This is a genomic window from Vreelandella titanicae BH1, from assembly GCF_000336575.1.
GTDB classification, from domain to species: domain Bacteria; phylum Pseudomonadota; class Gammaproteobacteria; order Pseudomonadales; family Halomonadaceae; genus Vreelandella; species Vreelandella titanicae.
The window spans coordinates 1-57,671 of sequence record NZ_AOPO01000009.1 but is presented as its reverse complement, the minus strand read 5'-3'; the positions used below and the strand labels follow the sequence as shown (position 1 = coordinate 57,671).

The 57,671-nt window shown below is 53.9% G+C and carries 51 protein-coding genes (1 of these 51 running past the window's edge); 32 read left to right on the top strand and 19 right to left on the bottom strand.

The features are described from left to right. The 11 genes from HALTITAN_RS15900 to HALTITAN_RS15850 all read left to right on the top strand — a co-directional run. Positions 1 to 1,022, top strand: the 3' portion of a protein-coding gene (locus HALTITAN_RS15900) for an HD domain-containing phosphohydrolase (protein ID WP_009287713.1). 718 nt of this gene lie to the left of the window's left edge; the window shows 1,022 of its 1,740 coding nt (coding positions 719-1,740); the start codon falls outside the window, past its left edge; its stop codon occupies positions 1,020 to 1,022. A 134-nt stretch (positions 1,023 to 1,156) separates the two neighbouring features. Next, on the top strand, positions 1,157 to 2,173 hold the full coding sequence (locus HALTITAN_RS15895) for a LacI family DNA-binding transcriptional regulator (RefSeq protein WP_027959020.1): 1,017 nt from the start codon (positions 1,157 to 1,159) through the stop codon (positions 2,171 to 2,173). 86 nt (positions 2,174 to 2,259) lie between these two features. Next, a complete protein-coding gene (locus HALTITAN_RS15890) occupies positions 2,260 to 3,243 on the top strand; it encodes a sugar kinase (RefSeq protein ID WP_027959019.1) in 984 nt (327 codons plus the stop codon). A gap of 78 nt (positions 3,244 to 3,321) precedes the next feature. After that, positions 3,322 to 4,296, top strand: a complete 975-nt coding sequence (locus HALTITAN_RS15885; protein WP_022524033.1) for a 2-hydroxyacid dehydrogenase — start codon at positions 3,322 to 3,324, stop codon at positions 4,294 to 4,296. Then, positions 4,293 to 4,970: an HAD family hydrolase gene (locus HALTITAN_RS15880; RefSeq protein WP_027959018.1), complete on the top strand. Its 678-nt coding sequence runs from the start codon at positions 4,293 to 4,295 to the stop codon at positions 4,968 to 4,970. The genes HALTITAN_RS15885 and HALTITAN_RS15880 overlap by 4 nt, the downstream gene beginning before the upstream one ends. Positions 4,971 to 5,255: 285 nt before the next feature. Beyond that, on the top strand, positions 5,256 to 6,254 hold the full coding sequence (locus tag HALTITAN_RS15875; protein ID WP_009287712.1) for a TRAP transporter substrate-binding protein: 999 nt from the start codon (positions 5,256 to 5,258) through the stop codon (positions 6,252 to 6,254). Further along, the gene (locus HALTITAN_RS15870; RefSeq protein ID WP_027959017.1) at positions 6,254 to 6,796 is read left to right on the top strand and encodes a TRAP transporter small permease; all 543 of its coding nucleotides are present in this window, start codon (positions 6,254 to 6,256) and stop codon (positions 6,794 to 6,796) included. Before HALTITAN_RS15875 ends, HALTITAN_RS15870 begins: the two co-directional genes overlap by 1 nt. Next, on the top strand, positions 6,793 to 8,067 hold the full coding sequence (locus HALTITAN_RS15865; RefSeq protein ID WP_027959016.1) for a TRAP transporter large permease: 1,275 nt from the start codon (positions 6,793 to 6,795) through the stop codon (positions 8,065 to 8,067). The genes HALTITAN_RS15870 and HALTITAN_RS15865 overlap by 4 nt, the downstream gene beginning before the upstream one ends. A 33-nt stretch (positions 8,068 to 8,100) precedes the next feature. Further along, positions 8,101 to 8,931, top strand: a complete 831-nt coding sequence (gene kduI / locus HALTITAN_RS15860) for a 5-dehydro-4-deoxy-D-glucuronate isomerase (protein ID WP_009287711.1) — start codon at positions 8,101 to 8,103, stop codon at positions 8,929 to 8,931. A gap of 24 nt (positions 8,932 to 8,955) precedes the next feature. Further along, complete coding sequence (kduD, locus tag HALTITAN_RS15855) at positions 8,956 to 9,708, top strand: 2-dehydro-3-deoxy-D-gluconate 5-dehydrogenase KduD (RefSeq protein WP_009287710.1); 753 nt, start codon at positions 8,956 to 8,958, stop codon at positions 9,706 to 9,708. 61 nt (positions 9,709 to 9,769) lie between these two features. After that, positions 9,770 to 10,564 (top strand): IclR family transcriptional regulator, encoded by a 795-nt coding sequence (locus tag HALTITAN_RS15850; protein WP_009287709.1) that lies wholly within the window; start codon positions 9,770 to 9,772, stop codon positions 10,562 to 10,564. Between the two features lie 38 nt (positions 10,565 to 10,602). Here HALTITAN_RS15850 and HALTITAN_RS15845 read toward each other — a convergent pair whose 3' ends face one another. Beyond that, positions 10,603 to 11,811: an amino acid deaminase gene (locus tag HALTITAN_RS15845; protein ID WP_027959015.1), complete on the bottom strand. Its 1,209-nt coding sequence runs from the start codon at positions 11,809 to 11,811 to the stop codon at positions 10,603 to 10,605. A 113-nt stretch (positions 11,812 to 11,924) separates the two neighbouring features. Here HALTITAN_RS15845 and HALTITAN_RS15840 point away from each other — a divergent pair, with 113 nt between their 5' ends. From HALTITAN_RS15840 to HALTITAN_RS15825, 4 genes are all read left to right on the top strand, one after another. After that, complete coding sequence (locus tag HALTITAN_RS15840) at positions 11,925 to 12,788, top strand: MurR/RpiR family transcriptional regulator (RefSeq protein ID WP_009287708.1); 864 nt, start codon at positions 11,925 to 11,927, stop codon at positions 12,786 to 12,788. A gap of 1 nt (position 12,789) precedes the next feature. After that, positions 12,790 to 14,277, top strand: a complete 1,488-nt coding sequence (locus tag HALTITAN_RS15835; RefSeq protein WP_009287707.1) for an N-acyl-D-amino-acid deacylase family protein — start codon at positions 12,790 to 12,792, stop codon at positions 14,275 to 14,277. Beyond that, a complete protein-coding gene (locus HALTITAN_RS15830; RefSeq protein ID WP_022524043.1) occupies positions 14,274 to 14,666 on the top strand; it encodes a RidA family protein in 393 nt (130 codons plus the stop codon). The genes HALTITAN_RS15835 and HALTITAN_RS15830 overlap by 4 nt, the downstream gene beginning before the upstream one ends. A 157-nt stretch (positions 14,667 to 14,823) precedes the next feature. Continuing rightward, positions 14,824 to 16,323, top strand: coding sequence for a sodium:solute symporter family protein (locus HALTITAN_RS15825; RefSeq protein WP_009287706.1), 1,500 nt, complete (start codon positions 14,824 to 14,826; stop codon positions 16,321 to 16,323). A gap of 72 nt (positions 16,324 to 16,395) precedes the next feature. Here the strand turns inward: HALTITAN_RS15825 and HALTITAN_RS15820 are convergent, their stop codons facing one another. From HALTITAN_RS15820 to HALTITAN_RS15770, 11 genes are all read right to left on the bottom strand, one after another. Further along, on the bottom strand, positions 16,396 to 17,871 hold the full coding sequence (locus tag HALTITAN_RS15820) for a mannitol dehydrogenase family protein (protein ID WP_027959014.1): 1,476 nt from the start codon (positions 17,869 to 17,871) through the stop codon (positions 16,396 to 16,398). Between the two features lie 3 nt (positions 17,872 to 17,874). After that, entirely contained in the window at positions 17,875 to 19,155 is a 1,281-nt protein-coding gene (locus HALTITAN_RS15815) for a TRAP transporter large permease (protein WP_022524046.1), read from the bottom strand. A gap of 2 nt (positions 19,156 to 19,157) precedes the next feature. Then, entirely contained in the window at positions 19,158 to 19,736 is a 579-nt protein-coding gene (locus HALTITAN_RS15810) for a TRAP transporter small permease (RefSeq protein ID WP_027959013.1), read from the bottom strand. A 95-nt stretch (positions 19,737 to 19,831) separates the two neighbouring features. Then, positions 19,832 to 20,800 (bottom strand): TRAP transporter substrate-binding protein, encoded by a 969-nt coding sequence (locus HALTITAN_RS15805; protein WP_022524048.1) that lies wholly within the window; start codon positions 20,798 to 20,800, stop codon positions 19,832 to 19,834. A gap of 86 nt (positions 20,801 to 20,886) precedes the next feature. Beyond that, the gene (locus tag HALTITAN_RS15800) at positions 20,887 to 21,909 is read right to left on the bottom strand and encodes a Zn-dependent oxidoreductase (protein WP_009287704.1); all 1,023 of its coding nucleotides are present in this window, start codon (positions 21,907 to 21,909) and stop codon (positions 20,887 to 20,889) included. A 14-nt stretch (positions 21,910 to 21,923) separates the two neighbouring features. Further along, complete coding sequence (manD, locus tag HALTITAN_RS15795; protein WP_009287703.1) at positions 21,924 to 23,135, bottom strand: D-mannonate dehydratase ManD; 1,212 nt, start codon at positions 23,133 to 23,135, stop codon at positions 21,924 to 21,926. A 30-nt stretch (positions 23,136 to 23,165) separates the two neighbouring features. After that, positions 23,166 to 24,587: a glucuronate isomerase gene (gene uxaC, locus HALTITAN_RS15790; RefSeq protein ID WP_035539127.1), complete on the bottom strand. Its 1,422-nt coding sequence runs from the start codon at positions 24,585 to 24,587 to the stop codon at positions 23,166 to 23,168. Positions 24,588 to 24,623: 36 nt separating this feature from the next. Next, positions 24,624 to 25,913, bottom strand: a complete 1,290-nt coding sequence (locus HALTITAN_RS15785) for a TRAP transporter large permease (RefSeq protein ID WP_022524051.1) — start codon at positions 25,911 to 25,913, stop codon at positions 24,624 to 24,626. Then, positions 25,910 to 26,404, bottom strand: coding sequence for a TRAP transporter small permease (locus HALTITAN_RS15780; RefSeq protein WP_022524052.1), 495 nt, complete (start codon positions 26,402 to 26,404; stop codon positions 25,910 to 25,912). The genes HALTITAN_RS15785 and HALTITAN_RS15780 overlap by 4 nt, the downstream gene beginning before the upstream one ends. A gap of 97 nt (positions 26,405 to 26,501) precedes the next feature. Further along, positions 26,502 to 27,461 (bottom strand): C4-dicarboxylate TRAP transporter substrate-binding protein, encoded by a 960-nt coding sequence (locus HALTITAN_RS15775; RefSeq protein ID WP_009287701.1) that lies wholly within the window; start codon positions 27,459 to 27,461, stop codon positions 26,502 to 26,504. Positions 27,462 to 27,567: 106 nt separating this feature from the next. After that, positions 27,568 to 28,299, bottom strand: a complete 732-nt coding sequence (locus HALTITAN_RS15770; protein ID WP_027959012.1) for a GntR family transcriptional regulator — start codon at positions 28,297 to 28,299, stop codon at positions 27,568 to 27,570. A 354-nt stretch (positions 28,300 to 28,653) separates the two neighbouring features. On the opposite strand from HALTITAN_RS15770, the gene HALTITAN_RS15765 reads away from it, so the two are divergent. From HALTITAN_RS15765 to HALTITAN_RS15730, 8 genes are all read left to right on the top strand, one after another. Beyond that, positions 28,654 to 30,207 (top strand): sensor domain-containing diguanylate cyclase, encoded by a 1,554-nt coding sequence (locus tag HALTITAN_RS15765; protein WP_039859743.1) that lies wholly within the window; start codon positions 28,654 to 28,656, stop codon positions 30,205 to 30,207. A 40-nt stretch (positions 30,208 to 30,247) separates the two neighbouring features. Next, positions 30,248 to 30,913, top strand: a complete 666-nt coding sequence (locus HALTITAN_RS15760; protein ID WP_039859741.1) for an ABC transporter ATP-binding protein — start codon at positions 30,248 to 30,250, stop codon at positions 30,911 to 30,913. Continuing rightward, positions 30,910 to 33,411: an ABC transporter permease gene (locus HALTITAN_RS15755; RefSeq protein WP_009287699.1), complete on the top strand. Its 2,502-nt coding sequence runs from the start codon at positions 30,910 to 30,912 to the stop codon at positions 33,409 to 33,411. Before HALTITAN_RS15760 ends, HALTITAN_RS15755 begins: the two co-directional genes overlap by 4 nt. Next, positions 33,408 to 34,580: a lipocalin-like domain-containing protein gene (locus HALTITAN_RS15750; RefSeq protein WP_009287698.1), complete on the top strand. Its 1,173-nt coding sequence runs from the start codon at positions 33,408 to 33,410 to the stop codon at positions 34,578 to 34,580. Before HALTITAN_RS15755 ends, HALTITAN_RS15750 begins: the two co-directional genes overlap by 4 nt. A gap of 115 nt (positions 34,581 to 34,695) precedes the next feature. Beyond that, a complete protein-coding gene (locus tag HALTITAN_RS15745) occupies positions 34,696 to 35,616 on the top strand; it encodes a beta-keto acid cleavage family enzyme (protein ID WP_009287697.1) in 921 nt (306 codons plus the stop codon). Next, the gene (locus HALTITAN_RS15740; RefSeq protein ID WP_009287696.1) at positions 35,613 to 36,566 is read left to right on the top strand and encodes an L-carnitine dehydrogenase; all 954 of its coding nucleotides are present in this window, start codon (positions 35,613 to 35,615) and stop codon (positions 36,564 to 36,566) included. Before HALTITAN_RS15745 ends, HALTITAN_RS15740 begins: the two co-directional genes overlap by 4 nt. After that, positions 36,566 to 37,021: a thioesterase family protein gene (locus tag HALTITAN_RS15735; protein WP_039859739.1), complete on the top strand. Its 456-nt coding sequence runs from the start codon at positions 36,566 to 36,568 to the stop codon at positions 37,019 to 37,021. The genes HALTITAN_RS15740 and HALTITAN_RS15735 overlap by 1 nt, the downstream gene beginning before the upstream one ends. Before the next feature lie 14 nt (positions 37,022 to 37,035). Next, complete coding sequence (locus HALTITAN_RS15730; protein ID WP_039859736.1) at positions 37,036 to 37,854, top strand: alpha/beta fold hydrolase; 819 nt, start codon at positions 37,036 to 37,038, stop codon at positions 37,852 to 37,854. 69 nt (positions 37,855 to 37,923) lie between these two features. On the opposite strand, the gene HALTITAN_RS15725 is transcribed toward HALTITAN_RS15730, so the two are convergent. From HALTITAN_RS15725 to HALTITAN_RS15715, 3 genes are all read right to left on the bottom strand, one after another. After that, positions 37,924 to 38,892 carry an ABC transporter substrate-binding protein gene (locus tag HALTITAN_RS15725; protein ID WP_009287694.1) on the bottom strand — a complete coding sequence of 323 codons (969 nt, stop codon included), beginning with the start codon at positions 38,890 to 38,892 and terminating at the stop codon, positions 37,924 to 37,926. Between the two features lie 97 nt (positions 38,893 to 38,989). Next, entirely contained in the window at positions 38,990 to 39,979 is a 990-nt protein-coding gene (locus HALTITAN_RS15720; RefSeq protein WP_051052095.1) for a GlxA family transcriptional regulator, read from the bottom strand. A 34-nt stretch (positions 39,980 to 40,013) separates the two neighbouring features. Next, on the bottom strand, positions 40,014 to 41,249 hold the full coding sequence (locus HALTITAN_RS15715; RefSeq protein ID WP_231500661.1) for a GAK system CofD-like protein: 1,236 nt from the start codon (positions 41,247 to 41,249) through the stop codon (positions 40,014 to 40,016). Between the two features lie 258 nt (positions 41,250 to 41,507). Between HALTITAN_RS15715 and HALTITAN_RS15710 the strand changes: the two genes are divergently transcribed. The 7 genes from HALTITAN_RS15710 to HALTITAN_RS15680 all read left to right on the top strand — a co-directional run bounded on the left by HALTITAN_RS15710 (position 41,508) and on the right by HALTITAN_RS15680 (position 47,806). Further along, positions 41,508 to 42,968, top strand: a complete 1,461-nt coding sequence (locus tag HALTITAN_RS15710) for an aminoglycoside phosphotransferase family protein (protein ID WP_152419280.1) — start codon at positions 41,508 to 41,510, stop codon at positions 42,966 to 42,968. Then, positions 42,961 to 43,887, top strand: coding sequence for a GAK system ATP-grasp enzyme (locus HALTITAN_RS15705; RefSeq protein ID WP_009287690.1), 927 nt, complete (start codon positions 42,961 to 42,963; stop codon positions 43,885 to 43,887). Before HALTITAN_RS15710 ends, HALTITAN_RS15705 begins: the two co-directional genes overlap by 8 nt. Beyond that, positions 43,884 to 44,993 carry an HprK-related kinase B gene (locus HALTITAN_RS15700; RefSeq protein ID WP_009287689.1) on the top strand — a complete coding sequence of 370 codons (1,110 nt, stop codon included), beginning with the start codon at positions 43,884 to 43,886 and terminating at the stop codon, positions 44,991 to 44,993. Before HALTITAN_RS15705 ends, HALTITAN_RS15700 begins: the two co-directional genes overlap by 4 nt. Then, positions 44,993 to 45,721: a histidine phosphatase family protein gene (locus HALTITAN_RS15695; RefSeq protein ID WP_009287688.1), complete on the top strand. Its 729-nt coding sequence runs from the start codon at positions 44,993 to 44,995 to the stop codon at positions 45,719 to 45,721. Before HALTITAN_RS15700 ends, HALTITAN_RS15695 begins: the two co-directional genes overlap by 1 nt. A gap of 27 nt (positions 45,722 to 45,748) precedes the next feature. Continuing rightward, positions 45,749 to 47,083, top strand: coding sequence for a metallophosphoesterase (locus tag HALTITAN_RS15690; RefSeq protein ID WP_101148376.1), 1,335 nt, complete (start codon positions 45,749 to 45,751; stop codon positions 47,081 to 47,083). Further along, complete coding sequence (locus tag HALTITAN_RS15685) at positions 47,080 to 47,361, top strand: amphi-Trp domain-containing protein (RefSeq protein WP_022524071.1); 282 nt, start codon at positions 47,080 to 47,082, stop codon at positions 47,359 to 47,361. Before HALTITAN_RS15690 ends, HALTITAN_RS15685 begins: the two co-directional genes overlap by 4 nt. A 127-nt stretch (positions 47,362 to 47,488) precedes the next feature. Then, complete coding sequence (locus tag HALTITAN_RS15680; protein WP_027959000.1) at positions 47,489 to 47,806, top strand: hypothetical protein; 318 nt, start codon at positions 47,489 to 47,491, stop codon at positions 47,804 to 47,806. A 46-nt stretch (positions 47,807 to 47,852) separates the two neighbouring features. Here HALTITAN_RS15680 and HALTITAN_RS15675 read toward each other — a convergent pair whose 3' ends face one another. Continuing rightward, positions 47,853 to 48,107: a putative hemolysin gene (locus HALTITAN_RS15675; RefSeq protein WP_022524073.1), complete on the bottom strand. Its 255-nt coding sequence runs from the start codon at positions 48,105 to 48,107 to the stop codon at positions 47,853 to 47,855. A gap of 237 nt (positions 48,108 to 48,344) precedes the next feature. Here HALTITAN_RS15675 and HALTITAN_RS15670 point away from each other — a divergent pair, with 237 nt between their 5' ends. Both HALTITAN_RS15670 and HALTITAN_RS15665 read left to right on the top strand, forming a co-directional pair. Beyond that, on the top strand, positions 48,345 to 48,833 hold the full coding sequence (locus HALTITAN_RS15670) for a pyridoxamine 5'-phosphate oxidase family protein (RefSeq protein ID WP_022524074.1): 489 nt from the start codon (positions 48,345 to 48,347) through the stop codon (positions 48,831 to 48,833). Then, complete coding sequence (locus tag HALTITAN_RS15665) at positions 48,814 to 49,389, top strand: CAP domain-containing protein (RefSeq protein ID WP_027958999.1); 576 nt, start codon at positions 48,814 to 48,816, stop codon at positions 49,387 to 49,389. The genes HALTITAN_RS15670 and HALTITAN_RS15665 overlap by 20 nt, the downstream gene beginning before the upstream one ends. Positions 49,390 to 49,404: 15 nt before the next feature. On the opposite strand, the gene HALTITAN_RS15660 is transcribed toward HALTITAN_RS15665, so the two are convergent. The 3 genes from HALTITAN_RS15660 to HALTITAN_RS15650 all read right to left on the bottom strand — a co-directional run bounded on the left by HALTITAN_RS15660 (position 49,405) and on the right by HALTITAN_RS15650 (position 57,640). After that, a complete protein-coding gene (locus HALTITAN_RS15660) occupies positions 49,405 to 49,893 on the bottom strand; it encodes a CreA family protein (protein ID WP_027958998.1) in 489 nt (162 codons plus the stop codon). A 177-nt stretch (positions 49,894 to 50,070) separates the two neighbouring features. Continuing rightward, positions 50,071 to 50,841, bottom strand: coding sequence for a SapC family protein (locus tag HALTITAN_RS15655; protein ID WP_009287686.1), 771 nt, complete (start codon positions 50,839 to 50,841; stop codon positions 50,071 to 50,073). 73 nt (positions 50,842 to 50,914) lie between these two features. Further along, positions 50,915 to 57,640 carry a putative Ig domain-containing protein gene (locus HALTITAN_RS15650; protein ID WP_236614966.1) on the bottom strand — a complete coding sequence of 2,242 codons (6,726 nt, stop codon included), beginning with the start codon at positions 57,638 to 57,640 and terminating at the stop codon, positions 50,915 to 50,917. Positions 57,641 to 57,671: the final 31 nt, after the last annotated feature.

Below are 57,671 nucleotides of genomic sequence, written 5' to 3'. Positions count from 1 at the left end.
CAGGTATACAGGATAGCTCCTCTCGAGCTAAGTCACGGCTTTTCATCGCAGATGCCAAAGAGAAGAAAATGCAGCACAAAGAAGAGCATGATCAAACCAAGAGTAGCCAACGATCTCCTCTGTTACGCGGTGTTCTTGAAGTCGCTCACCAGCTACAAGTCATGTTAATGTTTACTAAAAACAAGGATTTATTTCCAGAAGAGAGCCTCTATGAGTGTGTCGACAGCCTTCTTTATATGGTCACTCAAGACCGAAGGGGGCTTCAGTATGCACTGGCTTTTTTGCATGATGAACCCGAGTGGGTGCGCCATGCCATACAAGTGAGTAGCCAGCTAGCAATGATCCTGATCAGTCGTGACCCATACGCGTCACAGACACGGGAAACAGTGGCGGGCGCCCTACTACACACCATGGGTAAACCACTGCTGATTAGCGAACAGCTCCCCTCACTTAAAATTCGCATGTCTCCATCGCAAGCCGAGCTACTCAAAGAACATGTTGTTGCACTGAATAACAAGCTAACAGCACTGGGCTGGGTCGCCAGCCCAGCCTGCCATGACATTATCCTCAATGCCAACGAACGGCTCGATGGCAGCGGCTATCCAGCTGGAAAGCAGGCTGCAGAGTTATCCGAGCGTGTTCGACTAATCAGTGTTATTAAAATAATCAATAAATTAACCCATGAGCGAAATGGTCAGCATCCACGGCAACCTCTTGATGCCTACCGCTGGGTTAATAACTGCCCAACTATTTATGAAAAGTCATTACTTGTAGAGTATATCCAACACTTTGGCTTATACCCTATCGGTAGCTTAGCAAAGTTCTCAAACGGTTTCTTAGCATGGATAATGGATGTAGATGCAAAGGGAATGCCGTGTAAAGTTAACGTTATTAAAAACCTCTCCTTTAGAGACACATCTATTGACACGGTTCTTGAAAATAATGACTTTACTCAAATTGGACGTCTTGAGGGCACGGTGAACCCCACAGACTACAATATTCATATGGCCAATCACCCTTAGCGGCTCGCACGCCGTTGCTTTTGGCCTAGCAAACACCCAAAATTGAGCTACTTTCATTCCGTTAATCACAATGTAACGGAAGACACTTTAACGCAAAACGCTATTTATTTAAGCACTCTATTTTAAAGTACACTATGCCACCTACACCGCGCCGTTCCACCATTCTTGAAGTAGCCCGCCTCGCTGGTGCCTCTAAAACCAGCGTATCGCGCTATTTTGGCGAAGAGCGTGATCGGCTCTCGCCCTCACTTCAAGCGCGCATCGCCCATGCGGCAGGTACCCTTGGCTACCAGCCAAATCAAATGGCACGCGGGTTAAAAGGTGGTCGCTCTAAATTGTTAGGTATGTTGGTGGCAGATATCCGCAACCCATTTTCAGTGGCTATCACACATGGTGTAGAGCAAGCGTGCCGCCAATACGGCTACTCATTGGTAGTATGTAATACTGATAACGACCCAGAACAGGAGCGCCAGCATTTAGACCTGTTGGGTGCCTATCAGGTGGAAGGTCTCGTGGTAAATGCATCCGGCAGCCCTGAACGCCAACTACATACTTTCATCAGCCAGGGGACACCCATTGTGCTGCTAGACCGCGAAGTCGATCATGTGGAAGCGGAGGTGGTTGGACTCGATAATCACCTGGCGATCGATATGGCGCTAGAACACTTGGCCGATCAGGGCTACCAGGCCGTACTGTATGTCAGCGAAGTTCCCCAGCAATCGAGCACGCGACAAAAACGCTTGGCCCGCTTTAACCACACTGCCGAGCAGTTGGGGCTTATCCATTCATCCTCCCTGCTTGCTAACTCAGATGGCACTGCAACGCTTCAAGCACTAAGCGACTTTTTAGCCGCCCACCAACAGCACGCTTGCGCTGTCTTGTGCGGCAATGGCACTGCCACCCTAACCGTGACCCGCCTGTTTCAGCAGTTGGACTTACCGCTTGGCAAGGTAGGCTTGATGGGGATTGATGAACTCGATTGGTGCGCTTTGATCTCTCCCGGCATTACCACGCTTGCCCAACCCACCGATGCAATGGGTAAAACGGCTGTTCAATGCTTGATGCATCGCATTGCGCCCCACGTATCATCAATGCCAGCGGCGCTGAATTTTTCACCTACTCTGATCGAACGAGGTTCTACTCAACGCTAATTTTTTTAGTCGGTGCTAAAAAATTGCCACAAAAATGGTATCGTTCCCATTGGATGATAATGAACAACTCGAAGAGATTACTGACTATGCCCCACTCCTTCTCTAACCCACCAGAAATTCTCACCTTCGGCGAAGCCATGGCTATGTTTGTCGCTGATTCACCAGGCGACTTATCCAACATTGAGCGTTTCCACCGCCGCTTGGCAGGCGCCGATAATAATGTCGCTATCGGCCTCTCCAGGCTGGGTTTCCACGTGGGCTGGTTAAGTCGAGTGGGAACCGATAGCTTTGGAGGGTTTATTCAGGCGGCATTAACAGCGGAAGGTATCGATGATCGCTATATTCACGCCGATGCACAGCACCCCACCGGGCTGCTCTTTAAAGAACGTGCCCAGAACGGCGCCGACCCGCGAGTTGAATATTTTAGACGTGGCAGTGCCGCCAGCCATCTCACTATTGAGGACGCCCGGGATGTCGACTTTCAGGCACTTAACCACCTTCACGCGACGGGCATTACCCCAGCGTTATCTGAAAGCGCCTGCCAACTTAGCCATCATTTGATGGAAGGGGCCCGCGCCCACGGCGCTAGTATTTCCTTTGACCCCAATTTGCGGCCGTCACTTTGGCCTAGCGAAAACGTTATGCGGTCGACCCTTAATGAACTCGCCAGCCGCGCCGACTGGGTGTTGCCTGGGCTTTCAGAGGGCCAGCTTCTCACCGGGCAGAAGACGCCTTACGACATAGCAGGCTATTATCTGGATCAAGGTGCCTCGGCTGTGATCATCAAGCTGGGCCCCGAAGGTAGCTATTACCGTGGCAACCTGGATGGGCAAGAAGAGAGCTTTACAGTGGCCGGTTGCCACGTTGCTGAGGTGGTGGATACCGTAGGTGCAGGCGATGGCTTCGCCGTCGGTGTCATTAGCGCTCTGCTTGACGGAAGAACGGCGCGTCAAGCCGCCCAACGCGGCAACCTCATTGGCGCCCAAGCCATCCAGGTAGTGGGTGATATGGAAGGTCTGCCTAATCGCGAGCAACTACTAGCGCTTGAAGTCGACCAACCCATTGGCTAATCGCCACACACTATTTTTTAAATAGCAGGTTTTAAATAACAGGTTTTAGATAACAGGCTTTTCACCATGGAGATAACAATGAAAAAACGTCTAGTGATTCAAGGACGACTCAGCGACGCTCAACAGACTGAACTTAGCGATTTGTTTGAAGTGGATGTGTTGCCGAAAACCAGCTCGCTTGATGCCCCTGAAAATCGCGCTCTATTAGCGGAGACACACGGCATTATCGGTTCCGGCTTAGCCATTACCCCCCAGTTGCTGGACGCAGCGCCCAACTTGAAAGTCATAGCGACCATCTCTGTTGGCTACGACAACATCCCTGTTGATGAACTTACTAAGCGCGGCATTATGCTGTGCAATACGCCTGATGTGCTTACCGAAACCACTGCCGACACCGGCTTTGCGTTGATCATGGCCGCGGCGCGCCGGGTGGTTGAACTAGCCGAGTGGGTCAAAGCGGACAAATGGCAAGCCAGCATTGGCCCGGCACTGTTTGGCAGCGATGTGCATGGTAAAACCCTAGGCATGGTGGGGTTTGGGCGCATCGGTCAAGCCGTTGCCAGGCGCGGAGCCCTGGGCTTTGGTATGCAGGTGCTCTACTCCAACGCTTCACCCAAGCCCGATTTAGAGAGTGAGCTTGGTGCGCAGCGCCGCGAACTCAACGAGCTATTGGCTGAAGCCGATTTCGTCTGTGTCACTGTGCCGCTTACCGCCGAGACCGAGCATTTGATCGGTGCCCAAGAGTTTGCGCTGATGAAGCCTTCAGGCATTTTTATCAATATCGCCCGCGGCAAAGTCGTCGATGAAAGCGCCTTAATACACGCCTTGGAAACCAGCGTTATTCAAGCAGCAGGGCTGGATGTATTTGAGCAGGAGCCACTACGCGCTGCGTCACCGCTGACGAAGATGCCCAATGTGGTCGCCCTGCCGCATATCGGCTCTGCAACCCATGAAACCCGCGACGCCATGGCCCAGCGAGCGGTGGATAATATTCGTCTAGCACTCCAGGGTGAGCGGCCAATTAGCTTAGTCAACGAGGAAACCTATCAATGAAGCCTGCCGCGCCCCCCTCCACGTCAATATGCTTACTGTTCGATTGCGATGGCACCTTGGTGGATAGCGAAATACTGCTTGCCGAGGTGATGGGGGATATTCTTCCCGAATTCGGCTTACCCTTTTCAGCGCGTCAGTATATGGATGAATTTCGCGGGGTGCGTTTCCAGACGATCGTCCAAACCCTGGAAAAGCGTTTTCAAACATTAGCAGAAGATGCATTTTCCCAGCTTGAGGCAGGTATGCGGGCGCGTATGGAAGCCCGTATGCGTGCCGAGCTGGTGGCGATTCCTGGTATGGTCGCCGCACTGGAACAGTTAAGTAGCCACCCCAAGGCCGTGGTCTCTAATGGCCCCGAGCGCAAAATTCGCTGTGCGCTGGAAAGCACCGAACTAGGCCATCACTTTGCTGACAAGCTCTTTAGCGCCTATACCCTCAATGTCTGGAAACCCGACCCCGAGCTGTACCGTAAAGCTGCCGCCGCTATGGGCCATGCTCCTCAGCAGTGCGTGGTGATCGATGACGCGGCGGTGGGTGTGGAAGCGGGGCTAGCGGCGGGCATGCACGTGATTCACCTCAACCACTTCCCTAATGAAGAACTCACCCCCGAAGGGGCGATTGGTATCCACCACGCCAGCGAGCTTCCCACCGCCATTGCGCGCCTACACTTCTGATCGCGGTTGCTTGGTTAACTGATTAACCGCCGCTAATCAACTCTCCAACGCCCGCCCTCGACAGGCATGTTTCCCGTGCCTGCCGACGACACCGCCTGCGTGCTTATAACCCCCTCACTCTGTACTGAAAATATGCATCGCGACCAATGTCGCATAGCCCAAGCATTGACCTATGCAGGAATGACGTTAAGCTTGGCCTCACATCAAATATAAAAACAGATTTTATATTTGAGAAACAGCTATCGCATCGCAACAAGAACATCACAATAAAACGGAGAACCTTCCATGCGCCTAACCCACTTAATGATGGCCAGCCTCGCTATTGGCTTCACCACGTCGCTCCAAGCTGCCGATTTCACCTTCAAGTATGCTCATTCGCAAACCGATGAGGCGCCGCGTTCTGAGTCCATGCGCTACTTCAAAGAAGCGCTTGAAGAGCGCAGTGATGGGCGTATCGCCGTCGAACTCTATTTCAATGGCACCCTGGGGAAGGAGGAGGACGTACTTCAGCAAGTTCAAATGGGGCTTATTCAGGGCTATCGCGGTGGTTTGTTTGCCCAAGCTAACCCCGCCTACCTGATCTATACCATGCCGTTCCTGTTCACCACGCCGGAGCAGGCTATTGACGTAATGGAGGGCGAGCTTGGCCAGGCCATTAATGAAGGCGCACGTGAAAGCCAGCTGCATATACCGGTGACCGGCGTTGCAGGCGGTATGCGCCAGTTAACCAATAACGTTCGCGCCGTTAATCAAGTTGATGACCTCCGTGGCTTGAAGATTCGCACCCCGCCACTGGCTCCCACGCTGCGGGCGTTTGAAGCGCTGGGAGCCTCCCCCCAGCAAGTGCCTTACACCGAAACCTATATGGCGCTACGCACAGGCGTGGTCGATGGGCAAGAAAACCCGCCCTCCAATATCGCCGATATGAAATTCCATGAAGCTCAGGAGTACATGTCATTACTGAACTGGCAAATCCATCCTGACCCCTTCTTTATCAGCGCCCAGTGGTACGACCAGCTACCTGAAGAGTTGCAGATGATCGTCGACGACGTCGCTCAGGAGACGATGACGCGCTCCAACGAAATTTGGCTAGCCTCCGAAGCCAACTACCTCGAAACCCTTGGCGAGCACATGAGCATTAATGACATCGCCGACGAACACCGCCAAGGTTTTGTAGATGCCGTCGTTCCTGTCTGGGAGCACTTTGTTGAGCGTGGTGACTTTAGCCAGGAGCAGTTAGAGCAAGTGCTCGCCCTGACTGATCAAGCCGAGGTACTGGAGTAATGAATCCACCTCCACTGGCGCAGCCGATGGCGGAAGATACCGCCTTGATGCGGGTAATGCGCCGCTTCGCTAGCCTGCTGGAAAATCTGATCGCCGCATTAATTGCGGCGGTTTTCCTGCTCTGCTTGGCACTGGTGATACTGCGCTACGTATTCAGCATTGGCTTTGCCGGTGCTGAAGAAGTGATGCGCTTTCTATTTGTGTATTCCACCGCACTGGGGGCATCGGTCGCCATTTTGCGCGGCGAGCATATCCGTATCAGCGTGCTTGTGGATGCACTGCCTTCGGCAATAGCCGTCTGGCTGAACCGCTTACGCCACTGTCTTGTGATGTTATTCAATGGCTATTTGGCATGGCTCAGTATCAGCTGGATTGGGCAAGTGGGTCGTTTCCGCTCCGCCGTGCTGGATGTGCCTAATTGGGTAGTGCAAATCAGTGTCCCCATTGGCGCGCTACTGGTCATTCTATTTTCTTTGGCGGTGCTAATGGGTGGCGAGCGGCCCTCCGCTCAACGAGAAGACGCGCAGGAGGGCCAGGCATGATTTTACTGCTTGTTAGCCTGATGGTGCTGTTGCTGATTGGGGTACCCATCGCCTACTCGTTAGGGCTTTCGGGGTTGGTTTACTTTTTGATCATGCAACCAGGCTTGATTGGCGTGCTGCCCCAGCGGGTACTGTCCGGTATGGATCTGTACACCATGATTGCCCTGCCGCTGTTCATTTTGATGGGGCTGGTGATGAACGCCTCAGGCATTACCGCTCGCTTGATCGACTTCTGTTTGATGTTGGTAGGCCGTTTTCCAGGTGGGCTGGGGCACGTCAATATCTCGACATCGATGATCTTTGGCGGCATATCGGGCTCTTCTGTGTCTGATACGGCGTCGGTGGGTTCCGCCATGATTCCGGAGATGGCACGCAAGGGATACAGCGTAGAAACCGCCAGCGGTATTACCGTGGCATCTTCCACCATGGGCATGATCATTCCTCCCAGTGTGCCCATGGTGATCTACGCTGTTACCGCGCAGCAGTCTATCGGCACCATGTTTATGGCGAGCCTTGTGCCAGGTTTACTCATTGGCCTGCTGATGATGGGCATCATTGCGCTAATGGCCGGTCGTCAAGGCTACCCCCGTGCCCACGCAGGATTAAACCCGCAACAGCGCCGCCAGGTGATTCAGCGTGCGGTACTCGCGCTATTAATTCCTCTGTTTGTAGTGGGTGCGGTGGTCGGCGGTGTCGCTACAGCCACTGAGTCCGCCGCGTTAGGCGTGGGCTATGCGCTGTTTCTGGCCTTGGTGGTATTTAAAAGCCTCAAACTGCGTGAACTGCCCGCACTGTTTCGCTCTGCCGTAATGACCAGCGCAACGGTGATGATCATTATTGCCATGAGCCAGCTGTACGTGTGGATTCTCTCGATGGAGCAGATTCCCCAGCTGTTGGCAGGCTTTTTAGGCGGGCTGGATCTTACCCCGATATTGCTTCTGCTGGTGATTGCAGCTGCCGTGCTACTGATCGGCACCTTTATTGATGTGACCCCCGCGATTTTGCTGATTACCCCAGTGGTGCTGCCGGTGCTTGCCCTGGCCAATATTTCACCTGTGCAGTTTGGTGTCCTGTTGATCAGTGGCTTGGCTATTGGCTTGGTCACGCCGCCGGTGGGCATGTGCCTGAACGTCTGCTCATCCATCACTGGCCTCTCGATTGGGCGTATTTTCCGCGGCGCCCTGCCGTTCCTGCTCGCAAATCTCCTGGTGATACTGCTGGTCATTGTCTTTCCGGCTATCACCCTGTGGCCGCTCACGCTGTTCTCGTGAGCCCATTTACTTTTACTATTAAAGGAAATTCATATGGATATTCGCCAAGCGCTTCATAGCGATCATTTTAAAACCCTCGATACCCAGGGCCTGCGTGACAAAATGCTGGTCACCAAGATTATGGAGCCTGGGCAACTGTCGCTAACCTACAGCCACGTTGACCGCATTATTGTCGGTGGCGCGGTACCCACTGATTCACCGCTTACCCTGAGCGGTGGCAAAGAACTTGGCGTTGACTATTTTCTAGAGCGGCGGGAAATGGGCGTTATCAACATTGGCGCGCCCGGGCGCATTACTGTCGACGGTGAAACGGTCGAGCTGGGCACCCACCACGGCTTGTATATTCCCAAAGAGAGCCGTGAAGTCAGCTTTGAGAGCCTCGATGCGACCAAGCCTGCGCGCTTTTATATCAACTCAACGCCTGCCCATGTACGTTACCAGCTTCGCCATATCCGCCCGGAAGATGCCTCGCCCACCACCCTTGGCGACCCCGAAACCGGAAATGTGCGTACCATTAATAAGTACCTACATACCGATGTACTGGATACCTGCCAGCTCTCCATGGGGCTTACCCAGTTAGAGCCCGGCAGTATGTGGAACACCATGCCCTGCCATACCCACGAACGGCGCATGGAAGTGTACTTCTACTTTGACTTGAGTGAAGACGATGTGGTGTTCCACCTGTGTGGTGAACCCCAAGAGACCCGGCATATCGTGGTTGCCAACGAACAAGCCGTGATTCACCCCAGCTGGTCGATTCACTGCGGCTTTGGCACTCGCCGCTACACCTTTATTTGGGGTATGTGCGGTGAAAACCTGACCTACGATGATATGGACTTTATCGCTTCTAAAGAGCTGCGCTAAACCACTACCCAGGGAGAGTGACCAATGAAGCTATTTTCGCTGAACGGACAAGTTGCCATGGTGACGGGTTGCAACAAAGGGTTGGGCCAGGGAATTGCCATTGCACTGGCACAGGCGGGTGCCGATATCGTGGGGGTCAACCGCAGCCCTGCTGATGACACCCGCCAGCAGGTCGAGGCCCTAGGGCGCCAGTTTTACGACATTACGGCGGAGCTGGGCAGCCAAGCGCCTAGCGAGATTGTCTCACAGGCGATCGCGCAAGCGGGCAAGGTGGATATCCTGGTCAACAATGCGGGGATTATTCGCCGGGCAGCAGCCGTTGAATTTTCAGAGCAAGATTGGGATGACGTCATTGACGTTAACTTAAAAGCCGCTTTCTTTCTCGCACAGCAGGTTGCCAAACACCTTATCGAGCGCAAAGCGCCGGGCAAGATCGTCAATATCGCTTCATTACTGTCGTTTCAGGGCGGCATTCGCGTGCCCTCCTACACCACCAGCAAAAGCGGCATTCTCGGCTTAACGCGCCTGCTCGCCAATGAGTGGGCGGGCCATGACATCAACGTTAATGGCATCGCCCCTGGCTATATGGCCACCGACAACACCCAAGCATTGCGCGACGATCCCCAGCGCCATGCTGAAATTCTTGGCCGAATCCCCGCCGGACGCTGGGGCACGCCAGAAGACTTAGCCGGCGCTGTGATATTCTTATGCTCCGATGCCGCCCGCTACGTGCATGGACATACCCTGGCGGTAGACGGCGGCTGGCTGGCACGCTAACCAAGCGTTTTGGTTAACGCCACGATCAACGAGCGATTGGCAATCACGTAAGGGAGCTTGAATGAAGGAGAAGGCTGAAACGCAGTACCACGCCCCTGCCTTAGAGAAAGGGTTGGATATTTTGGAGCTGCTTGCCCAATCTCCCCAGCCGCTAAGCACCCAAGCGATTGCCGAACAGATCGGCCGTAAAACCAATGAGATGTACCGCATGCTGATGGTGCTGCGAGATCGTGGCTACGTCAGCATGGATGATAGCGGTAGCCGCTATCAGCTAACGCTAAAGATGTTTGAGATGGCCCACCGCTTCCCGCCCACCAAGCGGTTAGTACAGGCCGCACTACCGCGCATGGAAGAGCTGTGCCATGAAATCTCCCAGTCGTGTCATCTTAGCGTTGCTCGTCCTGGCCATCTATTGGTAGTGGCCCAGTACGAAAACCCCGACAAGATGGGCTTTGGGCTGCGCCTGGGGGCCAACATCGATATATGCGGCTCCGGTTCTGGGGCCGTCATGCTGGCCTTTCTGGATGAGCCACGCCGGGAGCGCATTCTCGCCGCCAGCGATGCAACGCAACAAGAGGTTGACCGAACGCGGGCGCTATTTGATCCGATTCGCCAGCAGGGCTACCACGTGGGGCCAAGCCCTCAAGTCCAAGGGTTAACCAATATCAGCTTCCCTGTCTTTGGGGTTCATGACGTTATCGAAGCCGTTATCACCATCCCTTATCTCACTCTGATTCCAGAAGCGATGCATCGGGAAGTTCCCAGCATCGACCGCTGCCGGGAACAGCTAGGGGAGCTGGCAGACGCCCTGACACTGGCTATTGGTGGGCGCCTACCAGCAGGTACGACGAGCTAAATGATGTTCTCTATAACGGTTTTCTCAATAACAGGGCGCTAAAAGTAGGTCGCCATACGCTCTTTAACGTTTAGTTGATCATCCACTAACAATATCTGGCGCCATTTATCGAAGGTTAAACAAGGATGAGAGGCGCCAAACGCGACAATATCACCGACCTCGACATCTTGAGCCCCTTCCGGAAGGCCCACAAAGGTGTGCTGATCCATAATTTTCGTCACTTCCCAACCAGTCACCGGCAATGGCTGCGAGGGGTCACCTCCTTCCCGGAACCGACGCAGGGCAATAGGTAGCTGGTCATGACCGATATCACGCTTACCTAGCGCCACAATGGCAAGCCCAGGTTCGGGAAGCGACTGCACCTGGGCAAAGACTTCCAGGGCAGGCTCAAGCCCCTGCTGCAAATCCGGCCGGCGGCCTAATACCGCTGATTGCGCTTCACGATAAAGCCCATGGTCGTGGACGATGTAGCAACCTGGGCGTAGCACGGGGGTAAATCTTCCCTGAAGCGGTGCGCCCTGAAAGGCCTCTGCAATCACATCATACCAGGCGGAACCTGACGCGGTGACAATCGGGTTCTCTTCAGCAAAGCGTCCAGCAGCTTCGAGCTCTACGGCAACATCCACCAGGTATTTAGCATAGGTACGAATACCAGATTCGGGATTATCCCCGTGAACCACACCCTCATAGCCCTCCAGGCCCACCAGAGAAAGTGCTGGTTCACTAGCAATCACCTCCGCCAGCGAAAGAATTTGCTGCTGATTGCGGCAGCCACAGCGGCCACCCTCCACGCCTATCTCAATAAGCACCGATAACGTCAAGCCCCGCTCAGCAAAAAAGCGCCCGAGCTGGCGCGCATTCTCATGGCTATCGACCACACAATAAAACGCAGCGCCCTGTTCGATCAGACTGGCGATAATGGCCATATTTGCCTGACCCACCAGTTGGTTCGCCATCAATATTCGGGTAACGCCATTGGCGAAAGCCGCACGACACTGGGGCGCAGTGGCAAGTGTGATACCCCACGCACCTGCCTGGAGCTGTCGATGGAAAAGCGCGGGCGTCATGGTGGTTTTGCCATGGGGCGCCAAGCGAGCACCGTGAGCCTCTGCGAATCGTTGCATCCACTCTACGTTATGAGCCAGTGGGCCTTCATGCACCACGGCGGCGGGAAGGCTGACACCTGATAGAAGGTTTGATCCCAATTCCTCACCGCCTTTATCCATCGCTAACGCCATTGTCTGCATTCGCCCATATCCTCTTTTTTAATAAAGCATCTATGTTAGATACTTTCACAACTATTGACTTAAGGTTAGAAACTAACATACTTTTTAAATCAGGCAACCATTAGGAGTCCACGGTGAGCCAGGAAATCGACATCTTGTCACGTATTACCACTGACTTTGCTGCCTTGCGTGAAGCTGAAAAAAAAGTCGCCGAGCTGATATTTGCTGACATCGAGTTTGTCACCGAAGCAAGCATCGGTGACATCGCCCAGCGCGCGGGGGTAAGTGATGCCAGTGTCACCCGATTTGCACGCGCTATCGGCTGTACTAACGTGCGTGACTTAAAAACGCGCTTAACACGCGCTTTAGCAGCAGGTCGCCGTTTTATACAAGAAGCGACCCCCGAAGACAGCTCAAGCGTGGTGTATGACATTGCCACACAAACCCTCGCGCTTAACCGTGACTTGCTCGCCCAGGCCGATGTGGCAGGCGCGGTCGAACAGCTGGATAAAGCGCGCCAGATATTGGTATTTGGCGCAGGGGGCGGTTCCAGCATTCTCTGCCAAGAGTTTCAATTCCGTTTAGTCCGTCTTGGCTATGCGATCTGCGCTTACCCTCAAGCACTCTTACCCCGCATGGTAGCGTCAACCCTTGAGCCAAATGACGTAGTGGTTGTGCTATCGGTCACTGGCTATACCCCGGAGATGGTGGAGTCGGCACAAATTGCCAGGCAGTACGGCGCAAAAGTGATTGCCATCACCGCCCTGAATTCTCCTTTAGCCGATACATCCGACATTGTGCTCCCGATTACCTCGCGGGAAACCGACTTCATCTATCACCCTTCAGCTTCCCGCTACGCCATGCTGGCGGTCATCGATGTGTTAGCGCTTGAACTTGCCATGCGCCACCGAGAGCGTTCACGGACTAAATTGCGTCGTCTCAAGCTTAGCCTCGATGACCATCGCGGTGGCGACAACCGCCAGCCACTAGGAGATTAAGATGGTTTACGACCTGCTGATTCGTAACGCCAGCGTACTGGATGGCTCCGGCGCAGCCCATTTTCGTGCCGATGTGGCTATTCAAGGCGAGCGTATCTGCGCCATCGGTGACATGCCCTACGCCACCGCCACCACCATGATTGACGCCGAAGGGCGCTATCTGACGCCTGGCTTTATCGATGTCCACACTCACGACGACACCAATGTCATTCGTACCCCAGAGATGCTGCCGAAGCTGACACAAGGAATAACGACGGTGGTGGTGGGTAACTGTGGGATCAGTGCGAGCCCCGTGACACTCGCCAGCGAAGTCCCCGATCCCATGAATTTACTGGGCAGGCTAGAAGACTTCCGCTACTCAAGCTTCAGCGCCTATGCCAACGCCGTAGACGCTGCCGCACCCAGTATTAACGTCGCCGCCTTGGTGGGGCATACCAGTCTGCGCAGCCAGGTGATGGACAGCTTTGCCCGGCCTGCCACTGCTGAAGAAATTGCACAAATGGAGGTGCTGCTAAGCCAAGCGCTGGATGAGGGCGCCCTAGGGCTTAGTTCAGGGCTGGCCTATCGTAACGCGATACACGCGCCGACCGCCGAGATGGCCCCACTGGTGGCAGCCGTTGGCCAATCAGGCGGCGTATATACCACCCATCTTCGAGATGAGTTTGCGGGCCTGCTGGGTGCCATGGACGAAGCATTTTCCACCGCTCGCAATGGCCAGGTGCCTCTGGTGATCTCGCACCTTAAATGCGCAGGCGCGGGCAATTGGGGAGGCGCTGGTAAAGCGCTGGGTAAATTGGAGTCTGCCGCCCAGCACCAGCATGCCCACTGCGACTGCTACCCCTACACCGCAGGCTCCTCCACTCTCGATCTGGGCCAGGTCACAGACGAAATCGAGATCACCATTACCTGGTCGACACCGCACCCTGAGCAGGCACGTCGCCCGTTAAAAGAGATCGCCGCCGAATGGGGGGTATCACTGTTAGATGCGGCCAAGCAGCTACAGCCGGCGGGGGCGGTTTACCACAACATGAGTGAAGCGGATATGCAGCAAGTGTTAGCGCATCCGCTCTCCATGGTGGGTTCCGATGGATTACCGAACGACCCGCACCCCCACCCGCGCCTTTGGGGAGCCTTTCCGCGTGTGCTGGCCCACTACAGCCGCGATTTAAAGCTAATGCCACTGGCCGAAGCGGTACGCAAGATGACCAGTCTTTCGGCAGCCAATTTCGGTTTAACGGATCGCGGCGTGATCCGCATAGGCGCCTACGCAGACCTCACCCTTTTTGATTTGACGATGCTTGAAGATACGGCCAATTACGAGACCCCCATCGCGGCCGCTAAAGGCATCGAAATGGTCATAGTGAACGGCAAAATCGCCTATCACCAAGGCGCAATTTCAGACCAACGCGCGGGCAGGATGCTGCGCAGAACAGAACGCATTTCTCAATCGATCCCCACCTTTCAACCCAACAAGGAGCAAACATCATGAGCATTACTCGATACGGCACGGAAGGCGGCGTAGGCACCGGCGGTCAGAAACTGCCCTTTGCCCGCGCCGTAGAGGCAGGTGGCTGGCTATACGTCTCCGGACAAACACCCATGACCGACGGCGAAGTCGTTGAAGGCGGCATTGTTGAGCAGACCCGCCTCGCCTTCGATAACTGCCTGGCCATCATGCAAGAAGCAGGTTTCGGCGTTGAAGACGTCGTGCATGTCACCACCGTGCTCACCGATGCGCGCTATTTCACCTCGTTCAACAAGGTGTTTAAGGAGGTCTTTGGCGACAACCCACCGGCACGCATCTGCAGCGTTCAAGACCTGGTGGTGGATTGCAAAGTCGAGGTTGACGTGAAGTGCTTCCGCGCTGATCGCGTCTAGACACCCAGCTTTAAGTACCCAAAAAAAAGCGCCGCACCCCGGCAAGGGCGCAGCGCCAGATTACCGCGTGATTAGGATAAAAAGCCCCGCGGTAATCGCTTCCATTGCCTACCTTCGGCCGCGGCAACGGCCGGATAAACAACGATAAGAGGTTAACATGAACAGCCAACTATTCCTTATTACCTTCGTGCTCTACATTGTCGCCATGATTGTTTTTGGCTGGTGGATTTCAAGACACAAACGGGGCAGCGGCGACGACTTTCTACTCGGCGGGCGAAGCGTACCGCTATTTCTCACCGTAGGTACTACGGTCGCGACCATGGTGGGCACCGGCTCCAGCATGGGCGCCGTTGGGTTCGGTTACGCCAACGGCTGGGCGGGTGCCTTATACGGGCTTGGAGGCGCCGTGGGTATTCTACTGCTCGCGGTCTGTTTTGCTCCCGTACGTAAACTTCGCTTTATGACCATGAGTGAGGAACTCGCCTATTACGTCGGTGCGAATCGGCTGGTACGTAATGTGGTCGCGCTACTTATCTATATTGCCTGTATAGGCTGGTTGGGCGCGCATATTCTTGGCGGTGGTCTCTACCTCTCCTGGATGGCGGATATCGATCTAACCACCGCACGTATTCTGGTGGCGTTAGGCTTCGGCATTTACTGCGTGGTAGGGGGTTATTTTGCGGTTATCTGGACTGACACCATTCAAGCGGTTGTGCTGTTTGCGGGTTTTATTTTGATGGCGGTGCTGGCGCTAGTGGAGGTTGGCGGCTTCTCAGGCCTTACGGCAGGTATGGATGCGGGGGCCACTAGCTTTCTGGGTATTGGTCAAATTGGTGCGCTGCCAGCGCTGTCACTGGCTGCCGTCATTGCCATTGGCGTGCTTGCTACGCCCTCCTTTCGTCAGCGCATTTATTCAGGAAAATCAGTCAAATCGGTACGCCGCTCGTTCTTAATCACCGGCGTTCTTTACCTGGGCTTTTCGATCATTCCCGCGATTATTGGTATGGCCACCCACGCCCTTAACCCTGGGCTTGAAAATAGCAACTTCGCCTTCCCTTTCCTGGCCACTGAAATTATGCCCCTAGGATTAGGACTACTGCTATTGGTAGCGGGTCTTTCCGCTACGATGTCTAGCGCGAGCTCCGATGCCATTGCCGGTGTTTCCACGCTGATTCGCGATCTATATGTGCTGGCAACGGGCCGCACGCCCTCAGCGCGAAATGTAGTGCGCTTCTCGCGTATTGCGCTAGTGGCAACCATTGGTCTGGCGCTGCTGTTCGCGCTGGCCTCAGACAATGTCATCACCTACATCACCCGTATGATCTCGACGATTCTGTCAGGACTGTTTGTGAGTGCCATGCTGGGCCGTTTCTGGTCACGTTATAACTGGCAAGGTGCCATCGCCACGTTAATTTGCGCCTCGGTGACCTCCTTAACGATTATTGCCAATAGCGACTGGACAGCCTTCTGGGGTAACCCAAGCATCCCCGCTGTGCTAGTAGCGCTGGTAGCGGGTGTGATTGTAAGCCTAGTGACGCCCGCCTCACGCGTGACTTCTGCCCAGGCACTGGCAATTCTTGACCAAGAGCGCAAGCGTATGGAGCAAGTGCCCGAACCGACTCTCACGAACGCTGAAGCGCCCGCTGCACCTCGCTAATCGTTAGCCATTAGTGCGCACTAAAAAACCCCACTGATTGATTCAATCAGTGGGGTTTTGAACTTAACGGGATTATAAGCCCGCTAGTGCCTCACGCAACCCGCCCTGGGTGAGTGTTTGATATGCCACCAGCACCGCCTGTGCAAACGCATCGTCTTGTGCCAATGCGTTGGGCACCACATCGTCCATGGCTAAATAGGCCGCTACCAGCGCGCGGGGATCGCTACCATGCATCTGGTGCAGCTCTGCAAAGCGCTTGGCTAGCGGATCATCCACGGGGTAACTATTTCCTTGCAGGTCTTGACCCGCGGTATAGCGAATCCAGGCCGCCACCCCCAGCGCCACGCAGGGCGAAGTTTGACCAGCGGCACTACGTTCCAGCGCGCCGGAAAGCCAGCGCTGTGGAAGCTTTTGGCTACCATCCATAGCGATCTGCTGCAGACGATGACGCAAACTGTCATTGGCAAAGCGTGCCAGCAGCGAGTCAGCATAAGCGTCTAAATCGATTCCCTTGGGCATCTCAAGTGTAGGCGCCGCTTCTTCAAGCATATAGCGGCGCAGCAGCGCCCGAAGATCGACGTGATTGATGCCGTCATAAACCGTTTCGATACCTGCAAGCGCACCCAGATAGGCAAGCAAGGAGTGGCTGCCATTGAGCATGCGCAGCTTCATGGTTTCAAACGGCGCCACATCTGCCACCATCTCAACCCCCTCAGCTTCCCAGCCGGGTCGACCCTGGGGGAAGTTATCTTCAACCACCCACTGCGTGAACGCTTCGCATACCACGGCATTTTGATCGGAAACGCCCAGTGCCGCTAAGCGCTCAAAATCGGCGTCGGTCATCGCAGGGACGATGCGATCCACCATGCTGCAGGGAAACGCCACTTCTCTGGCAATCCAACTGGCCAACGCTGCGTCTCGATGCTCGGCCAGTTGGACCACCGCTTGGCGTGTTCGCTTACCGTTATCCGGCATGTTGTCGCAAGAGAGAACGGTAAAGGGAGCAAGACCAGCCTCACGCCGCTGAGCTAACGCTTCTACCAATAGTCCAGGGGCAGTTCGCGGCTGTTGGGGCGAGACCATATCGCCGATGATCATCGGGTCATCGATTTTTAACTCACCGCTCGCGGGGTTTAAAAAGTAGCCCTTCTCAGTGACTGTTAACGTAACAACACGGGTATCCGCAGACGCCATTCGCGCCAGTAGCGCCTCTCGGTCTCGCCCCCAGCTATCCATACCTTCGTCCGCGCCATCACGGCCCGAGAATAGCGTCTCTTCAATAACGCCAATTTCACGCAGCGTGACGCTGTCACTATCGGCGTACTCCGCTACATGATAGCGCTGCCCTGCCGCACGTAAGCCGTCGACTAAACCAACGCTAGAGCGTAAATTCGCGCTGCAAACGCCCCACTCACCATCGCCACTGCGTTGGCGATAACGTTCTAAATAGACCGCTTGGTGGGCGCGGTGAAAAGCGCCTAACCCCAGATGGACAATCCCGATCCGACCACTTCTTGGCTTTGCTTCAATAAGCTTTGGAGCCATCATCAACTACTCTCCCATCAGCAAGTTAGGCAACCAAAGCGAAATCGCGGGGACATAGGTCACCAACAACAGTACCGCCAAGTTGCACAGTAAAAAAGGCACGATGGCTTTTGCCACCGTCAACATAGGTAGCTTGCCAATCCCCGCTACCACGAATAGGCAGACCCCCACCGGCGGGGTTGTCAGCCCAATCATCAGGTTCAACACCGCGATTACCGCAAAGTGAACCGGATCGACACCCACGCCAGTGGCGACTCCCACCAAGGCCGGGAAAAGAATAATCAGCGCGGCAATGGTCTCCATAAAAGCGCCAACAAACAAAAGAATCAGGTTAAGGATGAGTAAGACAATGAGCGGGTTATCGCTAATGGAGAGAATCAGTGAGGCTATCATCTGAGGGATCTGCTCACTGGTGAGTATCCAGCCAAACAGGTTGGCTAACCCCACCATCAGCAGTAGTGCCGAAGAGGTTAATACGGTGTCTGACAAAATCGCCGGAAGCTTTTTCCACGACAGGCCTTTATACACATACATGCCGACGACCAAGGCATAGAGGCAAGCCACAATAGAAGCTTCGGTAGGGGTAAAGAACCCGCCAATAATGCCGTAGAGAATAATCACGGTCATCAGCAGTGCCCAGAAGGCCGTTTTGGCTTCGCGCAGCAGTTGCAAAAAAGGTACCCGCTGCTCTTTGGGATACCCACGCCGAACGGCCAGAATATACACCGTAATCATCATGGCGAGGCCCATTAGAAGCCCCGGTACGGCACCTGCCAGGAACATCCGTCCGACCGAAATCCCGCTGAGCGAACCGGCAATGATCATGGGTACGCTGGGCGGTATAATCGGCCCAACGGTTGACGAGGCGGCGGTCACCGCAGCAGCAAACGGCTTGTCATAGCCTGAGCGAGCCATACCGGGAATCATCACCGAACCGATGCTGGCTGAATCTGCAACCGCCGTGCCGGAGATACCACCGAAAATCATCGACCCTGCCACATTGGCCAAGCCAAGACCGCCGCGAATGTGGCCTAACAGAGCATTGGAAAAACGCACAATATGATCAGTGATATTGCCCACGTTCATTAAATTGCCGGCCAGCACAAAGCCGGGAATACACAGCAGCACGAAGGTGTCGATACCCGCATACATGCGCTGCGGCACGATGGTTAATGAAATGCCTTCAAGCAGCAGATAAGAGAGCGAGGCTAACCCCAGCGCAAACGCAATGGGCATTCCCACCAAGAGCAAAACCAAGAAAACGCTAAAGAGGATAATAACTTCCATGCTTACGACTCCGGAAGGGAGGCAGAGGAGTGACACATTGCGATCATTCCCTCAAGACACCCCAGCAAGCTATAAACCAGGAGAAGCGCAAAGGTGACTACCGTTGAGAAAAAGATATACAGCATGGGAACATGCAGCGTGGGCGAGGTTTGCCAAGCGCCGTTTTGCGCATACTGCCAAGCGTAAGGCAGCACCAAAAAGGCAAACAGGCCAATCAGCGCACAGATCAACACTTGAAAGGCTGCCTGTATGCGCGGCCCCAGTAGATGATGGAAAAGCTCAACGCTGATGTTTCGGTTCTGTCGCAGCACCACACCAACAGATAGTGCCACCATATAAATAAACAGATAGCGCGAGAGTTCTTCGGTCCAGGCTATCGAAAACGGCAAAAATAGCCGTGAACAAATTTGCAGCAGTACCGTGGCGGCAATCGCAATCAGCGCCGTAACAGCCAACGTCAGAAAGCACGTGTCCACCCAGCCAATGACGCGCCCAATGGGGCCTTTAAATTTAGGCACCACCGACATTGAATCCAGACTCTCCAACGCTTGCTGTTCAAGCGCTTTGTGATCCGAGTTCATAACCGTATCCTCATGGGCAAGCTGCTTGTATCGTTAGAAAATGGACTGGCGCACGGCCAGCCCATTGTCATTATCAATTGACCACAAATCCGAGCTTACAGGTCTTGGATAGCGTCAAAGAGTTCACGCTGCTCTTCGGTTAAGGCCTCAAGCACGGCGGGGCGAGCTTTCTCTGCAAAGGCATCGACATCGACTTCCACGAACTCCATGCCACGCTCCTGTAGCGCTTGCTCAAGACGTGCTTGGTCATCAACGAAAAGCTCGGCTTGATACTCCTGCATCGTTTGAGCAGCGTCTCGCACCACTTGCTGAAGTTCTTCCGGCATACTTTCCAACTGGTTACGGCCAATCACCACGTAGATCCAGCTGCGCACATGGCCGGTCATGTTGACGTAGTCCTGCACCTCATTAAAGCTGGCGCTTTCGATCAGACTAAGCGGGTTCTCTTGACCTTCCAGGGTGTTTTGCTGCAGCGCAGTGAACACTTCGCTAAACGCCATTGGGGTTGGACGTGCCCCCATTGCCTGCCATGTATCAACGAATAGCGGCACGTTAGGAACGCGAAGACGTAACCCATCCAGCTCATCAGGCGTGCGGATAGGACGATTGGAGGTCAGCTCACGGGGGCCACGCTCAAACCACGCCAAAGGTACCAGGTTAGTGCGTTCAGTGATTTGCGCTTCAATCTCAGCACCAATATCGCCGTTAACGGCGGCATGGAGGTGTTCGGAATCTCTAAAGGCGTACGGTACCGCCATCATCGCGGCTTTCGGCGCCCAGTTCTGTAAGCTTTCACCGGTAATAGTCATATCCGCCGTGCCCAGTTGGATACTGTTGATCACGTCCATCTCGTTCCCAAGCTGCTCACTGGGATAGAGGCGTACTTCGATCTGCCCGTCAGAGTTTGCTTCGACCTCCTGTTTAAATTTCTCAGCGGCCTGGTGCCAAATGTTCTGCTCATTGGCTAAATGGCCAAAACGCAGGGTAAAGTCTGCCGCCATTAGTGAGTGACTGCCTAGCATGGCGGCCCCAAGAACAGCGCTGGTGATAAGTTGTTTGATCATTGTCTTTCTCCTGCACACAGGTGTTGTTAGTTGTTTATTGCAGCTATTAATTTCGCGTGGGTTGGCGTGGGTTGGAGTAGCATCCCTCAAGCACTGATTTGAATCAGCACCTTGCGGGCCTCTTCTGGCCGGTGGTCAAGCATGTCGATGGCGCTGGGCATGTCGCTTAGCGGCAACCGGTGGCTGACTAACGCCAACGGATCCAACTGCCCACTTGCCATTAGCTTTAGCACCTCCGGAAACTTACGGTTGTTGAGCCGCGACCCGACCAGGGTCAGCTCTTTCTTAATCACCTCTAACTGCACTAGCTCGCTGGGCTGAACGCTAAAGCCCAGTAGACCAATGCGCCCTGCTGGCGACGCTAAACGCAGCATTTGCGGTAACAGCGCTGGCACGCAGGCCGCATCGGCAATCAGCGGCACGCCTTCCCCCTGGGTTAAGGCAAGCACCTCTTTTTCCACATCCTGCTCGCGGCTATTAAATACCTGCGTTGCCCCAAGCTGTTTTGCCGCCACTAATCGCTCGTTAATAACATCAGTGACGATGACCTCTTCAATCCCCTTGGCCAAAGCCATTTGCAGGATCGTAAGGCCAATAACGCCGGCGCCCAGAATCATTAGTCGATCACCAGGGTGCGGCTGCATACGATCAAGTACGTTGGCGGCAATGGTATAAGGCTCAACTAAGGCAGCGGCGTCTAGCCCGATATGCTCAGGTAGGTGGTGTACGTTAGCCGCGGGTACGGCCACAAACTCTTCAAAACCACCATCGCGATGCACACCGATCACTTCAAGCGAACTGCACACGTTGGGACGGCCAATCCGACAGGGGTAGCACTCACCACAGCTGATAACGGGGTCAATGCACACGCGATCCCCAACGGCTACGTCAGCCACGCCTTCCCCTACCGCCTCCACTACCCCGGCGAACTCATGGCCGGTGATGCGCGGAAAGCGCACAAAGGCGTTGTCGCCATGGATAATGTGCATATCCGAGCCGCAGATACCGGCAAATGCTACGCGTACCAACGCTTCACCAGCGGCCACCTTGGGCGGATCAACTTCCGCGACCTGGTAGTCATGGGGCGCCTTTACCTGGAATGCTTTCATCTAGATGAACTCCTTCACCAGTGCCACAAGGTGCCGTCTTCTAACCGGTTCACCGGCAGGCTGGCACGCTTATAGGGGTATTGCTTGGCTAACTCTTCATCGATATCGACGCCATGCCCCGGCTTTTCACCGACAATGAAATGCCCATCTTCAAAGCGATAATCGTGGGGGAATACCTCGTCAGTAGCACTGGTATGCGGCATATACTCCTGGATGCCGAAGTTGGGTACCCAGGTGTCAAAGTGAATCGCCGCCCCCAAGCAAACCGGCGAAAGATCCGTTGGCCCGTGGAAGCCGGTACGCACATGGTAAAGACCCGCCAAATCGGCAATGCGCCGTACGTGGGTGATCCCCCCGGCGTGGGTTAAAGTGGCGCGTATATAGTCAATCCACTGATTCTCGATCAACGCTTTGGCGTCAAACAGGCTGTTAAAGACTTCGCCCACCGCCAGCGGCGTGGTGGTGTGCTGGCGGATAAGACCAAACGCCTCCTGGTTCTCAGCCGGTACGCAGTCTTCAAGCCAAAAGAGATGGTAGGGCTCCACTTCTTTACCTAAGCGAGCAGCCTCGATGGGCGTCAGGCGATGATGAACATCGTGTAGCACGTGCAAATCATCGCCGAAGCGCTCACGTACGGCGGCAAATAGTTTAGGCACATGGTTTAAGTATTTACTGGTACTCCACACATGCTCTGCGGGCAAATCAGAATCTGCAGGTTCATAGGGCTCACCCTCTTTTTTGGCGACACCATAAATGCTGGCAATGCCTGGCACACCAGCTTGAACGCGTACCGCTCTGTAGCCTTCATCCACATGGCGGGCGACCTCTTCCAGACATGCTTCAATATCACGCCCTGTCGCATGACCGTAGACCATCACCCGATCGCGACTCTTACCACCCAACAGCTGGTAAAGCGGCATACCCGCAAGCTTTGCTTTGATGTCCCATAGGGCTACGTCCACTGCTGCAATAGCCGTCATCGTTACTGGCCCACGACGCCAGTAAGCGCCGCGATACAGAAAGTGCCAGATATCTTCAATGCGGCTAGCATCGCGACCAATTAATGTTGGTAACACATGTTCTTCCAGGTAGGCGACCACCGACAGCTCGCGGCCATTTAATGTGGCATCGCCGATCCCATACACTCCTGATTCGGTAACAATTTTCAGCGTGACAAAGTTGCGGCCTGGGGACGTTACGATTAAATATGCATCGCTAATGATCATGGTAAATCCATCACAAGAAGTAAAAAGAAGTTAACGCTCAAATAGGTAGCGCTGCACATTGTGGTAGCACACCGCACGAACCAGCTCGCCAACTCGGTCAATATCGTTGGGTAACTCGCCGCGGGTCATTTGAGTCCCCAGCATTTGGCAAAAAATACGCCGAAAATACTCATGACGAGAAAACGATAGAAGGCTACGAGAATCAGTCAGCATGCCCACAAAGTGGCGCAGCAAACCAAACTGCATCTGGGTAGTTAGCTGGCGTTCCATGCCATCACGCTGGTCGTTAAACCACCATGCGGCTCCAAACTGCACTTTTCCGGGGATTCCATCACCTTGAAAGGAACCGGCCAGCCCAGCGAGCATTTCGTTATCCCGCGGGTTAAGGTTATAAAGCACGGTGCGCGGCAGTTGATGCTGGCTATCCAGCGCATCCAACAGCGCCGCTAAAGGTTCTGCGTAGGTGATATCGCCAATCGCATCGAAACCACTGTTAGCGCCTATGTCACGACGCCCCCGCTGGCTTAAATCGCGCAAAGCGCCAATGTGAAGCTGCATGACCCAGCCCCGGCGTGCATACTCCTTACCGAGCCATAGCAGCACCGCTGTGGTAAAGCCGTGCACATCATCACTACTCAGTTCATTTCCGCGCTTTCTGCGGTCGAGTATCCGATCCAGCTCATAAGCTGCAGGAGGCTCAACAAAAACGGGCTTCTCAAGGCTATGGTCGGAAAGGCAGCAACCTAAACTTTCGAAATGTTCGAGACGCTGGTACAGAGCAGCCAGCAAATCATCGAAACGCTGTATCGTCACGCCACTGGCAACTTCGAGCGTAGCGAGATAATCGACAAACGCTGGCTGTTCTATTTTGAGAACCGCATCAGCTCGAAATGTCGGCAGCATAGTCGGCCCAGTGTTCGCCTTCGCGTGCCGTTGATGGGTTTCCAAGCTATCCACAGGATCATCCGTGGTACAAATAGTACGCACGTTAAAGCGCTCCAAAATCCCTTGAGCACTAAGCTGTGGAGTTGCTAGCCGCTGTTTAGATAGGTGCCATATCTCCTCAGCTGTCTGTGCAGAGAGGAGAATATTGTCGATCCCTAACGGCTTCTTAAGCTCAAGATGCGTCCAATGATAGAGTGGATTGCCTAAGCAGTCGGGTACGGTTTCCGCCCATGCTTGAAAGCGTTCTCGGTCACTGACATCTCCGGTTATACGCTGCTCAGCAACACCCGCGCAGCGCATTGCACGCCATTTATAGTGATCCCCTTTTAGCCATAGCTGGGTTAAATTATCGAACTGGGTATTATGAGCTATTTCGACTGGATCTAAGTGCGAGTGATAATCGCAAATCGGCATGATCGCTGCGTGCTCATGATAAAGCCGTCGGGCTGCTTCATTTTCTAACAGAAAGTCTTTGCCCATGAACTCAACATTATCATTAAACTCCATCATCGCTCCTTCATTATGAGAGTGTCATAGGCAGATTTAGCCCAGCAATAAATTAGGCAAAAACAGCACTACATTGGGGAAGAAGAGAATGCCCAGCACAACCACAAATACAGCAAAGGCAAAAGGCAGTAACTCACGGCTATACTCATAAAAAGAGCATCGTAATATTCCGCACACGGTATACATTGAAATACCCACAGGAGGTGTCATGCCACCGAACGTAACCAGCGTCATCATTAACAGCCCAAAATGAACAGGATCAACACCTGCGGCTTTAATAACGGGCACCAAGATGGGGGTTAACAACATGACAACAACCGTGGCTTCTAACAACATACCTAGAAAAACAAGTATTACGGAAACTGCCAGCAACAGTGTTATATGACTAGAGAATACGCCGAGTGTTAGCTCTGCTATTGTTTGCGGCACCCTTTCGAAAGAGACGACATAACCAATAATGCCTGAGAACATAATAATCAGCATTATCATGCCAATATCTCTTACGCTGGCACGCATGGCATTAAGTATCTCTTTAATACCCATTTCTCGGTGTATTACGCAGCCCACCAACAAGGCATAAGCAACCGCAAAAGCACCTGCTTCGGAGGGGGTAAAAAGTCCATAGCGAATACCCACCAAGAGCCATACAGGGAAGAGAATTGCCCAGATACTGCCACGTAGGGCCTTAAGCACTTCACGGCCGGTGGGTAACCGCTCCCTTACTGGCTGATAGCCCCGCCGTTTAGCCATGATGTAAGTGGTCAGCATCAGCGCCACCATTAGCAAGAAGCCCGGCACGAGGCCTGCGATAAATAGCCGCCCTATCGAAACTTCGCCGAGATAGCCGTAAAGGATCAAACCGATACTCGGTGGAATGGTCGCAGTAATCAGCCCCCCAATAGAGAGCACCGCCCCAGTAAACCCCGCTGAATAGCCTCCCTTGATCATGCTTTTTCCCAGCACCCTGGATTGCATTGCGGCATCCGCCACGGCAGAACCGGAAACCCCGCCCATTAAGGTGCTCAACACGATACTTGCCTGGGCTAAACCACCGCTCATCCATCCTGCTAATAGAGTAGAAAGGTGAACCAAACGGGGGGTAATACCGCTGGCGTTCATTAAATGGCCGATGAAAATAAACAACGGCACAGCTAATAGTGGAAATGATTGCGTCGAAGATACAATGCGCTGGACGGCAATGCTTGTCGGTAAAAATGTTTCTGGCAATAAGAAATAGGAGAAACCCGCAATTCCAATAGCAAAGGCAACGGGCATACCTATCGCCATGAGAAGCAGACCGAATCCTAATAACAGAGCTGCCGTCATAGCGCCTCCTCCACAATGTCATCATCGTCAACAACCAAACTCCCGATGACGCCCTTAGCGAACAAGCGGCGTACCAGTGAAAGCATCATTAACAATGCCCCGACAGGAAGTGCCAGAGTGATATACCCATAACTAAGTCCTGCCACTCCCATGGGACGCTGCCAGTTTGAAGCTGCTAGAACGAAGCCATACCAGATTAAAAGAGCCAGAAAGAGCATCATCATCCCAACACATAGGCTGGTAATCATGAGCTGTAACTTAAGAGGTAAACGAATGACAAGGGCATCAATTCGCACCTGGCCTCCCTGGCGCAGGGTAATATCAGCCCCTAATACAGCAGTCCAAATAAACAAAAATTGTGCAAGCTCAGCGCCCCCTGCAAAAGGATTCCCTATTGCCCTAGCCGTTGAGCTAACTAACATGGTGAGAGAGGTACCACCGAGTAGCATAATAGCCAGCCACTCCTCACCTTTATCGTACCAATGCCACATACAGCATTCCTCGCCCTATACGGGCATCCGGACAGTTAAGTAATAGCAAAAGACAAAAAGGGTGCAGCCCCCGCCCTGGCGAGCAGAGGGCTGAGACTCACTCTGAAGAAAGCAATTGATCACGATACTGGTTGTAACCTAGCTCTTCATAAACGCTGCCCATTCGATCTCTGAATACGCCCATATCCACTTGAGAAAACGTAACGCCCTCCGCTACCATCCGCGCGCGCACTGAGGCTTGAGCCGCTGCGGTTGCTTGACTAGCAGCTTCACCAGCTTTTAGCAGTTCTTCATCAAGAATAGAGCGCAGCTCATCAGGTAATGCTTGATACCACTGTTCAGAAGTCGCAATACCGGTCATCAAATGAATATGGTTTGTTAGTGCCACATGAGTAATAACTTCATGCAGATTTTGGCCTTCAGCGGCGGTTAGTTGTGCTTCAGCCCCGTCGATCGACCCTAGCTGTAGCGCTGAGTAAACTTCTGACCAAGGCAGCGGTGTTGGAGTAGCGCCCATCGCTTCGACGGTTTTCACCCATACTGGTGAGTTGATAGTCCGCACACGCACACCACTCAAATCATCAGGTGTCTTCACTTCATTTTGAGTCAGCATCTGCCGTGACCCTTGAAACCAGTTATAATTGAGTAATCGTAAACCACTGGTTTCTGCCATACTTTCGACCCAATCAAGGTAAAGCGGAGATGTTGTGATTTGGTCATAGTCACGATAGTCTTCAACTAAATAAGGGGCACTTAAGATACCCAACTCAGGTTGATACTCCGATAAACGCCCTGCATCGACTAAGATCGCGATATTGGCACCACTACGAATTTGTTCGATCACGTCTTCGTCAGAACCAAGCTGGCTGTTTGGGAAAATCTGAATGGTCAGCTCTCCTTCTGAGCGCTCATCAATCGCCTCTTTAGCGCTCTCCATCGCCTGAGCAATGGGATCCTGAGGACTCAACGCAATTGAGACATTAAGCTGGTAAGCAGCGTGAGCCGAATGGCTTGCGACAACCAATGCAACAGCAGGCAGTAATTTTGTGAGTTTCATGTAGGGCTCCTAAAGACATCTATTTATTGTTGATAATTCACCAGCCAGTTCTGGCTGGATCTACTTCATGCAACTTGTGCAGCTTTGTTGTACTCATTAGTGGGTTTTATATAGTTAGCGCATGAACATTCATGCTCACACCTTCAAACAGCTCCGGAAAGCGATGCTCTAATTCAGGCAGAGAGTGGAGTATTTCACATTGATGAATACTCATTGCCTGAACTGCCGCGTCAGTATCTCCAGCAGATATCGCATCCACGATGGCCTGATGCTGATCGGCCAATTTCGGAATAGGCGTAGAATCAGGAATACTCAAATACCGTACTCTGTCTAATTGTGCTTTGACGTCTTCAATCACATTCCACGCCATGGTTTGTCCCGTAGCCAATGCCAAGGTGCGATGAAACATTTCATCAAGAAAGAAGAAGCGGTCATGGTCTTGTCGCTCGATGCAGCTACGCTGTCGATCAATAAGCTCGTTAAGCTCCATTAGCACGCCAGACTGAAGGGGTTGCTTGGTGGCTTCGCGTACGATTGACACCTCAAGCGACTCACGAATAAATCGTGCCTCTAGCACCGCTTGGCGCGAAATGCGTACAACATAGGTTCCCCTTTGAGGGCGAACTTCCACCAAGCCTGACTCTGAGAGCCTTATGAAAGCTTCCCGCACTGGCTGACGGCTCACCGAAAAAGTGTCGGCAAGCTCCTTTTCCGATAGCGCCTGCCCCGGCGCCAGTACCATCTGAATAATCGACTGCCTCAGCACATGAAATAGCCGTTGGCGAACCGATTCCCCTTCGTGGGTTCCCTGCCAAAGCGTTTGTAATGTCGTGTGCATTGCACCTGATCCTAATTAGAGAAGCCCGAGACGATAGCGTCAGAAACTGATATGACTAGTATGGTAGTTGAATTGAGATAAAAAAAGGCTCATCGCTATACCCTTTAGTCGCATGTCGCGCCGGACATCTAATAGCCAACTTCTTAGCTGGTTCTGAGAAATATCTTACATAACCTCTCGGTTTAGCGTATTTTTTGAACTTTGAGCTGTAATAAAATCGGCATTCAAACGCGAGTATTTAGCAGACGAATCACCTAAAATGGTTTGAGACAAACGACTGAATACTGCCCAATACGGCAATTGCCATGGATGGCTCACGGCTGCTGCAAGCTAAATACGCGTAAGGAGAGAATAATGCAGGCCATCCAGGCAAAGGATAATTCGAAAGACCTGGTCTTAACGACAGAATTACCGTTATTTTTGATAGCTGATCTACTCAAGTGTCCAAACTTACCTACCCTCCCTGCTGTCGCCGTTAACGTTTTAAAAGTGGCGCGTACTGAGCATCCGTCGGTAAACGACTACGCCAATGCTATCGAGCGTGATCCTGCCTTGAGCATGCGTATCATTACCCTTGCCAATAGCGCTTTTTTCTCACGTAGTCATATAAAGGTACATGCGTGCCAAGAAGCAACGGCACGTTTGGGGTTAGACACCACGCTGGCAGCGGTAATGAGCTTCAGCCTGCTTCAAAACAGAGGTATTGACGCCCATTACCAGCGGGTATGGATGCGCTCTATCATCGCCTCGTTAGCAGCACGACACCTTGCCATACAGCTTTGCCCGGACATGGCGGGGCCCGTTTTCACTGCCGCCTTACTACAAGACATTGGCATCATGGCTTTAAGGGCGACATACCCTAAAGAGAGCAATGAGTTGTATGCTGAAGCCGCACTCTCTCATCGACAGTTATCCGAGTCGGAACAGCGCCTTTTTGGCTGCGATCACTCTCAAGTAGGTGCTTGGCTCGCTGCCAAATGGGGTGTTCCAACACCGCTCGCTCAGCGTATCTGCGATAGCCACAATGAGTACGACATTACCGCCGCCGATAGGCTTTGCATTCAGCTGTCTGGGCCCATCGCCGACGCCTGGCTCTCTTCACATCCTGCGCAGTCGCTCGTCGCCGTGGTACGAGAGTTTGAAACCTACCAGGGCGCCCATGCGATCTCATTACGGCTTTTGTTAGAGAATATTCAGGAACAGTTGCCAGCGCTGGCGGACATGCTGCAAATGACGGCCCCCCCTTTGCAGGATAACGAATCGTTGCTTGCCGAGGCCCAACAGCTGTTGTTTCAACAGACGTTACAGCTCAAAGCGCGCTTTGAAACGCAACAAGTAGAGCTCGCCTCCCTGCGTCAACGACAAGAAGAGTTAGAAGAGCGTTCACGAACCGATATGCTCACCGGTCTTGCCAACCGATCCTGGCTTGAAGAGCAGATGCATAAGCGCTTTGCCTTATGCCAGGAACAGTCTCGCATCATGTCAGTGGTATTTATTGACCTTGACCACTTTAAGAAGCTCAACGATCAATACGGCCACCAAATGGGCGACAACGTGCTGCAAAAATTCGGCAAAACGCTGCAGTCGCTTATTCGTGAAGGCGATCTTGCGGGGCGCTGGGGAGGCGAAGAGTTCCTGGTCATTTTGCCAGATGAAGATGCCCAGGCAGCTCAAGTATTCGCCAAACGTATTGCCCAGCGTTTAGAAAAAACGCCCATGGCTCACAACGACCAGCACCCTATCTATGTCTCCGTTTCGATTGGCATTGCCTGCCTGAACGATGGCGGATTTGGCGATGCGGGCGAGCTTATTGATGCCGCGGATAAAAGTATGTATTTCATTAAACGCACGGGCAGGGGTGGAATAGCAGTATATGGGGAGCGCGGTGCGCCAGGGGCCCCAAACTAGCATCAACTAGCCTCTACCTTAATGGACAACAAAGGCAGCCATGCTGGAATTTCATCAGGTACATAAAACCTACACGACGCCACAAGGGCCGCTGAACGTGCTCAACGATGTCTCCCTTCGTCTCGCGGCAGGAGAAAGCCTGGCGCTAATGGGAGAATCTGGGAGCGGCAAATCCACCCTACTGCATCTTGCCGCCGGTTTAGATCTTCCCGACCAAGGAACAGTTAGCTTCGAAAACCAGAATGTCGCGTCTCTACCTGAGCCCACGCGCGCCAAGCTACGCCGCGAGCAACTGGGTTTAGTCTTCCAGCAATTCCACTTAGTGCCCAGCTTAACGGTAATCGACAATCTGCGCTTACAGGCGCGCTTAGCCAAACGCGACAATGTCGCCTGGACAGACCACTTAATTGAGCGGCTTGGGCTGCATGGCATGGAAAAACGTTATCCGGAGCAGCTCTCTGGCGGGCAGCAACAGCGCTTAGCCATTGGCCGTGCTCTGGCGCCGCGCCCACCTCTGCTGCTTGCCGATGAACCCACGGGCAATTTGGATGAAACCACCGCAGGTGAAGTGCTTGAACTGCTATTGAGCCTGGTTCGCGAAACTCAGTGCGCCCTACTCATTGTCACCCACAGCCCCCAAGTGGCGGCTCCGCTTGATCGCTGCCTACGTCTAAGCCACGGTCATCTACTAGAAGCGGCACTATGACCCGGGTGCTATCCACGCTACTTAGCCACTACCGGCGCCACCCCGGCCAACTGATAATGCTGCTGCTCGGACTATGGGTGGCTAGTGCCCTATGGAGTGGCATCCAGGCGATCAACGCCACCGCTCGCGACAGCTACGCCCGCGCCGATGCGCTGTTTGACACCCAGCTGGATCAGCTTGAGCGGCGCGATGGCATGCCATTCAGTCGTGCCGAGTATCACGCCCTGCGTCAAGCAGGCTTGCCCGTATCGCCCATGCTAAAGGGTGAAGTCGTTACCCAAGATGGCACCCGGCTAACTCTGATCGGCATTGACCCACTGACCCTTTCCAACGATAACGCGCTGGCTCAAGCCAACACCTCCGCGTCGTTAAGTGACTTTCTAACGCCCCCGTGGCAAACACGCGTAGCGCCTGACGCTTTGGAAGCCCTAGGGATAACGCGCGAGAATGCATCGGCTGCCACCCCGACCTTGGCAGATGGCAAAACACTCCCGCCGCTCGTTTTAGCGCCAGCACTACCCCCAGACACGCTGATCATGGATATTGCCGCCGCAGCGCGGTTGCTTGAAAGCGGCGACCAGCTTACGCGCATCGTGGCCGCCCCGGGGGCACTCACTGAAGCGCCCCCAGGATTAACGCTCACCCGCGCCACCACGCTTGCCTCCCCTGGTCAACTGACCGAAAGCTTTCACCTGAACCTTACCGCACTGGGGCTACTTGCCTGGGTCGTGGGGCTATTCATCGTTCAAGCAGCGCTAGGCCTAGCGTTGGAGCAACGCCTGGGCATGCTGCGCACCCTGCGAGTGCTGGGTGTATCAGGGCGCAGTTTAGTGCTAGCGCTCAGCTTAGAGCTGCTCCTGCTCGGCCTAATCGGAGCACTTGCCGGTATTGCCAGCGGCGTATGGCTGGCACGTTTGTTACTGCCCGATGTCGCGGCAACCCTGGGCTCACTTTATGGCGCAGGCATCGGGCAAGAGCTCAACCTGCCCTGGCATTACTGGGTCGGTGGGCTGGCGGTTAGCCTTGGCGGACTACTGCTGGCAGGCAGCGGCGTGCTATGGCGCGCGGCCCGCTTAAACATGTTGAAGTTAGGTCAGATGCAGGCCTGGCGTAGCGGTTACCGCCGCCAATTATCGCTAATGAGCATCGGCGGCGCTTTCGCGATGGGCGTTGCGCTAGCATTGTATGTTTGGCTTCGCTTTCAGTCCCCTGGCGATGGATTAGTGACAGGCTTTACGCTGGTAGCGGCGTTACTTCTGGCTAGCGCACTGTGGCTGCCACCCTTTTTAGCACTGCTACTAAAAGCGCTGACGCACCTCGCCCGGCGGCGCCCGCTTATTCACTGGGCACTGGCAGATATGCAGCTTCAGCTACCTAGGCTGTCACTGGCCATGATGGCACTACTTATCGCCCTGGCGACCAATCTGGGGGTCGGTAGCATGGTCGGCGGCTTTCGCCTGACGTTTTTAGACTGGCTCGATCAGCGCTTGGTCGCCCCACTCTACTTGAATGCCCCCGCCGAGCAATATGCGGATATTGATGCTTGGCTGGCTGATCGCCCGGAGGTCTTCGAGCGCCTGCTCACACGGCGTAGCGATGCAACACTACAGGCCGCTACAACGCCGGAAGGCAGCCGCTCGATAGGCACGCCTATCGAGCTTTACGGCATTACCCCTGGCGAATCACTCACTCCGCACTGGCCGCTGCTGGCAACCCAACAAGACCGCTCATCCGCCTGGGCAGCCTTTAGTGATGGCGCGATTTTTATTAACGAGCAACTTGCCACTGCAGAGAACCTCTCCCCCGGTGATCGCCTGACGCTGAACGCGCCCGGCGCCAATGAAACGCTGACCATCGCCGCTATTTATCCCGACTACGGCAACCCCAGCGGGCAGGTGCTAATGGCATCGCCCCAGCTTGCCGCTCGTTTTGATGCCCCGCCTAGCTCCATGGGGTTAGTGCTGAGTGACGAGGCTGATGTTGATACCCTGCGTGCTACCCTGCTAGAACGCTTTGACCTCGGCAGCGATGCGCTGAGCGATCAGCGCGAGATCAAGCGTATTGCCACCGAGATTTTTGAGCGTACCTTTACCATTACCCGCGCGCTCAATGCATTAACCCTAGCAGTAGCGGCACTAGCGCTTCTCGCCAGCCTGCTGACCCAGGCACGCAGCCGACGCCAACAGTTAGCGCCGCTATGGGCGCTGGGCGTTCCCCGAGCACAGCTGGCACAATTAAATCTGGCACAACTGAGCGGTGCCGCATTAGCCACCGGCCTGCTGGCCATTCCACTGGGTATCGCGATTACCTGGGGATTAGTGGCGATTATTAATGTGGCCGCCTTCGGCTGGCGACTACCGCTCTATCTATTTCCTGGGGAAATGGCCGTTACTCTGGCCACCGCCGTTGGTGTGGCACTCCTGGCAGCAGCCCTGCCCACGCTGCGTTTCTGGCGCGCCTCACCGCGGGCCTTACTAGCAGAAGAGGCCAATCAATGAGCTTAAGGCTTCGACTAACCTTGCGTCTTCTACTGATAGCCACTGTGGCGCTGACACTTTTCGGCTGTGACGAAGAGAATCAAACCGAAACCAACAGCACAGGCTTTGCCGGTTTAGGACAAGACGCCGATGGTTTTAGGCATGCCGAGCCTAATCAGCCGCTCAGTTTTCCACAAGAGCACGCCGCCCACCCGGACTACCGCATTGAATGGTGGTATATCACCGCCAACCTTGAAGATACCGCAGGAGAGCCCGTCGGCCTGCAGTGGACGCTATTTCGCCAGGCGCTGATGCCACCCAGCAAACGCCCCGCGCCTACTCCTTGGGCAGCCGATCAACTGTGGATGGCCCATATGGCGATCTCCCAAGGCGAGCAGCATCAAGTGGCCGAACGTTTTGGACGCAGCCACTCACAGGCCCCATTGAACACTCCCCAGGACAGCCAAGCAGGCGTAATGATTAGCCCCTTTTATGCCTGGCTGGATGATTGGCAGCTTAAAGCTAACGAAGAAGCCGATAGCAGCGATTTTAATCACCTCACACTAACCGCCTACAGCGGCGAGGGTGCATCGCGTTTTGGCTACCGTTTAGAACTGACTGCAGAGGGGCCGCTGGTGCTTCACGGCGAACAGGGTTTTAGCCAGAAAGCCGCCAATGGCCAGGGCTCCATGTACTACAGCCAGCCCTTCTGGCAGATAAACGGCGAAGTAACCATCAACGGCAAGACAAAACCCGTTAGCGGACGCGGCTGGCTGGATCGTGAGTGGAGCAGCCAACTGCTTGATGCCCGCCAATCAGGCTGGGACTGGTTCTCGATCCACCTTGATGACGGCCACAAGCTGATGGCGTTTCAACTACGAGGTGGCTCCGCTCAAAACGCCGACTACCGCTCCGGCACCTGGATTACTCCCCAAGGCGACGCCACGCCCTTAGCAACCAATGACATTACGCTGACGCCGCTGGCAACGTCGGCTGTCGCCGGTCGCAATGTGCCCACCCAATGGCGGCTGGAAATACCGTCAGTAGGGATCGACATCAACATCGAAGCGCCCCACGCCAACCGCTGGATGACCACCAGCGTGCCCTACTGGGAAGGTGAAGTGGTGGTCAACGACCGCGCCAGCGGCGAACCGCTTGGCGAGGGTTATTTGGAAATGACCGGGTATTAATTAGCCGAGATCAAAAATCGCATCTTATGTATAGCGAATGTCGCTTTATGACAACTAATGTCTGCACACGGCGACACACTAGTAAGCGAATAAACTGCTGACTAGAGAGCACGCCATGAACCGCAATGTCATTCTTACCTGTGCCGTGACGGGCGCGGGAGATACCACCGCAAAAAACCCCAATGTGCCTGTTACACCCAAGGCCATTGCAGCTTCCTGCATTGAAGCGGCGCATGCCGGGGCCAGCATCGCGCATATCCATGTTCGCGACCCGGAGACCGGCGGCATCAGCCACTCTACTGAGCAGTTCCGCGAAGTGATGGAGCGCGTACGCGAGGCCGATGTGGATATTGTGATGAACATCACCGCTGGTGGCGGCGGCGACTGGATACCCGATGCCACCGACCCAACGCGCGGCGGCCCAGGCACCGATATCCAAACACCCGCCGAACGCCATGCGCCGGTCGGCGAGCTGCTCCCCGAACTGTGCACGCTGGACTGCGGCAGCCTCAATTTTGGCGATATGGTCTACGTAAACCCTGCAGATTGGCTGCGCGAGCACGCCCGCCTGGTTCAGGCCGCAGGCGTTAAGCCGGAATTGGAGTGCTTTGATTTGGGCCATGTCTGGTTTGCTCGCCAGCTTCAGCAAGAGGGCTTGATTGATGGCGACCCGCTCTATCAGCTCTGTCTGGGTATTCCCTGGGGTGCTGAAGCGGACACCGAAACGATGTTGGCTATGCGCAACAAATTACCTGCCAATGCTAACTGGGCCGCTTTTGGCATTGGTCGACATCAAATGCCCATGGTCGCCCAGGCGTTGCTGCTGGGTGGCCACGCTCGGGTTGGGTTGGAAGATAACCTGTTTTTAGAGAAAGGCGTGCTGGCTAGCAACGGCCAACTGGTCGAGAAAGCGTCGACCATTATTGAAAACCTCGGCGCCCGAGTAATGACGCCTGCAGAAACCCGCACTCATCTCAAACTACGCGACCCGATGACCAGACGTATCATGGGTAACGCATTCGGAGGTGATGTATGAGCCGCTTAGCCGTCATCGGTACCGGCGTGATTGGCAACGGCTGGATTGCCCGTGCCCTCGCCCAGGGGTGGGACGTAGTGGCCTTTGACCCAGATCCCAAGGCGCCAGCGCGTACCCAAGCGTTTATCGACAATGCCTGGTCCTCGTTAACCCAGCTCGGTTTAGCACCCGATGCTAGCCCTGAGCGGCTAACCTTTGCGGATACGATTGAAAAAGCCGTGAATGGCGCTGACCTGATTCAGGAAAACGTGCCCGAGCGCCTACCGCTAAAGCAAGAGATTTTAGCCGCTATTGACGCTGCTGCCTCACCGAACGTCATTATTGGTTCGTCTACCTCCGGCTTTAAGCCCACCGACCTGCAGCAGCAGTGCCAACAAGCGCCTGGGCGCGTGATCGTCGCTCACCCCTTCAACCCGGTGTATTTACTGCCATTGGTCGAGCTTGTTGGCGGTAAGGCCACCCGGCCTATACAGATTGCCAGCGCCCAAGGGCTGTATCAGGCGCTCGCCATGCGCCCACTGGTGGTTCGCCGTGAAATTGAGGGCCACATCGCCGACCGCTTAATGGAAGCGCTGTGGCGGGAAGCCCTGCATCTGGTTAACGATGGCGTGGCGACCACCGAAGAGATCGATGCCGCCGTGGTTTACGGCTGTGGACTCCGCTGGCCGTTAATGGGCACGTTCTTAACCTTCCACCTAGCGGGCGGCGAGCCAGGCATGCGCCATATGCTGGAGCAGTTTGGCCCAGCGCTAAAACTGCCCTGGACAAAGCTGGAGGCCCCGGAACTCACCGACGAACTGATTGATAAAGTCGTCGAGGGGTGTGAGCATCAAGCGGCAGGACGATCAGTGGCCACGCTTGACCGGCGCCGGGATGACTTTTTAGTCGAGCTGCTCGAGGTGGTGCAAAAATATTGGCCGGAAGCCGAAGGCTTACAGGGGCGCATTTAATGATTATTTATAAAACCCACGTCGCTCCCGAGTGGGTCGACTACAACGGGCATATGAACGACGCGGAGTACGCCCGCGTCTTCTCTCTAGCCTGCGAGGCGCTTATCGACACCATTGGGTTGGATGAAGCGGGCCGAGAACACTATGGCTACACGATCTATACCCTGGAAACGCATCTTTGCTACCGCCGCGAGGCCCACCAAGGCCAAGCCCTGAACGTCAGTCTGACGCTACTGGATAGCGACACAAAGCGCCTGCACGTCTTTTTCACCCTGTTCGATGACGAAGATAACCTGATCGCGACCAGCGAGCAGATGTTGATGGGCATGAAACAAGCCTCTGGGCGCCCAAGCCCGTTTCCAGAAGCGGTCGCAAGTCGCGTGACAGAACTACCCCAAGCCCATAAAGACGCTTGGCCGGAGCTTGCCAGCCGCACCATTGGCATTCGGCGCTAAGGATTACAGTAGCGATGAACGTGGACGACTTTATTCAGCGCTTTAGCGCCGGGCTGGCAAAGATGCAGGAGCTGCCATTACTCCAAGCACGGCGCGCCTACGTTGAGCTTTGCCAAACGTTCGCCCCACCCGACCCGACAGGAATGCGGATCGAAAATAGCGCTTTGGGTGGTGTTAGCGTGCGCCGTTTTATTCCCCAGCAGCGCACACCAGGCTGCGTGCTGTTTATCCATGGCGGCGGTTTTACCATCGGCTCAACAGAGAGCCACCACGGCCCCGCCGCCAGCTTGGCGCAAGCGTTAGCGCGTGAGGTGGTCAGCGTAAACTATCGGCTTGCGCCAGAAGTAGCTTACCCGGCAATGCTGGCAGACTGCCGAACAGTGTTAGAAGCGGTTCAACCTGTCGCACTGGTGGGTGACAGCGCGGGCGGGCGATTAGCCATTGACCTTGCCCATCAGCGCAATGAAGCGCCACCGCTAGGATTGATCTACCCAACCGTTGGCGCGCTTTCCCTTGAATGCTTGGGAGAAGGTGCGCCGCTACTTTCACGGGATGATGTGCTCGGCATTCGTCAACAGTGTCCTGACATCATTGCTACCCAGCGTGATCGCCGCCCTCCTGCCGCAAGCATTGAAATGCTTACCGTGGAGAGGGATCCACTGACACTACCCATCGAAGCCGCAATAGCCAATTGGTGCGAGGAAGGTGCCTCGGTAGGCTATCTCTGCGCCCCGAACATGGTTCACGCCTCCCTTCACGCCCACGCGCTGCTACCCGATATGAGTGCGGCTTGGCAGGACTTTTGCCAAAAACTAAAACAGCGCCTTAATTAATAAGGCGCTGTTTGGCATTATCGCTGCTTAGGCTTTACGAATCGTGTGATTAAGAGCCGAGCTTAACTATTAAGAACCGTATTGGGCCCGAACTTGCTCGATGGCGGATTCCCCATCGCGGGTTTCAACACCCTCCAGCCACTCGGCAACGGTATCCAGGTTGTTGCCAATCCACTCATTAGCCACTTCATCCGCCGGGCGCTCTTCGTAGCTATACTCGTGTACCCATTCGTTCTGGTCTTCGATATCGATCACATACTGCGAAAGGAAACGGTGAACTTCAGGCGCTTCTTCAGCCAGGCTGGCAGGGGTAATTGTCCATACCGTGCTTTCAATGGAGGCCACGCCCGCGTCATCGCTATCGGCTAAATAGGCCAGATCGAAGCTCACGTTCATCCAGTGAGGCTCCCAGCCGACAAAGGTCACCCACTCTTCATCAGCCATTTTTTGCTCAGCCTGGGCCAGCATGGCCGATGTAGAGCTTTCGCGGAGCTGCCAATCGCCCAGCCCCGCAAGGTCGTTATCGATGGCATTGAGAATCGCGTCGTTAATACCGGTGCCCGCTTCAATCCCCTGAATTTCACCATCGAAGCGGTCATGATGCTCTGCCAGCTCAGCCACCGTGGTGACGCCTGCATCGTAAACATACTGGGGAACCACTAGCCCGGAATTGGCGCCGCGGATATTGGAAACCACTTTTTCGACTTTACCGTCGGCCACCAGGGGCTCGACCATATCAGTCTGAACGGGATACCAGCCGCCTAGATAAATTTCCAGGTCGTTCCGCGTTAAGCCTTCGAGGATAACGCTCACAGCTAAATCTTGCTGCCGGGTCTCGTACCCCATGGCCTCAAGTAGCTGGGCCGCCACTTCGGACTTTACCGTCACCCCAGGCCACGGCGGCACCCCAAAGCGCAGTTCATCAAGCTCTGCCATGGCGGGTGTGGCAGCAAACGCAGCGAGTAAAAAGCCCGCTGTCAACGACAGCGTCTTAGTAGTGGTAGGGCTGGTAGTGGCGAAGCTAGTTGTGACCGACATTTGGCTAAACCTCTTTATTAGTTGGGTTTAGCTAGTATGCGCGGCTACTCTCCTATCACTAGACACTAAGCGACGCTTATCAGACATTAAGCGACACTCATTGCGCTTTAAAGGCCTTCTCCGCTATGGCAGAACGCACCTGCCGAGGCGAGTAGCCGTAATGCGCACGAAACGTACGCGCAAAGCTCGACGACGAACTAAACCCACAGGCCACGCCCACTTCTAATACCGCTAAGTCAGTCTCGGCCAGCAGCCGCCGGGCGCGCTTAACACGCAGTTGCAAATACCATTGACGCGGGGTCACGTTTAGCTCCTGCTCAAACAGACGCTGCAACTGGCGCACCGATACCTCTACCTGGCTGGCTATCTCGTCAAGGGGGAGCGGTTCTTCCAGGTTCTGCTCCATCAGCGCAACCGCCTCCACAACACGCCGGTTATGCGTGCCTAAGCGCTTCACCAACGCCATGCGCTGCTGATCGCTGCGGGTGCGAATTCGGTCATGGATCAGTTGCTCGGAGACATCAATAGCCAACTTTGCGCCATGCCGCCGGGCAATCACTTCCAGCGCCATATCCATCGCCGCTGCCCCACCCGCACAGGAGAAGCGCCGCTCGCCCAACTCGTAAAGCTCATCGGTAGTGTCAATACCCGGAAAGCGCTCACGAAACGCGGGCAGACTCTCCCAGTGCAGAGCCACCCGCTCGTGCTTTAACAACCCGGTGGCGGCGAGCAGAAACGCTCCGGTATCAATGCCACCCAAACAGCAGCCTGCTTGATCCAACTGATGAAGCCAGGCCATTAACGGCCGGGTAAGATGCGCCTCGGGGGTAAAACCGCTGCATACCGCCAGCGAGGGTAAATGGTGAACATCCGCCGTTGCGTGATCCACCATCAAGGTCATACCGTTCGACGCCGTCACCGGCCCGCCATCAGCGCTAATCAACGTCCAGTCGAACAGCGGTCGATGGGCAATGCGGTTGGCAATTCGCAGCGGCTCCACCGCCGCAAAGAAGGCCATCATCGAATACTGCGGCAGTAGCAAAAACCCCACCATTTCAGGCAGCGGGCCCTGGTAACTAAGACGCATAGCAATGCCCAAGGTCATTTAGAGTATATCGGTGTCAGGTCAACCCAAGCAGCGCTTCAGCCAGCTTAACGTCATCGTAACGTTGGGTATCAGCATTCTCCGGCGCAAGGTCTAGATCAATAATTTGAATACCCATTTCATCGCGTAGCGTCTCAATCTGATCAGCCGAAACACTCAGAAGCTGCGAATCAAACAGTAAAAAATCGATTGAAGACCGCTTAGACGATAAGGGTTCGAGTGTGCCAGACAAATGCTCATTGAGCACTTGCACCTGATCCACCAACGTCATGCCAAGCGTTTCAAGATCAGTGCCCAGGCTGGGCACATACACTTTGGGTGACGGGTTTTTAGCCAATGCCTTATCAACCCCCTTGGGCAGCAGGTTGGCAATGACACTGCTATAAAAACTGCCCGGCGGGAAAACCAACAGCTCTGCCGAATCAATGAGCTTACGGGTCTCTTTACATACTTTGGAGGCATCCAAGGTATCGATATCGTCCGCCTCGCCTGATAATTTTATCGCTCTGATAGGCGAATCGATTTGAGCCGTCTCTTTGCCGGTAAAGCAGTGTTGGCCAATAATCGTTCGACCGCTCTCTAACAATACCTCCAGTTGAAGGTTGGCATCCGTCGTTGTCCGAACGGTGCCGCGGGTCTTGATCAGTTGACCAAAGAGAAAGGCGATCGGATCCAGAGAGCGATCATGAATCAGATAACCGCCGGTCAAGATCAGGTTCCCCACACTGGCACCAGCGAGGTTAAAATCTTTGGGCATATGTTTGTAGAATGCGGCGATATAGCTCTGGATCAGCGACCGCATGGGCTCAGCAATTGCCTTGAGCAGCGGATGCTTAGCACTGACAAGGGCCTGCAGACTTTGCTCAAGTGCTGTCTTTGCCGTCGCGTCTTCCCCCTCCCTTGCCGATAGCCGATGTGAAAAAAGCGCAGCCACCTCTGGGTGCCCGGTGACAGAATCATCAGCCAGAGCAAGCAGGCGTGCCCTTAGGTCGCCCACCGCAGGCATCGCGAAGGCCCGGCGTAACTCTGCCGAGCTGCCTCCTGAATCAAAAGGGGTAACCAGATGAATGGAGTTATGGGTATAGTCCGTCAACACCTCAGAAAAATGTCTTAGTGCCGTGCCGCCACTAAAGAAGAGTATTTTCGGCCCTAACTCGGGGGCTTTTCGGTATCTGGCCAGACGCAGATCCAACCCCTTGCCAATCTCACGGGGCAGGCACATTCGGGTACCGATAAAACGTCTTTTTTTCATACAACTCTTTGAACTGTAAGAAACATGTAACGTAAACGATGGCACTGTTACTTATACTGTTGACTCTCAGAAGCAGTAACCACCTAAGCGCACGTTATCTTGGTGAGGCAGCGTATCAATACGTCGATTTTGGAGCATTTCTATTTTCTACGATTCGAAGTTGAAAATCACTTCGAGTTAGTTGAAGTTTATGTGACTCAGCCAAGTGAATCCGTTTCTCGGCGCCTGATCAATCGCAAAGGCTATAGGAACACGCTGGTGGAGAAAGTTGAGCTCGCCGTCGCCATGGATGTGCAGCGACGCAAAGTCGATGGGCAGGGTTTTCAGCAATCCAAATCCCTTGAGCGCTTAGCCCGACTACTTGACCAGTTAGGCCAATCCTGCCTTGAATTCACCGCCATCAAGGCCCTAAAGCAGCTTCCCGATAAATCGCGAAAAGAGTACGCCAAGCTCATTCGATTGGTGGGTAAATCATTGAAGCTGGTGATCATTAATATCGATGATGCAAACACTCGCCAAGGCCTGAAAATTGGACGCCGAATTCCCAAAATAACCGCCCGCTTAACCACTGCTTTTGAGCAGGACGCTTCAGGCATGCGTAACAGCGCCGTGGTGGATTTTCAGCTTAACCGTATGATCCATCTGCTTTCGGAGCTTGCCGACGCCCTACTCGCCGCCAACTTCGGCCCTGCCGTACGCTTGCAAAACTACAAGCAACTGAAAAATGCCGCCCACGCGATGACCGCCCAGAATGACGACTTTACCGTTGAGCGGCTTGCGCTTACCCGCAGCGGCAGCACCATTGCCACACTGAGAGCCGAGCACGCCACCTCTGGCAAGATGATGGCAGTCTACAAAGAGGGTGAAAGCCAGAAAGTCATTGAAGAACTTTACGGGGTAGATCAATGGAAACGGGTCTATCCTAAGGTGGCTCCAACGGTTCTCTCGCACCATGTCGAGCAGGGGGATGAACTGGGTTCAATGGTGATCGAACACCTCCCCGGTCGAACGCTTGAGTCACTACTGTTAAACGACCAGTGGAAATCCGCCAAGCAACTTGCCCACACACTCCAACGGACGTTGAGAAAGATCTGGAAGACATCACGTACCAACGAGCCGGCTCAGCCCGAGTATATGCAGCAGTTGCGTAAACGCATGCCCGAAACCCGTCACACGCACCCGACACTGTTTCATACACACCAAACCATTTGCGGACTGCCCCGCCCCAGTTTTGATGAGTTGATCGATCGCGTAGAGCCCCTAGAGCGTCAGCTTAGGGCGCCATTTTCCGTGCTGATCCACGGCGACTTTAACGTCGACAACCTCATCTATGACGAACTCAAAAATCGCATCTACTTTATCGACCTACATCGCGCCTCCTATTCTGATTATGTTCAGGATTTATCCGTTCTGATGGCGTCAATTTATCGGCTGCCCATTATGGATGCGGCCCCTAGAGCCGAACTAATGGGATTGATCAGACAGCTCTATCAGTTTGCGCGCCGGTTCGCCAAAGAGAATAACGATGTAAGCTTTGATGCGCGGCTAGCCATCGCGCTGGGGCGCTCCTTTGCCACCTCTACGCGCTTTATCTACGACAAACGTTTTGCCAACCGACTCGCCCTTAGAGCGAGCTACCTGCTAGAGGCCATAACACTTCTAACCCCTGAGAAAATAGAGAAGTACAGGCTTCCCCTAGAGGATATTTTTAGTGATTAATAAGCGAATTGCGGTCATTGGGATACCTGGCAAATGGTCAACCGAAGTATTGGCGAATCATTTGGAACAGCGCACCGGCTACCGCTGCGTTATCGATATGGCTGACGTAGTGCTGGAACTTGAAACCGGCGAGTTACGTTATCGGGACACCTTGCTCAACACGCTTGACGGGGTGATCATCAAAAAAATAAGCGAAACCTACTCCCCTGCCGCCGACGACCGACTGCGCATGCTCAAAACCCTTGAAGCGGACGGGGTGCGCTGTTTCAGCTCGCCAAGCCAGGTGGGGCGCCTGATTAATCGTCTTGAGGGCACCGCCGCCCTGGCATCCGGCGGTATCCCGCTGCCCGCGACCCGAGTAACCGAGAGCACTGATGCAGCGCTGGAGGCTATCCAAACGTTCGGGAAGTTGATCCTAAAACCGCTCTACTCAACCAAAGCCCGCGGCATGGTGGTGTTAAAAGCGGCAGATGGTGTTAAAGCCAACACCCAAATACTGAATAAATTTAAGGCTAAGCATGGCCTTTTTTACCTTCAGAAATTCGTCAACCTGGGCGGTCAAGATCTAGGCATGGTATTTCTAGGCGGCAAGTACCTGTGCACCTATGCCCGTGTCGGCGATGACAAATCGTGGAATACAACGATACACAGCGGGGGCAAATATCGAACCTTTGATGCAAGCCCTGAGCTGATTGAACTTGGCCTAAAAGCCCAGTCATGCTTCGATCTAAGCTTTACCACTGTAGACATTGCATTGACCGATGAAGGGCCCGTGGTCTTTGAGGTCTCGGCCTTCGGTGGATTTAGCGGCGCGAAAAAAGGCTGTGGTATCGATGCTGCTGAGAAGCTGTGTGATTATGTGCTTAGCCAGCTTGAGGCCGAGACAGCAGAGACAGAGACAGCAGAGGCAGGTGAATGATCAACCTTTTTGATAATCAGCAAATCAACGGGGCTAAGGCCGCCTGTACCTATGCGTTACCGCTGACGTTCAATGGTTTAACAATTCGCGTGCTGGCCGACCACCCAGCCATTCTTGACCATCTTGAGGTTTACTATGCTGGTTTAACGGCGTCTGGTTTGCTCCCGAAAGAAGTCCATACCCTTGACCAGCCAGAACTACCGGTATGGCTGTTGGATCAGCAAGCGGATACCAGCGGCCGCGAGTGGACAGCGGTAACACGGGCCAAAACCAGCGCTCTGGGGCTGAAAGAGGCCTACGTGGATACTCCTCAAGGGCGCTGGATTCATAAAGTACGCACGGGGATGGCGCTGTTCCAATCGTTAACGGCGCCAGCTGCGATTGGCGAGTTAAACAAGCACTCATCGCAAGTCATCAACTTTATTAACAACCAGTTCCTCAATCATCATCAACGCGATGGTTACCTGCTCGGCCACGCCTCGGCCTTTGATATCGATGGCAACGTCACGGCCATTGCCGCCAGCTCCGGTGGTGGTAAATCGACGCTAATGCTGAAAGCGCTGGAAACCGCAACGGCGCGCTTTCTCTCCAATGACCGGATTCTGTTTAAGCCCGAAAACGGCTGGGTAAGCGTTCTCGGTGTCGCCAAACATCCTCGCGTTAACCCGGGCACGCTGATCCATTCTGAGCGATTAATCGACATACTGCCTACTGAAGAGCGCGACCGATTTACCGACATGCCCAAAAGCCAGCTATGGGATATTGAGCAGAAGTACGATGTGTTGATTCCTAACGCCTATGGCGAGGGTAAAACCGCTCTCTCCGGCACGCTCAAACACCTAATACTGCTGGACTGGGCATTAGACGCTACCGCCCCGACAGCCCAGAGTAGCGTGGATATCACCCAAACACCTGAGGCGCTTGAGGGCTTGCGCAAAAGCCCAGGGCCATTTTTTCAGCACGTGGATGGCCACTTTCCCACCGAGCAAGCCCAATCTGCCAAGATCTATGCCGAACATCTAGCGAGCGTTGAAGTGCTGCGCCTCACCGGTACCATCGATTTTGAGCGTGCCATTGCGCTACTCCAAGCCAAAGGCATTCTCTGATGGTGGCACTGGCGCTGATTCGGCACGGTGAATATTCTCAACTGGCGGATACACCCAGCGCCCTGCAGCCCTACCCGCTCACGGAAAAGGGTGCGGAAGACGTTCGAGAGCAGGCGCGTCGGTTCGGCGCGTGGCTAGCCACTTCAGGCTATCAGCTCAATGCGGAGATACACTGCTCGACGCTGCTAAGAGCCTGGCAAACGGCTGAAATCTTCCGCGAAGAGCTAACGCCGCTGTTTGCGGAGCCACCCCGTTCGCGCAGCTTTTCGGCCCTTTGTGAACGCAGCGTTGGGGCGCTGGCCAATCTGAGCATTCAGGAAATAGAACGGATCGTCACCCTCGACCCTCGCCTTGAGCCCTTACCTAAGGGCTGGAAATCAGCCAGCGATTTCAGACTGCCCTTCGACGGCGCGGAATCGCTGTTGGAGGCAGGTGCAAGGGTCGCTGCTCATTTACAAGCACTTTTAGAGCCACAGCCGCGACCTGAGACAACGAAGCAACGGAATCAGCTCAAGCAACTCAATCACCTAAATCAACTACAGCTGGTGGTGGGCCACGGCGCCTCCATTCGCCACGCAAGCTATCATTTAAATGTCATACCCTTCAGCGATATTAAACGGTTAAGTATGTTTCATGGTCATCCGGTCGTTTTCGAGCGGCATAACCAAGGCTGGCACCGACTGTACGGAAACTGGAAACAGCGCCAGCCAGCAGACCCTCTCGATTAGACGATAGCGATGAATAAGATGGCTTCTATGACCGCGTGCAATGTTATTCCAAAGGTAAGCAAACAACCGTATCACAACGCCATCTTGACGCGCCTTCCGACAGAGTGGGCGCCCTGGCCCGATGACGCGACTTCGGTCAATCACGATGAGGCGCTAAGCACCTTTGTTAAGCGCTCGCGAAAAAAAGGCTTCGCCTGGCCCAAAAAGCCAGTGGCATTCATCTCAGATCCCCATGCGGACGCCGAGGCATTTGAAGCCTCGCTAATTGCTGCAGGCGTGATCGAACGCGAAGGCTCCCACCTATGTGAATATGCACTGACGAAATTCGGCAAAAAAGCCGAAATCGTGGTGGGCGGAGACTGCCTGGACAAAGGCCCCAGCAATCTGATGATGCTGCGCAGCCTGGCCCATTTATACCGCCTCAAAGCAGATATCACTCTGCTGGCCGGTAACCATGATCTCCGCTTGCTGATGGGGCTGCTATCGTTGGAACGCGACACTGACGCCGGTAGCCAACATCTCTTTGTGCGCATGGGCAAGAAGGTCATACCGCTGTTTAAAGAGGTATTCGATCAATACCTAGCCGATACCCAGTGGGACAAAGGATTACCGTCCGAGCAGGCGTGCCGACAGGCGCTGTTTCCAGGCAACGACTGGTTCGAAAACTTCCCCTTCTATGCCGCCGGGTTTCTCACCCCCGAGGGTATAGAGCGTGAAATCAGCAAGATGACCACCAAGGCGCAGAGCTTCGAGGCGCACTGTGCAAAAAACGGCCTGTCGCTCACCCAAGTCTACGCCGCCGCGATGAAGTGTCGTTCGCTATTTCTTAACAAATCGGGGGAATTTAGCTGGTTTTTCCGCCGCATGCAGTTGGTTAAAAAGCGCGGTTCCTTTCTGTTTCTGCATGCCGGCCTCGATGATCATATGGCCGAACTGCTGGCCAAGTACGGCGTAAAACATGTCAATCGGGCTTTCAAAAAAAACCTAATGCACCAAAACCTATTCAGTTTTTATTATGGCTCTTTGGCCAATACCTTTAGAACCAAATACCGTAAAGCCGATCTCCCCCTTACGCCTCGCGGCGCCTATATTGCCCGGCGGGCAGGCATTCAGGTGCTGGTTCACGGCCATATCAACCAACACTTTGGCCAGCGGGTCACGCTCAAAAACGGGCTTATCCATATCGAAGCCGATATCACCCTGGACGCTCACTCGCGTAAAAACGAGGGGCTCGATGGCTACGGTGTAGGGGTAACGTTAATCGACAAAAACCGTGGGGTGATCGGCCTTAGCTGCGATTACCCTCAGGCAAAAGTGTTCAAGCCCGGCCGCAAAGGAAAACTGGTGGAGCCCGCTAAATGAAGTCAAAAACGAAATTCAGTCACGATTCGCTGCTGGATCGTCAGTCAACCCAAGAGTTACTGATTACCCTGGCAAATGCGATCAATAAAGGCGAGTTAGCCTTCCAGGAAAGTGAAGGTGAGCTGGTACTTTCCCCCCAGCAGTTGCTGCAAGTCTCCCTGCGCGCCAGTGATGAAGGCGATAAGCAGGAGGTGGAAGTAAAGATTAAATGGCGCACTAAAGAGAAAGAGCTTTCCGACACTCCTCCCAAAATTAAAACAAAAGCGGGTAAACGCTAGGAGTTAGGCTCCACCAGACACCCTGTGCCCCCCACGATGAATGTGGGAGTATCATGCCCATGTACGCGCTTGAGCCCTTTAGGCTCACGAAAGAAAGCTATGGGAGAAAGACTATGGGAGCGTGGAAATGGACGTCACACATTTAGAGCACGTCGTTATCGCTTTGATCATTCAGCTCTCACTATTGCCCTTTGTTTCTGCTTACGTGGCCGGTGTTATCCCGGTGGCGATACTGCTTGGCCGCGAGATCGCTCAGCACGAATACAGGCTAGGCATCCAACGAGGTTGGGCATGGAGCGAAACGCTACCGGTCGGTATGTTTGAGGGCGTCTGGCGTGGGTGGACGTTAGACTCAGTGCTTGATGTTCTGCTGCCAGCACTGGCGTGCGGGCTGCTAGCGCTTATGATTGGCTTTAAAAAAAGGCATACAGCCAAAAACAGCTAGGCCCTTGGCACCCAGTGGCTGACCTGGGTGGCATCAAAGGTGCCAGCTAGTCATTATCGAGATGCTCTGTACGGTATAACTTCCACTCATTTTCAACCCGGCCATCAGGCAAGCGGCAATAGCGGCCAGTGCCTAGGCTGCTTTCGCGAATTTCATTCTCCCCACCGACACTTCTGCAGTATTCAGCCGCGTATTGGGTCATCTGGTTTTGAGAATTGGGGTCACCACCGCCCGTGGCACAGCCGCCGAGCATTAGTAGCACTGTCATTGGGCCGTAGCGGTATATAGATCCTGTAAGCATTGGAACCTCCCTCCCTGAGCATACAGTTCAGCGTCACTTTGATTCTGGTGAGTAACCGCGGACACATCAAGCAGGATGTTACTAGGCAAGAGATATGATGATTCCATAGAGCGTTTGCTGATATGGAAAATGGTAGCTAGGCTGTAGCTAGTCATCTTCGATGTACAAGCATTGTCTATGACTATTTTAGTATCTAATTCATAAGGCCAGGATCGTATTCATAAGGAGAGTGACGCTATGTCCAGCCCGGAACATAAGCAGAAGATCTGGAAGATGATCAAAGATATCAAAGTCGGCATGCTCGTGACGTTGGATCATGACACCCCGCGCGCCCGTCCCATGCACCTGGTGCAAGATGAGTATGACGGCACCCTGTGGTTCTTCACCCGCCGCAGTGCCGAAAAAGTATTTGAAACCAAAAGCGACCACGATGTGTGCCTTAGCTTCTCCGACCAGGAAGATGGCGTCTACGTTTCACTATCGGGTAAAGCCAACCTGACAGATAACCGTGAACTGATCGAAAAATACTGGAACCCTTTCATCGCCGCCTGGTTCCCGGAAGGTAAAGACGACCCAGACGTCGCCCTGCTAGAGATTAAAGTGCAGATGGGTGAGCACTGGAAAGCCAAAGAGAGCAAGACATTCCAGCTTTACGAAATTGCCAAAGCCAACCTCAAAAAGGACGCCACGCCGAACCTTGGCGAGAATGAAAAGTTCGGTGGGTAACTTCCTTCCCAAGCGCCCCGCTGCCGGGGCGCTTTACGGCCTGACCGTTACCATGCTGCTCATGGGTTCATCCACCTCATGGGCCAATGATCAGTCCCAGAGTGATAATGCTCCCAGTCAAGGCGAATGCGAACTCAACGATCAGCAGCGGGCAATGCTGTCTCAAATCAACGAGGCGCGTAGCCAAGCGAGACAATGCGGTGACCAGCAGTTTGAGGCCGTAGAATCGTTAGCATGGAGCTGCAAGCTGGAAGCAGCGGCCAAAAGCCACTCCCAGGACATGGCCGAGAACGACTACTTTAGCCATACCGACCCGGAGGGCGCAGGTATCGAGCAGCGGGTGGGTAACCAGGATTACGTGTGGCAAGCCGTGGGTGAGAATGTCGCCGCTGGCTACACCTCGGTCTCTGCCGTAGTGGAAGGCTGGCTAGACAGCCCCGGCCACTGCCGCAACATCATGAATGACGCCTTTACCGAAATGGGCATGGCAAAAGCCGAGGATTCGGAGTCGCGCTACTCAACCTACTGGACACAAACGTTAGGCAACCCGCGCTAAGCGCCCAAGAGTCAGTTATTGCCCGCCTCCTAGCTCACCGTAGTGGACAGCCGTAATCGCGTTTTTAGGCGAGCCATCGACCAGCTTGGTGCTATACGTCAGGTACACAAAGGTCTGGGTTTCGGCGTCATGCATGCGAACGACGCGCATATTCTTGAAAAGCGCCGAGCGGCGTTGACTAAAAATCACCTCTTGCTCCTCTACTTCAGCAGGATCGAAGACAACCTCCCCTGTCTGCCGACACGCCACGCTCGCCTCACTAGCCTCCTCAGCAAGCCCCACCGCACCAGAGATCCCACCAATCTGTGAGTAGGAGAGATAACAGGAGATACCCTGAACGTCCGGGTCATCGAAGCGCTCCACTTCAATGGTGTTGTTCGGACCAAGCAGCTTGAACTCGGTACGCACGCTGCCAATATGAGCATCCTGGGCGAATAGCGTGGGTGGCAGCAGTGACAACATAACCATAAGTGGCCCGAGGGCAGCGCGTTTAGAGAAAAACATGGTGAGCTTCCTTGATAATAGTCAGTCGAACGATGATCAAGCCTAGAGGATACATTAATCCAGGAGAAAGCTCAGCGATTATCAAATTACAGGTACACATTAACTAAGTGCTATTTATTGTTACGAGGTGCTGAATTCGATGCTCGATAGAATGAAGCCAACAACTACGTAATAAAATCAAAATTTAAACTCATCTCCGTCTTCGTAAAATAGATCAATATCATTTTCAAGCTTTGACTGTTTAGCCTGCTCTTGCGCATGGAATTTCACTCGTTCTGTTAACTGAATTACTTGACTCATTGAGAATAGTTGAGCGTAGGCTAACGGCAAGGCACCACGGCGATGTAAATCAGCTAACGTTCCTTCTCCTAATTGGTTCAGAGCTTGCTGATTAATACAATGTAAACCCTGCATATGCAGTGACGCCTGCTTGTCACCCCAGGTCAGCTGTAGAGGCCAAGGCTCGATTAGGCCTGCTTCACTTAATACTTGGCAGGCAGCAGTCGTTAAGTGTCGGTTACACTCGCTTTGTTTGAGAAAACTCAGTGTTTGTTCGACTTGATTAGCAAGATTTCCCTTCCCTCCAAAAAGTGGCTCGGCGTTCAAATCGTCAGTGAGGTGCTGCCGTTCTATGCAGAATACTTTTTTATTCGTCTCGGCCTTTGCCAAGGTAAACGGATACTCTCGCAGCGACGCGGGCACGTAATCACACAGCCAACGACCATCGCGATGCAAATACAAGTTGCATTCGTTAAATCCCAGTACTGCTACTGGGTGATAACCCTCATTCTGGTAAATAAAGCCCAATACATAATGGGGTACCAGACTGGCTAGCTCTTTCAGAAGAATGGGAGCCAAATGATATTCTGCAGAAAAGAAATAGCCTTGACGTGACCAGAATCGTTTATTGACATGCTGAGTACGTGATATGGCGATCCATTCAAGCATGAGTGCACCTACTGTTCTTCAAAAAAAAGGGGCTGGTGAAACCAGCCCCTCATGCTACTAAGCTACTAACTTATCAAAAACTTCCTACCGTTGACTCATCATTAATACCAACTAGGCCAACTTCTTGGCTCATTGATGAGGGATTGAGAGTTCCAAACTCATCATCTCCCGGCATATCACTTATAGAGTTACTCTCGAACAGAAGGGTTGCATTATTACTTAGTTGGCTAGCACTGGCGTTATCAGCCACAGTAATAGCAAGCGTTGGAGCAGTCCGGTCTCCTCCAGCCGCCTCGACAAAGCGAGTCCCACCAGTTCCTTCTATTTTGACCGTGATCAGATCTCCTGAGTTAAGCCCCTCCTGAGCAATAAGCGAATTAAGTTGATTTGCCAAGTTAATACCTACAGTTATATTTTCACCATCCTGCCATGTACCTGTAGACTGCCACACTTCCTCTTCAGAGAGATAATTTCGGTTAGTGACTGAGCCGAAGCCCGCTCCGTTGAGTGAGTTCTCTACGGAGAAAGTCATCGTCGAGTTGGCAGAATGCGTCCTATCAGATACCCAGCTGATAATCGCACTATCAATAGTTTCACTATCATCAAGATTAATATTATCAGGCACGGTAAATTGAATACCGACAACATATGAGCCTATCTCCAAATCAGGACTAGACAGAGATGAGCCCTGTTCAATGTCGCCATTAGCACTCTCGACCATGGCGACAAAGTAAGTATCTGGCTCGTTTTGATCCTCTGGCACCACCACCAAGTCAAAACCTGCTGTCGCAGTAGCACCATCTTCATCGGTTACCTGAACTTCCAGCGCGTAATTACCTACCCCTGCACTAGGGCTCCCCGAGAAAGTCTTCGTTTGTGCGTCGAAGAAGACTCCATCAGGTATGTTTAGGGCTTCATAGGTCAATATATCGCCATCCAGATCGCGAAAGGTATCATCAGGAATCTCGAAGAAAAACTCATCTTCAGCTTCGATCGTCTGATCTTCAAGAGGGTTATTAACGAAAGGCTCGGTATCACCACTAAGTATAAAGGTAGAGTTCGTCGCGTTTATACTTGGCGCATTGCCTTGGTAAAGCTCAAAGAAGTCAATATGGAAGCCTTCGGAACGGCCTGCGAAAGTAATCGTATGAACACCGGCGTCAAGCACAAACTCCGCTGGGAAATTCGGTACCGAATCCGAGGTGCTATCGATAAAGTTCGCGAAGCCAAAATCGCCTGTTGCATTACCATACAGCTTTATAAACCCACTATTATCTATCGCATTGACATTACTAACGAGAAGCTCTTCAGCATTGTCATCTATCTTCACCCAGACATCATTCTGGGCATCGCTGGCCCCACCTGGATCCCGTGTCCCCCGAACTCGCAAGGTAAACTCCCCTGCTGCCGACTCAGGAATGACGAATGTATAGGTCAGTTCTGCCTGCGGCCCATTAAGAGCCTCACTGTCCTCATCGCCCCAGAGATAGTAACCAACTCCCTGGAAGTTCGCCTGGTTACCATTTTCGTCTGCCTCATCGAAGAACTGCCATTTGCCAGGAGGGTTTACTCCACCAGGTCCATTTATATCCTCAAACTGTACTTTAAGACGACTGTCCTCCATAAGGTAATAACCTTCCGACGGGATTGTCGTATCGCCATCCACAACAGGCGTACCATTCGAAATTAGATAGATCGGCTGCGATACCGGCCCCAAGCCCAAGCCATCAGAGGTATTCGGGTTATCAATGACGGATGCAACAAAACCAAGCGGAAGTGTGTCATCTCCATCGAAGCTGGAGGTGTCGTTCAGGAAATCCCCATAGGTAAACTCCTGCGAAACATCGGCTGTGCCACTGGCGCCCAGCTGTACATCTACAAACTGGAACTCTGCAGCATTGTTAGCAGGGAAATTCTTATCCGCTAGACGGGCATTTACAGTATCGGCAATGCCATCCTGATTATTGGTTACTGGCTGGTGCCCTTTAGTCATGACGACTCGCACCCATTCACCAGCTGGCCCGCTAACAATTACCGAAGGTACTTCACCACCGTAGGTCCCTTGACTACCGGCAGAAAGCCCGTTGACACTCAATTCGGCAACTAGGTTAGGTGGCGTTTCACTCACCAGCACTTGTGCTCCAGCCTGGCTGCCATCGCTCATCAATTGTCCGCTGGCAGTACTACCATCAGTAAACTTGATATACACATTGGAGCCGATAAGTTCCGCCCCTGAGATCCCCCCCACATCCCAGAAGGGAATCGATCCCGTATCGACACTGGATTTGGTAAAGCCAGCAATCGAGTTAGGATCCATATCACCACTGAAACCAACTGTTTCACCGTTAGTAAATCCACCGTTGGCAGTGGCCGAAAATTTCACCAAGGCCCCACGGTAACCACCATTATTATCTGAATTCTCAGGCTCAGGATCGATTCCCGGCAGGAAATAATGCTCGTAGCCAGACGACCCCACAGGCTGAATTGCCCCGGTGTTACCGGCACTGTTGATCGCCCACTCCTTGGCTGTCGCATCCCCACCTTTGCCATCGGGATCAAACACGCTATCGCCATAGAGGGCTGTCGTCACATCAAAGAAAACCGCGGCGATCTTCTTATCTCCGGTATTTTGCACCTGGAACGAGTTACTGCCGTAATTGGAACTCTGTACGTCATTCCCGCCAGGAGTCACAGTGACCAATGCAGAGCCAACATCACCTTGATCATAGCTATCCGATAATTCGAGGTTAGCACCAGCAAAAATTTCTTCGATCTCGGTCGCCGGCACCGGCAAAGGAGTGCTAGTGTCTTCCTTGGCACTTACCTCGAAGTAGTCATAGGCAGCGGTAAAGGCTTCCGCCGCACCATGCGTGTGGGTAATCCCTACGCCGACCGAAGCTGCAGGGTCTAGTATCGCCTCCTTAAGGGCTCCGGTGAGTTCCAACCCGCTAATGGTCACGCTGGCATTACCCGGTAAAGGTTCACCTGATGCGTCCAGTAAAGTGACTGTCGCCGTCGCCATAGTATTGCCGACGTTATTGACACTGACATCGAGTACTAGCTTCGCTTTTGCAAAATCACCAAAGCCATAACCATCTGGGAAGTCAGCCCCAAGTTTGGTTTCGGCGTTGTTGTCGCGCGAGGAAAACTCAATGTCCTGACCAACACTGCCGAATACCAGCTTGGCAAAATCATTACTGTTCACACTCACCGCCAGCCCTAGCTGCGAATAACTACCGGGAGCCGAAGCAAAGGGGTTATCCACCACGGACTCCAGGATGAAGCCTCCATCACGAATAATGCCCAAGTGATAATCATTCTGTGGCGTATTTGCAGACCCCGTATCACCACTCGTTGTCGTGACCCTGAGTTGATTATCGGCAACGATGCCGGCGCCGGTATCTTCGTCCTGAAATGCCACATCAGAACTGGCCATAACCCCGGTGAAACCGTTCTGATAGGGAGTGCCGTTTACTTCGAAATTAAGGCGTATGCTTTCGCCGTCGGCCAAAGGCTGCCCATTTTGGGCGTCATAAGCAAAGACATCATCTACATTGGCATCACCATCACCATCAATATCTTCATCCGCCTGATTGGCAGTGCCATCTTCGTCCAGGTCATCACCCGGGGCATAACCGCCAAGCGGGCTGCCCTCATCAAAGTCGATCATGAAGCTCGTCGATGGCGTTGAATCGACAAGGTTGGCATTCTCTGAGGCATCTGAGACCGCCCCCTGAGCCACCCAGACCGTATAACTACCATTTTCATTCCAACCTCCAGCTGGAGACGAGATCGCATAAGTTGCTTCGCCCGTCGTTGCGTTGAAGCCATCGAAGCTGATCGTGGCAGCAACTGGAACCCCATCCAGCATGAGTGCGATGTCACTGTTATCAAGCGTCTCCGTAGCGATGCCCGAGGCATCAGCGTAAGTGACAACAACCGTAAGTTCCGCGTCGGTGTTGACTGGCTGTAGGATAGCAATCGTCGCGACCGGCTTGTCGTTATCGTCAGTGGATTCTTCGCCCTGTTGCTGAATACGCAAGTAGTCATAATTAGCAACAAAAACTGGACCGGAACCAAACGAGGTCTGGGTTACGCCAACACCGAACTCTTCTCCCGCACTAGTAATGGCTGTATTCAAAGGGCCATCCGGTAGGAGCAGTGCTGGCAGAGCCGTATCTCCCAAACTTTGTCCTGATGCATCAAGGAAGGTCATGGTGCCCGAGAAACTTGCCATGCCACCATCAACACTGGCTTCGATAGCCACAACAACATCAGCAATCTGCGCGAAGCTGATGCTTGGCGGCAGGCTGAAGGTCTGTTTGCTTTGTGAACCTCCTAGCTCATAGGAGTATTCAATTTGCCCGCCTCCGACGTTGCCGAAGGTTACCTTCAGATATTCGTCCTGGCTGAGGCTTATATTAAGACCCAGCTGCGAATACTGTGCAGGCAGCGAAGGGAAAGGGTTGCCAAATTTAAGCTCAGCAGTAAAACCATCACCTCCAGACACATTAGTATAGTAATTATCATTGGCGTTATTACTGCCTCCAGCATCACCCTCACTGGCCGAAATAACCAAATTTCCATTAATGATTTCAGCTGTACCGGTTTCCTCTGTGTCAGTACCCGAACCTTCAGTCACTCCGTCAAATAAGCCTTGTAGAGTCTCACCTTCATCGAATTCAAGATTGATCGTCGCAGGATCGGTGCTGGTAATATCATCCTCCGTCACCGTTCCCATTGCCGTCGCAGCCGCGGGATCGATAGCAAACGCCTCGTCTGCAATCCCGGCTAGGATGACACTGACCTGCTCCGGGCCATTGGCTTGATCATCGTTGGCGACGTCAACCGTCAAACTGCCGACGCCGCCGGTGAAGACCACCGTGCGGGGCTCGGATGTACCATTAATAGTGAGATCCAATGCCACCTCGCCGCTGAAGCCTTCCGAGGCGGTAAGGCCGAAGCTTAGCGTGGTGGCACCCTCGTCGCCGCTTTCGACCATCGGATCAGCATCGGAAATACCGATCAAGGTCGGCGCCGGTGGCTCGACAATTCCCGCGGGCACAAACTCGATATAGTCGATACGTGCGTATTCCAGCGTAGCCGCAGTTGCAGAGAGCGCCAGAGTAGCATCGTCGCCCACTGTGACATTTTCGAAAGTCACCGTGCGGAAGCTTGACGCTTGGGCAGCATTGCCACTGGTGGCGTCGTTATCGAAGATCCAGTCGCCGCTGAAGCTCTGGCCCTGGGCATTACCGATGCTCAACTGCGCCGTACTTTCGCCGTCGTTTTCGTCAAAATACCCGACAATCACGGTGTAAGTGCCCGCCGCAACCGCACCGGCTAGCGCGTAACTGGCCGTGCCCGACTCGCCACCCTGCAGCCGGATACCTTGACCCTCATCCGCTGCGCCGATGTTCTCGACGGTGTAATTGGTTGCCGTGGTAAAGTCCTCGGCCTGAAGGCGTACGGGCGTTGTTGGTGCGACCTCGTCATCCTCTGTCACTGTGCCCGTTGCCGTCGCAGCAGCGGGATCGATAGCAAACGCCTCGTCTGCAATCCCATTCAGGATGACACTGACCTGCTCCGGGCCGTTGGCTTGATCATCGTTGGCGACGTCAACCGTCAAACTGCCAACGCCGCCGGTGAAGACCACCGCGCGGGGCTCGGATGTACCATTAATAGTGAGATCCAATGCCACCTCGCCGCTGAAGCCTTCCGAAGCGGTGAGGCCGAAACTTAGCGTGGTGGCACCCTCGTCGCCGCTTTCGACCATCGGATCAGCATCGGAAATGCCGATCAAGGTCGGCGCCGGTGGCTCGACAATTCCCGCGGGCACAAACTCGATATAGTCGATACGTGCGTATTCCAGCGTAGCCGCAGTTGCAGAGAGCGCCAGAGTAGCATCGTCGCCCACCGTGACGTTTTCGAAAGTCACCGTGCGGAAGCTTGAAGCTTGGGCAGCATTGCCACTGGTGGCGTCGTTATCGAAGATCCAGTCGCCGCTAAAGCTCTGACCCTGGGCATTACCGATGCTCAACTGCGCCGTACTTTCGCCGTCGTTTTCGTCAAAATACCCGACAATCACGGTGTAAGTGCCCGCCGCAACCGCACCGGCTAGCGCGTAGCTGGCCGTGCCCGACTCGCCACCCTGCAGCCGGATACCTTGACCCTCATCCGCTGCGCCGATGTTCTCGACGGTGTAATTGGTTGCCGTGGTAAAGTCCTCGGCCTGGAGGCGTACGGGTGTTGTTGGCGCGACGTCATCATCCTCTGCCACTGTGCCCGTTGCCGTTGCAGCAGCGGGATCGATAGCAAACGCCTCATCTGCAATCCCATTCAGGATCACACTGACCTGCTCCGGGCCATTGGCTTGATCATCGTTGGCGACGTCAACCGTCAAACTGCCGACGCCGCCAGTGAAGACCACCGTGCGGGACTCGACCACCCCATCAATATCCACGCTCAGAGCTACCTCGCCGCTAAAGCCTTCCGAGGCGGTAAGGCCGAAGCTTAGCGTGGTGGTGCCCTCGTCGCCGTTTTCGACCATTGGGTCGGCGTCGGTAATACCGATTACCGTTTGGCCAACATCATCCTCTGTCACTGTGCCCGTCGCCGTCGTAGCAGCGGGATCGATAGCAAACGCCTCATCTGCAATCCCAGCTAGGATGACACTGACCTGCTCCGGGCCATTAGCTTGATCATCGTTGGCGACGTCAACCGTCAAACTGCCGATGCCGCCGGTGAAGACCACCGTGCGGGGCTCGGATGTACCATTAATAGTGAGATCCAGAGCCACCTCGCCGCTAAAGCCTTCCGAGGCGGTAAGA

What these genes read in the sequence shown, in the direction of transcription:
- HALTITAN_RS15680 (WP_027959000.1), top strand. Translation starts at nt 47,489, where the DNA reads ATGGACGTCACACATTTAGAGCACGTCGTTATCGCTTTGATCATTCAG.
- HALTITAN_RS15670 (WP_022524074.1), top strand. Translation starts at nt 48,345, where the DNA reads ATGTCCAGCCCGGAACATAAGCAGAAGATCTGGAAGATGATCAAAGAT.
- HALTITAN_RS15735 (WP_039859739.1), top strand. Translation starts at nt 36,566, where the DNA reads ATGATTATTTATAAAACCCACGTCGCTCCCGAGTGGGTCGACTACAAC.
- HALTITAN_RS15805 (WP_022524048.1), bottom strand. Translation starts at nt 20,800, where the DNA reads ATGATCAAACAACTTATCACCAGCGCTGTTCTTGGGGCCGCCATGCTA.
- HALTITAN_RS15775 (WP_009287701.1), bottom strand. Translation starts at nt 27,461, where the DNA reads ATGAAACTCACAAAATTACTGCCTGCTGTTGCATTGGTTGTCGCAAGC.
- HALTITAN_RS15785 (WP_022524051.1), bottom strand. Translation starts at nt 25,913, where the DNA reads ATGACGGCAGCTCTGTTATTAGGATTCGGTCTGCTTCTCATGGCGATA.
- HALTITAN_RS15825 (WP_009287706.1), top strand. Translation starts at nt 14,824, where the DNA reads ATGAACAGCCAACTATTCCTTATTACCTTCGTGCTCTACATTGTCGCC.
- HALTITAN_RS15870 (WP_027959017.1), top strand. Translation starts at nt 6,254, where the DNA reads ATGAATCCACCTCCACTGGCGCAGCCGATGGCGGAAGATACCGCCTTG.
- HALTITAN_RS15885 (WP_022524033.1), top strand. Translation starts at nt 3,322, where the DNA reads ATGAAAAAACGTCTAGTGATTCAAGGACGACTCAGCGACGCTCAACAG.
- kduI (WP_009287711.1), top strand. Translation starts at nt 8,101, where the DNA reads ATGGATATTCGCCAAGCGCTTCATAGCGATCATTTTAAAACCCTCGAT.
- HALTITAN_RS15895 (WP_027959020.1), top strand. Translation starts at nt 1,157, where the DNA reads ATGCCACCTACACCGCGCCGTTCCACCATTCTTGAAGTAGCCCGCCTC.
- HALTITAN_RS15665 (WP_027958999.1), top strand. Translation starts at nt 48,814, where the DNA reads ATGAAAAGTTCGGTGGGTAACTTCCTTCCCAAGCGCCCCGCTGCCGGG.
- HALTITAN_RS15690 (WP_101148376.1), top strand. Translation starts at nt 45,749, where the DNA reads ATGACCGCGTGCAATGTTATTCCAAAGGTAAGCAAACAACCGTATCAC.
- HALTITAN_RS15830 (WP_022524043.1), top strand. Translation starts at nt 14,274, where the DNA reads ATGAGCATTACTCGATACGGCACGGAAGGCGGCGTAGGCACCGGCGGT.
- uxaC (WP_035539127.1), bottom strand. Translation starts at nt 24,587, where the DNA reads ATGGAGTTTAATGATAATGTTGAGTTCATGGGCAAAGACTTTCTGTTA.
- HALTITAN_RS15725 (WP_009287694.1), bottom strand. Translation starts at nt 38,892, where the DNA reads ATGTCGGTCACAACTAGCTTCGCCACTACCAGCCCTACCACTACTAAG.
- HALTITAN_RS15695 (WP_009287688.1), top strand. Translation starts at nt 44,993, where the DNA reads ATGGTGGCACTGGCGCTGATTCGGCACGGTGAATATTCTCAACTGGCG.
- HALTITAN_RS15660 (WP_027958998.1), bottom strand. Translation starts at nt 49,893, where the DNA reads ATGTTTTTCTCTAAACGCGCTGCCCTCGGGCCACTTATGGTTATGTTG.
- HALTITAN_RS15845 (WP_027959015.1), bottom strand. Translation starts at nt 11,811, where the DNA reads ATGCAGACAATGGCGTTAGCGATGGATAAAGGCGGTGAGGAATTGGGA.
- HALTITAN_RS15720 (WP_051052095.1), bottom strand. Translation starts at nt 39,979, where the DNA reads ATGCGTCTTAGTTACCAGGGCCCGCTGCCTGAAATGGTGGGGTTTTTG.
- HALTITAN_RS15875 (WP_009287712.1), top strand. Translation starts at nt 5,256, where the DNA reads ATGCGCCTAACCCACTTAATGATGGCCAGCCTCGCTATTGGCTTCACC.
- HALTITAN_RS15810 (WP_027959013.1), bottom strand. Translation starts at nt 19,736, where the DNA reads ATGAACTCGGATCACAAAGCGCTTGAACAGCAAGCGTTGGAGAGTCTG.
- manD (WP_009287703.1), bottom strand. Translation starts at nt 23,135, where the DNA reads ATGATCATTAGCGATGCATATTTAATCGTAACGTCCCCAGGCCGCAAC.
- HALTITAN_RS15655 (WP_009287686.1), bottom strand. Translation starts at nt 50,841, where the DNA reads ATGCTTGAATGGATCGCCATATCACGTACTCAGCATGTCAATAAACGA.
- HALTITAN_RS15750 (WP_009287698.1), top strand. Translation starts at nt 33,408, where the DNA reads ATGAGCTTAAGGCTTCGACTAACCTTGCGTCTTCTACTGATAGCCACT.
- HALTITAN_RS15760 (WP_039859741.1), top strand. Translation starts at nt 30,248, where the DNA reads ATGCTGGAATTTCATCAGGTACATAAAACCTACACGACGCCACAAGGG.
- HALTITAN_RS15765 (WP_039859743.1), top strand. Translation starts at nt 28,654, where the DNA reads ATGCAGGCCATCCAGGCAAAGGATAATTCGAAAGACCTGGTCTTAACG.
- HALTITAN_RS15880 (WP_027959018.1), top strand. Translation starts at nt 4,293, where the DNA reads ATGAAGCCTGCCGCGCCCCCCTCCACGTCAATATGCTTACTGTTCGAT.
- HALTITAN_RS15780 (WP_022524052.1), bottom strand. Translation starts at nt 26,404, where the DNA reads ATGTGGCATTGGTACGATAAAGGTGAGGAGTGGCTGGCTATTATGCTA.
- HALTITAN_RS15835 (WP_009287707.1), top strand. Translation starts at nt 12,790, where the DNA reads ATGGTTTACGACCTGCTGATTCGTAACGCCAGCGTACTGGATGGCTCC.
- HALTITAN_RS15675 (WP_022524073.1), bottom strand. Translation starts at nt 48,107, where the DNA reads ATGCTTACAGGATCTATATACCGCTACGGCCCAATGACAGTGCTACTA.
- HALTITAN_RS15800 (WP_009287704.1), bottom strand. Translation starts at nt 21,909, where the DNA reads ATGAAAGCATTCCAGGTAAAGGCGCCCCATGACTACCAGGTCGCGGAA.
- HALTITAN_RS15770 (WP_027959012.1), bottom strand. Translation starts at nt 28,299, where the DNA reads ATGCACACGACATTACAAACGCTTTGGCAGGGAACCCACGAAGGGGAA.
- HALTITAN_RS15890 (WP_027959019.1), top strand. Translation starts at nt 2,260, where the DNA reads ATGCCCCACTCCTTCTCTAACCCACCAGAAATTCTCACCTTCGGCGAA.
- HALTITAN_RS15730 (WP_039859736.1), top strand. Translation starts at nt 37,036, where the DNA reads ATGAACGTGGACGACTTTATTCAGCGCTTTAGCGCCGGGCTGGCAAAG.
- HALTITAN_RS15685 (WP_022524071.1), top strand. Translation starts at nt 47,080, where the DNA reads ATGAAGTCAAAAACGAAATTCAGTCACGATTCGCTGCTGGATCGTCAG.
- kduD (WP_009287710.1), top strand. Translation starts at nt 8,956, where the DNA reads ATGAAGCTATTTTCGCTGAACGGACAAGTTGCCATGGTGACGGGTTGC.
- HALTITAN_RS15700 (WP_009287689.1), top strand. Translation starts at nt 43,884, where the DNA reads ATGATCAACCTTTTTGATAATCAGCAAATCAACGGGGCTAAGGCCGCC.
- HALTITAN_RS15715 (WP_231500661.1), bottom strand. Translation starts at nt 41,249, where the DNA reads ATGAAAAAAAGACGTTTTATCGGTACCCGAATGTGCCTGCCCCGTGAG.
- HALTITAN_RS15815 (WP_022524046.1), bottom strand. Translation starts at nt 19,155, where the DNA reads ATGGAAGTTATTATCCTCTTTAGCGTTTTCTTGGTTTTGCTCTTGGTG.
- HALTITAN_RS15755 (WP_009287699.1), top strand. Translation starts at nt 30,910, where the DNA reads ATGACCCGGGTGCTATCCACGCTACTTAGCCACTACCGGCGCCACCCC.
- HALTITAN_RS15820 (WP_027959014.1), bottom strand. Translation starts at nt 17,871, where the DNA reads ATGATGGCTCCAAAGCTTATTGAAGCAAAGCCAAGAAGTGGTCGGATC.
- HALTITAN_RS15850 (WP_009287709.1), top strand. Translation starts at nt 9,770, where the DNA reads ATGAAGGAGAAGGCTGAAACGCAGTACCACGCCCCTGCCTTAGAGAAA.
- HALTITAN_RS15740 (WP_009287696.1), top strand. Translation starts at nt 35,613, where the DNA reads ATGAGCCGCTTAGCCGTCATCGGTACCGGCGTGATTGGCAACGGCTGG.
- HALTITAN_RS15865 (WP_027959016.1), top strand. Translation starts at nt 6,793, where the DNA reads ATGATTTTACTGCTTGTTAGCCTGATGGTGCTGTTGCTGATTGGGGTA.
- HALTITAN_RS15745 (WP_009287697.1), top strand. Translation starts at nt 34,696, where the DNA reads ATGAACCGCAATGTCATTCTTACCTGTGCCGTGACGGGCGCGGGAGAT.